Annotated in this window: 27 protein-coding genes; 22 read left to right on the forward strand and 5 right to left on the reverse strand. The window is 75.9% G+C overall.

The window, feature by feature from the left end:
• Positions 1–217 precede the first annotated feature (217 nt).
• Positions 218–1,201, reverse strand: a complete 984-nt coding sequence (locus AB0N76_RS19845) for a helix-turn-helix transcriptional regulator (RefSeq protein WP_363558786.1) — start codon at positions 1,199–1,201, stop codon at positions 218–220.
• 436 nt (positions 1,202–1,637) lie between these two features.
• Here AB0N76_RS19845 and AB0N76_RS19850 point away from each other — a divergent pair, with 436 nt between their 5' ends.
• The 22 genes from AB0N76_RS19850 (at position 1,638) to AB0N76_RS19955 (ending at position 52,510) form a co-directional block, all read left to right on the forward strand.
• Positions 1,638–1,880: a hypothetical protein gene (locus AB0N76_RS19850; RefSeq protein WP_363558787.1), complete on the forward strand. Its 243-nt coding sequence runs from the start codon at positions 1,638–1,640 to the stop codon at positions 1,878–1,880.
• A 289-nt stretch (positions 1,881–2,169) separates the two neighbouring features.
• Positions 2,170–2,430 carry a hypothetical protein gene (locus AB0N76_RS19855; RefSeq protein ID WP_363558788.1) on the forward strand — a complete coding sequence of 87 codons (261 nt, stop codon included), beginning with the start codon at positions 2,170–2,172 and terminating at the stop codon, positions 2,428–2,430.
• A 183-nt stretch (positions 2,431–2,613) separates the two neighbouring features.
• Entirely contained in the window at positions 2,614–3,630 is a 1,017-nt protein-coding gene (locus AB0N76_RS19860; RefSeq protein ID WP_363558789.1) for an AfsR/SARP family transcriptional regulator, read from the forward strand.
• Positions 3,631–3,907: 277 nt separating this feature from the next.
• Complete coding sequence (locus AB0N76_RS19865) at positions 3,908–6,766, forward strand: penicillin acylase family protein (RefSeq protein WP_363558790.1); 2,859 nt, start codon at positions 3,908–3,910, stop codon at positions 6,764–6,766.
• Between the two features lie 512 nt (positions 6,767–7,278).
• A complete protein-coding gene (locus AB0N76_RS19870; RefSeq protein ID WP_363558791.1) occupies positions 7,279–8,331 on the forward strand; it encodes a ketoacyl-ACP synthase III family protein in 1,053 nt (350 codons plus the stop codon).
• Positions 8,328–9,875: an AMP-binding protein gene (locus AB0N76_RS19875; RefSeq protein WP_363558792.1), complete on the forward strand. Its 1,548-nt coding sequence runs from the start codon at positions 8,328–8,330 to the stop codon at positions 9,873–9,875. Before AB0N76_RS19870 ends, AB0N76_RS19875 begins: the two co-directional genes overlap by 4 nt.
• Positions 9,865–11,190, forward strand: coding sequence for a type III PLP-dependent enzyme (locus AB0N76_RS19880; RefSeq protein WP_363558793.1), 1,326 nt, complete (start codon positions 9,865–9,867; stop codon positions 11,188–11,190). The genes AB0N76_RS19875 and AB0N76_RS19880 overlap by 11 nt, the downstream gene beginning before the upstream one ends.
• Positions 11,191–11,217: 27 nt before the next feature.
• Positions 11,218–11,487, forward strand: coding sequence for a phosphopantetheine-binding protein (locus AB0N76_RS19885; RefSeq protein WP_363558794.1), 270 nt, complete (start codon positions 11,218–11,220; stop codon positions 11,485–11,487).
• Positions 11,488–11,590: 103 nt separating this feature from the next.
• Positions 11,591–12,595 carry a clavaminate synthase family protein gene (locus AB0N76_RS19890; protein ID WP_363558795.1) on the forward strand — a complete coding sequence of 335 codons (1,005 nt, stop codon included), beginning with the start codon at positions 11,591–11,593 and terminating at the stop codon, positions 12,593–12,595.
• A 168-nt stretch (positions 12,596–12,763) separates the two neighbouring features.
• Positions 12,764–14,056, forward strand: a complete 1,293-nt coding sequence (locus AB0N76_RS19895; protein ID WP_363558796.1) for a hypothetical protein — start codon at positions 12,764–12,766, stop codon at positions 14,054–14,056.
• 265 nt (positions 14,057–14,321) lie between these two features.
• Positions 14,322–14,543: an MbtH family NRPS accessory protein gene (locus AB0N76_RS19900; protein ID WP_363558797.1), complete on the forward strand. Its 222-nt coding sequence runs from the start codon at positions 14,322–14,324 to the stop codon at positions 14,541–14,543.
• 69 nt (positions 14,544–14,612) lie between these two features.
• A complete protein-coding gene (locus AB0N76_RS19905) occupies positions 14,613–20,042 on the forward strand; it encodes an amino acid adenylation domain-containing protein (protein ID WP_363558798.1) in 5,430 nt (1,809 codons plus the stop codon).
• Positions 20,039–21,376 carry a cysteate synthase gene (locus AB0N76_RS19910; RefSeq protein WP_363558799.1) on the forward strand — a complete coding sequence of 446 codons (1,338 nt, stop codon included), beginning with the start codon at positions 20,039–20,041 and terminating at the stop codon, positions 21,374–21,376. Before AB0N76_RS19905 ends, AB0N76_RS19910 begins: the two co-directional genes overlap by 4 nt.
• Positions 21,373–24,714, forward strand: a complete 3,342-nt coding sequence (locus AB0N76_RS19915; protein ID WP_363558800.1) for an amino acid adenylation domain-containing protein — start codon at positions 21,373–21,375, stop codon at positions 24,712–24,714. Before AB0N76_RS19910 ends, AB0N76_RS19915 begins: the two co-directional genes overlap by 4 nt.
• Entirely contained in the window at positions 24,711–26,096 is a 1,386-nt protein-coding gene (gene glyA / locus AB0N76_RS19920) for a serine hydroxymethyltransferase (protein ID WP_363558801.1), read from the forward strand. Before AB0N76_RS19915 ends, glyA begins: the two co-directional genes overlap by 4 nt.
• Before the next feature lie 31 nt (positions 26,097–26,127).
• On the forward strand, positions 26,128–30,702 hold the full coding sequence (locus tag AB0N76_RS19925) for an amino acid adenylation domain-containing protein (protein WP_363558802.1): 4,575 nt from the start codon (positions 26,128–26,130) through the stop codon (positions 30,700–30,702).
• A complete protein-coding gene (locus AB0N76_RS19930) occupies positions 30,699–37,109 on the forward strand; it encodes an amino acid adenylation domain-containing protein (RefSeq protein WP_363558803.1) in 6,411 nt (2,136 codons plus the stop codon). The genes AB0N76_RS19925 and AB0N76_RS19930 overlap by 4 nt, the downstream gene beginning before the upstream one ends.
• A 46-nt stretch (positions 37,110–37,155) precedes the next feature.
• Positions 37,156–38,265, forward strand: coding sequence for a capreomycidine synthase (gene vioD / locus AB0N76_RS19935; protein WP_363558804.1), 1,110 nt, complete (start codon positions 37,156–37,158; stop codon positions 38,263–38,265).
• Positions 38,266–38,310: 45 nt separating this feature from the next.
• Positions 38,311–39,342 (forward strand): guanitoxin biosynthesis L-enduracididine beta-hydroxylase GntD, encoded by a 1,032-nt coding sequence (gene gntD, locus AB0N76_RS19940; RefSeq protein ID WP_363558805.1) that lies wholly within the window; start codon positions 38,311–38,313, stop codon positions 39,340–39,342.
• A gap of 103 nt (positions 39,343–39,445) precedes the next feature.
• Positions 39,446–50,047, forward strand: coding sequence for an amino acid adenylation domain-containing protein (locus tag AB0N76_RS19945; RefSeq protein ID WP_363558806.1), 10,602 nt, complete (start codon positions 39,446–39,448; stop codon positions 50,045–50,047).
• Between the two features lie 145 nt (positions 50,048–50,192).
• A complete protein-coding gene (locus tag AB0N76_RS19950; protein WP_363558807.1) occupies positions 50,193–51,545 on the forward strand; it encodes an MFS transporter in 1,353 nt (450 codons plus the stop codon).
• A complete protein-coding gene (locus AB0N76_RS19955; protein ID WP_363558808.1) occupies positions 51,542–52,510 on the forward strand; it encodes a GNAT family N-acetyltransferase in 969 nt (322 codons plus the stop codon). Before AB0N76_RS19950 ends, AB0N76_RS19955 begins: the two co-directional genes overlap by 4 nt.
• A 120-nt stretch (positions 52,511–52,630) precedes the next feature.
• Here the strand turns inward: AB0N76_RS19955 and AB0N76_RS19960 are convergent, their stop codons facing one another.
• The 4 genes from AB0N76_RS19960 to AB0N76_RS19975 form a co-directional block, all read right to left on the reverse strand.
• Positions 52,631–53,929 (reverse strand): MFS transporter, encoded by a 1,299-nt coding sequence (locus tag AB0N76_RS19960; RefSeq protein WP_363558809.1) that lies wholly within the window; start codon positions 53,927–53,929, stop codon positions 52,631–52,633.
• Between the two features lie 44 nt (positions 53,930–53,973).
• Entirely contained in the window at positions 53,974–55,044 is a 1,071-nt protein-coding gene (locus AB0N76_RS19965; RefSeq protein WP_363558810.1) for a polysaccharide deacetylase family protein, read from the reverse strand.
• Positions 55,044–56,414, reverse strand: coding sequence for a condensation domain-containing protein (locus AB0N76_RS19970; RefSeq protein WP_363558811.1), 1,371 nt, complete (start codon positions 56,412–56,414; stop codon positions 55,044–55,046). Before AB0N76_RS19970 ends, AB0N76_RS19965 begins: the two co-directional genes overlap by 1 nt.
• A gap of 75 nt (positions 56,415–56,489) precedes the next feature.
• Positions 56,490–57,629 carry an acyl-CoA dehydrogenase family protein gene (locus AB0N76_RS19975; RefSeq protein WP_363558812.1) on the reverse strand — a complete coding sequence of 380 codons (1,140 nt, stop codon included), beginning with the start codon at positions 57,627–57,629 and terminating at the stop codon, positions 56,490–56,492.
• Between the last annotated feature and the right edge of the window lie 42 nt (positions 57,630–57,671).

The following is a 57,671-nucleotide window of genomic DNA, read 5'->3' on the forward strand; positions in this document are numbered from 1 at the left end:
ACCAAATAGACCCCGGTCCGGGGCGGAGATGGTGTTTCCAAGAAGAGGATTGGCCGCCCCGGGACCGTCCGCGCAGATGCGTGTCCGGTGCTCCCTGTCAAGCGACTAGAGAACACTACCCCTCACAGCGGGGCAGGGCAAACCACTGCCCCGCCCTGGCCCGCAGAGGTGGGAGTAGAAGGAGGGGTAGAAGGAGACAGAGGTACAGGCAGTGGGGTCAGAGGAGGCCGTGTTCGGTGACGCGCTGGCCGAGCTGGAAGCGGCTCTGGGCGTCGAACTGGTCCATGAGGTCGGTGATCATGCGGCGCTCGGTGCGCAGGGAGACGCCGAGGCGGCGGGCGGCGGCCTCGTCGGTGAGGCCGGCGGAGAGGAGGCGGAGCAGTTCGCGCTGCTGCGGGCTGATCTCGCCGGTCTGGGTGACGGGGGCGGCGCCGAGGACCTCGGACTGGTCCCAGGTCTGGTCGAAGAGCGCGCAGAGGCCGGCGACCGCGCCGAGCTCGCGGATCACGGCGACGCCCTTGGAGAGGTCGTCGGGGTCGAGCGGGACCATCGCGACCTCGCGGTCCACGATCTGCATCCGCATCGGCAGGACGCCCGTGGTGCGGGTCTCGCCGCCCTGCGCGGCGAGCCAGTTGGCGTGCTCGACGCTGCCCGGGTCGTTGCGGATGCTGCTCAGGTAGATGGTCTTGACCTTGACCCCGCGATCCAGCAGGGCCTGCGTGATCGGGCGGCTGGCCTCGCGGTTCTCCGGGGTCTGCTTGCCGCCCGGCGCGAAGGCCATGGTCTCCCGGCGGGCCTGGGCGCCCAGTTCCTCCAGGCGGGCCCGGATGTCGTCGAGGGCGACCAGGTGCTCGACGCCGCCGGCGCTCTCCTCCGGGCGCAGCATCGAGTACTCGGCGACCAGGCCGGCGATCGCCGCCCGGCTGGACTCGACCTCCTGCTGCTTGCGCGCGACCTCGGCCTGCCGGCGGGCGAGCAGCGCGTCGAAGGCCACCTTGGGACTGACCGTGCGCATGGCACCGCCGCCCTCCCAGGAGGGGCGGATCAGTTCCAGGTCGGCGAGCTCGTCCATCGCGCGGCGCACGGCGGCCTCGTCCCAGCGGAGCTCCTCGGCGATGCGGAGCACCCCCCAGTTCGGCTGGCCCAGCATGAGGCGGTAGACGGACTCGGCCTGACGAGTGAGTCCCAGTGTGGTCAGCATGCGGTCGCCCCCCATGACGACTAACCGATCCGCGCCGCGACCTGCGATCGTTCGCTGACGCACGGTACGGACACAGAGCCCTACCTGCGAGATTGGACAGGTCCTGGTCAGAAACTACCACCGCCCCTCGGGCCTCAGACACCCGCCGATCAGCAGGGTCGCGTGTCGGCCACCCTGAGTCACGGCCGGAACGGGATCCGGGGCGGCGGGCCGGGTGGGGCCGGTGGGTGGGGTGAGGACCCTGCGGCGGCGGGTCGTGTCCGGATCGCGACGCGGGCGTGGCGGGAACATGACGGGGATGCATACCGGGATGTTCGCGGGAAAAGGGATGTACGGGCTGGCACAGGCAAGCCGTGGCAAGAACGTGCCCGCTCCAACCCGCCTGCGGGCGGCCGGATTCCACCATTGTGGCTGCGTGCATGTCGTCCCCTTCACCATGACCTCCCCCCACGACGCCCCGGTTCCGGCCGACGTCACCGTGGCCACCGCGCTGCATACCGCCACCCGCTTCTATGAGGGCCCCGAGCACGTCCGAGTGCACGGCTCGCGCGCCGGAGCGCGCGGCGTGATGTTCGTGATCGCCCCCAACCCCGATACCGCCCGCGACCTCTGCCTGGCCGTCTGCGCCCGCGCGATCGCCGGAACCCCCGAACTGACCGGCTGGTTCGCGCACGCCTGACCCCCGTCGTCACCCTGGCACGATCCGTCCGCCCCCCTGACACAGATATGCCAGCGACAACTTGTGTCACTCGAGAGTCGGGACAACCGGCTTGCGAGCGGGGCAGAATCGAATCGTCGAAGCGCGGCGAGCAGCAAGCAAGCAGCAAGCAGCACGCAGCAAGCCGCGAGCAGCAGCACACGGAACACCGGCCTCACCGAGGCCTCCGCCGGGTGCTCCGCCCCGTCCTTCACCAAGACCCTCACCACAGCACCGGGCATTCCCATGCCCGAACCAAGGAGCCGTCGCCATGTCCGCCAAGTTCCGCCCCGCCGCCGCCCTCGCCGCCACCGCCCTGGTCCTGGGCACCGCCACCGGAATCGCCGGCCTCGCCGGGACCGCCGCGCAGGCCATGACCGTGACGTCCGCCGTCCAGCCGCAGGTCCAGAACCTGACCGTCACCACGACCGGCGACAACGGCAACGGCAACGGCGGCAGCAACAGCACCACCGGCGGCAACGGCGCCGGCCGCGGCAACTCCAAGCCGAACGACATGGGTTGGCAGTGGTGAACCCGTACCGGCCCGCCCGGTACACCACCCGGTCCACCGTCCGGACCTCCCGGTACACCTCCCGGCCCGCCGTCCGGACCGCGAACCGCACCGCACCGGCCCCGGCCGGACCCGCCCCGCACCGTGTTCCCACAACTGCGCCCGAGCCGCCACACGACGGACCCCGGCTCGGCGGAGGTTGCCATGACTACTCCTCTCCTCTCGACCACCCACCCCGCCGACCTCAGCTTCGAGCTGCTCGGTGAGGTCCGGGGCTGGCGCGACGGCGTCGAACTCCCGCTCGGCGCACCCCGCCAGCGCGCCCTGCTCGCCGTCCTGCTGCTGCGCGCCGGATCGCCCGTCGGCCGCGACCATCTGATCGACGGAATCTGGGGCGACACCGCCGTCCTGGACGGTGCCAACCTGGTGCAGGCGTACGTCTCCAAGCTGCGCAAGCTCTTCGAACCCGACCGGGCACCGCGCACCGCCAGCGGCGTCCTCACCCGGATCGGCGCCTCCTACCGGCTCTCCATCGGCCCGCACCAGTGCGACCTCGGCCGGTTCGAGCAGACCGTGGCCGACGCCCGTGCCCTGCGGGCCGCCGGCCAACCCGAAGCCGCCGAACGGACCCTCGCCGCCGCCCTCGCCTCCTGGCCCGGTCCCGCGCTCACCGGCGTGACCGGCCCCCTGCTCGACGTCGAACGCGCCCGGCTCGCGGAACTGCGGCTCGCCGTCGTCGAGGAGCACGCCGAACTCGCGCTCGAACTCGGCGGCCACGCCCGGCTGGTGCCGCACCTGTTCGTCCTCACCGCCGAACACCCGTACCGCGAACGGCTCTGGGCGCTGCTCATGGTCGCCCTCTACCGCGGCAGCCGGCAGGCCGACGCGCTCGCCGCGTACCAGCGGGCGCGGCACACACTGATGGACAACCTCGGGCTGATGCCCGGGCCGGAGCTGCGCCGGATCGAGGAGGCCATCCTCGCCGGACGGCCCGATCCGCTCGCCCGCCCCGTGCCGGTCGAGTCGGTGGGTTCGGTTGCTCCTCTGGGGGGGCCGGAGTCGTCGGCCGACGGCGGGTACGGGGGCGAGCTGCCCTCCGCGCCGTTCGGGGGACGCCCCTACCTGACCCTGGTCGGCTCGACGTCGGCCGCCGTCCCGGTGCCGCGCGCCGCCGCCGTCCGCAGTCCCTGGGACGACGGGACGGCCCGGCTGGCCCGCTGAGGCGGCCGGGCGACCCGTCACCGAACCACCACTGACCACCGTTCGACCGCCGCTCCGTCGCCGCTCGACCACCGGGCGGCCGTGAGCGGGCCACCGGAGCCGCCGTCCGCCCTCCGGTGGCCGCCCCGCGGCGCCGCCGTGCCCGGCCCCCGCACCTCTCCCCTCTTTCCCTCCGCTGCCCGTCAGCCCTCCGCCGCCGTGCGCCCGCGCCTCCGCGCCCGCGCACGGCGGTACTTGCCATGGCCGGAACCCCGTCGAGACAAGGAAGCGCCACCCCATGACCGTCCATACCGACACGGCCTCGCCGGGCGACCCCCGGCCGGCCCCCGAAGCGCAGGGCCTCGAACCGCAGGGCCCCGAAGCTCAGGGTGCCGAAGCACAGGCTTCCGAAGCGCAGGGCCCCGAGGCGCAGCGCGACACCGCGCCCGTGGTCACCGCCGCCGCCGAATCCGGGACCGGAATCGAAGCCGACGCCGGAGCCACGGCCGGTAGCGCGGCCGAGGCCGAGGCGCCCGTCCCGCGCTCCAGGCGCCGGCGTGTGCTGCGGATCGTCAAGCGCACCGCGGTCGTCCTCACCACCCTGGTCCTGCTGGCCGCCGGGAGCCTGGCCGGCTACGCGTACTGGACGGTCGGGCGTTCGCTGCCGCAGCTGTCCGGCGAGCTCAGCGTCCCCGGGCTGCGCGGCGAGGCGCGGATCGTCCGGGACGCCTCCGGCATCCCGCAGATCTACGCCGACAACGCGCACGACCTGTTCCTGGCCGAGGGCTACGCCCAGGCCCAGGACCGGTTCTGGCAGATGGACGTCCAGCGGCACGTCACCGCCGGGCGGCTCGCCGAGATGTTCGGCCCCGGCGAGGTGCAGACCGACAAGGTGGCCCGCACCTTCGGCTGGTACCGGGTGGCCGAGCAGGAGGTGACCATGCTGTCGCCGCAGTCCCAGGAGTACCTGAAGGCCTTCTCCGCCGGTGTGAACGCCTACCTCGCCAAGCACGACGGCGCCGAACTGTCGGTGGAGTACCCGGTCCTCGGCTTCGTGTCGGGCGACTACCGGCCGGAGCCGTGGACGCCGGCCGACTCGGTCTCCTGGCTGAAGACCATGGCCTGGAACCTCAACACCGGGATGATCGACCAGTTCCAGCACTCGATGCTGGCGGCCGACCTGCCGGCCGGGACGGCGGAGGACCTGTTCCCCGGGTACGACTACCAGCGCTGGTCGCCGATCGTCCGCGACCGGGCACCGGCCGGGACGCCGGCCGGTCCGTCGGCACCCGCAGCGCCGGAAGCACCCGCAGCCCCGGCGGCGCCCGCGGCCGCGCAGGCGCCCGCCCCCGCGGCGGCACCCGCCGTTCCGGCCGCGGCCGCCGCCGCGCTGGCCGACAGCGCGGCCGTGAACCGCGTGATGGCCGCCGTCCTCGGCCCGCAGGGCACCGGGATCGGCTCCAACTCCTGGGTGGTCTCGGGCAGCCGCACCACCACCGGAAAGCCGCTGCTGGAGAACGACCCGCACCTGACCCCGTCGCTGCCGGGCATCTGGTACCAGGTCGGCCTGCACTGCACCCGGATCAGCCCGGACTGCGCCTACGACGTCACCGGCTTCACCTTCGCCGGCATGCCGGGCGTGGTCATCGGCCACAACGCCGACATCGCCTGGGGCTTCACCGACCTCGGCGCCGCCGACTCCGACCTGTTCGTGGAGAAGACCAGCGGCGACGCCTACGAGTACCAGGGCAAGCAGCTGCCGCTGACCGTCCGCCGGGAGCAGATCAAGGTGGCCGGCGGCCGGCCGGTCGACCTGACCGTCCGCTCGACCGTGCACGGGCCGCTGATCTCGGACGTGCTCAAGTCCGCCCGCGAGGTGGCCGACGAGGGCAAGGAGCCCGAGGTCCCGCCGCACGGCGAGCAGGACGGCTACGCGGTGGCCATGCAGTGGACCGCGCTCGACCCCGCCCCCACCATGGACGCCCTGTTCGCCCTGGACCGGGCGCGGAACTGGGACGAGTTCCGGGCCGCCGCCGCCGTCTTCGCCTCCCCCGTGCAGAACATGATCTACGCGGACACCGCCGGCAACATCGGCTACCAGACGCCGGGCCACATACCGGTCCGCAAGGCCGGCGACAGCCGCCGCCCGGTCCCCGGCTGGACCGGCGCCTACGACTGGACCGGCTACCTGCCCTTCGACCAGCTGCCCACCAGCTTCAACCCGCCGGAGGGCTACATCGTCACCGCCAACAACGCGGTGGTCGGCCCGGACTTCCCGCACCTGATCGGCAGCGACTGGGGCACCGGCTACCGCAGCCAGCGGATCTCCGAACTGATCGAGCGGGCCGGCAAGCTGGACGTCGCGGCGATGGAGCGGATCACCCAGGACAGCTGGAACGGCAACGCCGTCACCCTGGTGCCGCACCTGCTCCGGGTCCAGGTCGGCGGCCAGGCCGGGGCGGCCCAGGAGCTGCTGCGCGGCTGGGACTTCACCCAGGGCGCCGACTCGGCTCCGGCCGCGTACTTCAACGCGGTCTGGCGCGAGCTGTTGAAGACGGCGTTCACCGACCGGATGAAGCAGGCCGGACTCAAGGGCTACGCCTACCCCGACGGCGGCGGCCGCTGGTTCGACGTGGTGCGCGGGCTGCTCGACAAGCCGGACAGCCCCTGGTGGACCAGCGTCACCGACCCGTCCGTCCAGGGCCGCGACGCGATGCTGCGCCGGGCGATGGAGCGGGCCGCCACCGACCTGCGCGAGCGGCTCGGCGACGAACCCCGGAAGTGGCGCTGGGGCACCCTGCACACCCTGACCCTGGAGCACCCCACCCTGGGCGCGGCCGGCCCCGCCCCGCTGCAGTGGCTGCTGAACGCCGACCCGGTCGGCGTCGGCGGCGGCACCGACTCGGTGCTGGCCAACGGCTGGGACCCGCAGAAGGGGTTCGGGGTGATCTGGGTGCCGTCGATGCGGATGGTGGTGGACCTGGCGGACTTCGAACGCTCCCGCTGGATCAACCTGACCGGCGCCTCCGGCCACGCCACCGCCGACACCTACACCGACCAGGTCGAACTCTGGGCCAACGGCGGCAGCCTGGCCTGGCCGTACAAGCCGGCGGCCGTCGACGCCGCCGCCCGCGACCGCCTGCGCCTCACGCCCTAGTTCCTCGGTTCGTCGATTCCGGTGCCCGGCCCCGCCTCCACGGCGGGGCCGGGCACTCGCGCGTGTGGGGGCAGGGGTGGGGGGTGGGTGGCAGGGGTGCGCGGTGGGTGGCAGGGGTGGTGGGGGCGGGGCCGGGCACTCGCGCGTGCGGGGGCAGGGGTGGGGGTGAGTGACGGGGGTGGGGGGTGGGTGGCAGGGGTGCGCGGTGGGTGGCAGGGGTGGTGAGGGCGGGGCCGGGCACTCGCGCGTGTGGGGGCAGGGGTGGGGGCGGGGCCGGTGGGTTCAGACGGGCTTCAGTCGGACACCGGGGGGCCTTCAGTGTGCGGTCGGTGGCGGCACGGGGGGGCCGTCAGTGCCGGCCCCGTGCGGCGCAGGTCGGGCGCAGGTCGGACGGCAGGTGGGGGCCAGCGGGGCGTCAGTGGAGGGCAACCGCGCGGCAGGCGGGGGGCGGAAGCATCGTCAGCGACCGTCGTCCCCGGGTGCCCTGCCGCGGGGCCTGAGATCGGAGAGACATGCGCTGGGAGCAGGTGTACCTGGCCGGAACGGGTGTCTGGTTGGCCGACCGCGCGGATGCCGAGGCCGCCGTCGCGGCCGGTGCGTACGACGCCGAGGAGCACGCCGTCAACCGGATCCGGTCGGTCAGTTCGGCCGCCGCCGACGGACCGGACGATCTGCCCGCGCCGGAGATGGCGGTCCGCGCGGCCCGCACCGCGCTGCGCCGGGCCGGCCGGGCGGCGGAGCGGGTCGGCACCGTCTTCCACAGCTACCTGTGGTTCCAGGGCGCCGAGCTGTGGCCGGCCGCCGCGTACGTGGCGCAGCACTCGGTCGGTCCGGCGGTGCCCGCGTTCGACCTGCTGCAGCAGTGCAACGCCGGGCTGGCCGGGCTGGAGCTGGCGGCCCGGCAGCTGCGGGCGACCCCCGAGGGTGAGGCCGTGCTGCTGACCACGGCCGACCGTTTCGCGCCGCCCGCCTTCGACCGCTGGCGGGCCGAGCGGGGCATGGTCTACGGCGACGGCGGCACCGCGCTGGTGCTGAGCTCCTCCCCCGAGGACGCGTTCGGCCGACTGCTGGCCACCGCGACCCGGGTGGACAACTCGCTGGAGGGGCTGGCCCGGGGCGCCGGGTTCCGGGCGGGGCCGGAGCAGGAGTCCCGGCCGGTGGACCTGGGGGCGCGGGCCGAGGAGTACTTCCGCGCGCACCGCAACCTGCGGGCCGCGACGCTGCGGACGGCCGAGGTGGCGGCCGAGTCGATCCGGGTCGCGCTGGCCGAGGCCGACACGCCGATCGAGCGGATCGCCCGGGTGGTGCTCAACACGACCGGGCACCAGCGGATGGCCTGGCAGCTGGAGCACCAACTGGGCCTCGACGAGAAGCTCTCCACCTGGGAGTTCTGCCGCGAGGTGGGCCACCTGGGGGCGGGGGACCACTTCGCCGGGCTGAACGAGCTGCTGGAGACCGGCGAGCTGGCGGACGGCGACCGGGTGCTGCTGGTCGGCGGCGGCACCGGTTACAGCTGCACCAGCGCGGTCGTGGAGATCACCGACGCCGAGGGCGGGTGCGCATGAGCGCCGGGGAACGTGGAAAGACCGGGGCACTGACCGAGCCGGGTGGGCCGGCGGCGGAGGACGGCGGCCTCGTCGTCGACCTGCTCGACGCCACCGCCGCCGCCCGGCCCGCCGCGCCCGCCGTCCGGGACGCCGACGGCGTGTGGAGCTACGCCGAACTGGCCCGCGCCAGCCGGACGGTGGCCGACTGGCTGCGCGGTCCCGGGGGTGTCGGGCCGGGCGACCGGGTGGTGCTGCGGCTCGGCAACCGGCGGGAGTTCGTCGCGCTGTACTACGGCGTGCTGCGCGCCGGGGCCGTCGCGGTGCCGCTGAACCCGGAGATGAAGGCCTTCGTGCTGCGCGGGGTGCTGGCGGACGCCGCACCCGCCGTGGTGGTGCTCGACCCGTCGGAGCCGGAGCCGGTCCGCGCGGCCGTCGCCGCCTGCGGCGCCCGGCCGGCCGCGCCCGCCGAGGTGCTGGCGGATCGGCCGGCCATGGACGCCGGACCCGAGCGGATACCCGTCGACGCGATCGCCCAGCTGATCTACACCTCCGGCAGCACCTCCGCGCCCAAGGGCGTGGTCTGCACCCACCGCCAGGTGGTCTTCGCCGCCCGCGCGATCGCCCGCCGCCTCGGCTACCGGCCGGACGACGTGGTGCTCGCGGCGCTGCCGCTCTCCTTCGACTACGGCCTCTACCAGCTGCTGCTGGCCGCGCTCGCCGGTGCCGAGCTGGTGCTGGCGGACGCGGCCGCGCCGGTGCGGGTGCTGAGCGTGCTGCGCGAGGCCCGGGCCACCGTGGTCCCGGTGGTGCCGTCGCTGGCCGAGATGCTGTGCCGGCTCGCGGCCCGGGGCGCGCCGCCGGAGCACGTCCGGCTGTTCACCAACACCGGGGCGGCGCTGGCCGGTCCGACCATGGACGCGCTGCGTTCCGGGTTCCCGGGCTCGGCCGTGGTGGCGATGTACGGGATCACCGAGTGCAAGCGGGTCACGATCGCCGAGCCGGACGCCGACCGCGACCGTCCCGGCTCGGTGGGCCGGGCGCTGGACGGCACCACGGTCGAGGTGCTCGACGGGCGGGGCCGCGCGCTGCCGCCGGGCGAGGTCGGCGAGATCGTCGTCGGCGGGCCGCACGTGATGGCCGGCTACTGGAACGCGCCCGAGCTGACCGCCCGCCGCTACCGCCCGGACCCGCGCACCGGGCGGATCCGGCTGCACACCGGCGACCACGGCCGGCTGGACGCGGAGGGCCACCTCTACTTCGCCGGGCGGCTGGACGACCAGTTCAAGCGGCGCGGCGTGCGGATGGGCACGCCGGAGATCGAGGCCGCCGCCCTGGACGTGCCGGGCGTCCGGGCCGCCGCCGCGCTGCCACCCCGGAACGGGCTCGACCTGCGGCTGGTCGTCACCGGCGAGGAGGGGCTGACCGAGCGCCGGGTGATCGAGGGCCTGGAGCAGCGGCTGGAGCCGGCGAAGGTGCCCGCGAGCTGCCGGATCCTCGCCCGGCTGCCGCTCACCCCCAACGGAAAGATCGACCGGAAGGCGCTGGACACCGATGCGCGTTGACTCCCCCACCACCTCGGTGCCCACGGACCCGCCGGCCGAGGACCTGCTGGCGGCCGAGCTGGTCCGCCGCTACGGCAGCCCGCTGTACGTCTACGACCTGGCCCGGGTCGAGCGGGCCGCCGCCGACCTGCGCGCGGCCCTGCCCGCGGAGGCCCACCTCTACTACTCGCTCAAGGCGAACCCGCACCCCGAGCTGGTCCGCACCCTGCGGCTGGCCGGCTGCCGTCCGGAGATCTGCTCGACCGGCGAGCTGGCCGCCGCGCTGGCGGCCGGCTTCGACGGCGCCGACTGCCTGTACGGCGGCCCGGGCAAGACCGCCGGGGAGGTGCGCGAGGCGCTGCTCGCCGGGGTGCGCGCCTTCTCGGTCGAGTCGCCGGCCGACCTGCGCCGGGTCGGTGCCGAGGCCCGGGCGCTGGGCGTGACCGCGCGCTGCCTGCTGCGGATCAACGGCACGGGCGCGGGCGCGGGCGTCGGCCTGCGGATGACCGGCGGACCGTCCCAGTTCGGCCACGACATCACCGACGGCCTCCCGGACCTCGCCGAACTCACCGTGGACGGCACGGAGTTGTCCGGGCTGCACTTCTTCCCGCTGACCAACGCGGCCGACCCGCAGGGACTGCTCGCCGAGGCCGTCGCCTCGATCCGCACCGCCGCCGCGCTGGAGGCGCACTGGGGCCTGCCGCTGCGGATGCTGGACCTCGGCGGCGGCTTCGCCTGCCCGTACGCGGCACCGGGCGAGCGGCCGCGCTACGACGGGCTGCGCGAGCCGCTGACGGCCGCGCTGGACGAGCACCTGCCGGGCTGGCGGGGGCGGCTGGAGCTGGCCTTCGAGTCCGGCCGGCACCTGGTCGGCGACAGCGGGCGGCTGATCTGCACCGTCACCGAGGTCAAGGAGAGCCGCGGCACCACGTACGGCGTGCTGGACAGCGGGATCAACCACCTCGGCGGGCTCTCCGGCGTCGGCCGGCTGCCCACGCTGCGGGCCGAACCGCTGAGCCTCGCCAGGCCACAGCCGTTCGTCGGCACCGACCACGACGACGCCGCCCGCCGGGTGGCCCTGGTCGGTCCGCTCTGCACCCCCGCCGACGTGATCAGCCGGGCCGCCGAGGCCGTACCACCGCGGCCCGGCGCACTGCTGGCCGTGCCGAACGTCGGCGCGTACGGCGCCACCGCGAGCCTGCTCGGCTTCCTCAGCCGCCCGGCGCCCGTCGAGGTCACGGTCCGGGACGGCCGGGTGGTCGGCGCCGACCGACTGGCCCTGCGCCGCGAGCCGCTGCCGGACCTCGACCACGAGCACTTCCACGACCACGCCTGAACCACCCCGCACAAGGAGCTGAACACCGTGAGCACACACGACCGTTGGGACGAGCGCTACGAGTCCGTCCTCACCGAGATGCTGCCCCGGCTCGCCGAGGAGCAGCCGCTGCCCGCCGACCTCGGGCTGCGGACGGCCGGCCTCGACTCGATGGCCACCGTCGAACTGCTGGTGCGGCTGGAGGAGACCTACCAGGTCGCCCTGCCCGACGAGGAGTTGGGCCCGGAGTCCTTCGAGACCGTCGGCAGCCTGTGGACCGTCGTCGCCCGGCAGCTGGACGCCGCGGACCCGCGCTGACCGTCGGCCGTCGGCCGCTCGTGCCGGCCGTCAGCCCCCGTGCCGACCGCCGGCCCCGCGGCCGACCGCCCGCCCCCGACCGCTTCACGAAAGGCTGATACCTGTGCCGGTTTCACCGGACATCGAGATCTCGGCGCCGGACCTGGTGCTGACCGGGGCCGAGACGGCCGCCACCGAACGGGTCGCTGCGCTGCTCTGCGACCCGCCGCAGTCCCTGGTCGACGAGCCCGCCTGGGTGGCCGCGGCCCGCGCGCACTGGGAGGAGACCCCGGTCCGGCTGCGCCGCGCGCTGCGGGACTTCCGCCGCGACCCCGGCCCGGGCGGCGCGCTGCTGGTGCGCGGGCTGCCGGTCGGCGCGGCCGGGCTCGGCGCCACCCCGCTCATCGACGGTTCGGTGCAGCGCACCGCCACCGTGCCGGCCGCGGTGCTGATGCTCGCCGCCTGCGGGCTCGGCGACCCGGCGGCGTTCCGCCCCGAGAAGACGGGCGCGCTGGTGCAGGACGTCGTGCCGGTGCCCGGGCGGGAGGAGTTCCAGGGCAACGCCGGCTCGGTGCTGCTCACCTTCCACAACGAGAACGCCTTCCACCCGCACCGTCCGGACTTCGTCATGCTGCTCTGCCTGCGCGCCGACCCGGACGGGCTGGCCGGGCTGCGCACCTCCTGCGTGCGCGAGGTGCTGCCGCTGCTGGACGAGCGGACCCGGGCGGTGCTGGGCCGGCCGGAGTTCCGGACCGCGCCGCCGCCGTCCTTCGGCGCCACCGACGGTCCCGCCGACCCGCACCCGGTGCTCGGCGGCGCGCCCGAGGACCCGGACCTGCGGGTCGACCTGGCCGCCACCGAGCCGCTGACCGAGGCGGCCGCCGCCGCCCTGGCCGAGCTCCAGCGGCTGTTCGAGCGCACCGCCCGGACCGCCCGGCTGGAGCCCGGCGACCTGGCGATCGTCGACAACCGGATCACCGTGCACGGGCGGACCGCGTTCAGCCCGCGCTTCGACGGCACCGACCGCTGGCTGCAGCGCACCTTCGTCCTCGCCGACCTGCGCCGCTCGCGCGCGCACCGGGCCGGGGACGGCTACGTGCTGGCCGACCCGGCCGAGGGCGAGGCCTGAGGCACCGCCGCACCCCTGCCCCACCCCACCCCACCCCCACAGCCTGGCCGGTGCGGACCTCCGGGTCCGCGCCCGGCCGGGCTGTGCCGTCCTGCCCGCGGGCCGTCGCCCGCCGGGCCATCCCACCGGGCCGCTCCCGGCCCGGCCGTCCATCGATCGGAGCGACCCGTGACCACCGCCCTCTCCCCGACCGGCCCCGCCGGCACCACCGTCTCCCCCGCGTCCATACCGTCCATACCCGAGGTCGACCCGGCCCGCGCGCCCGGCGTGGGCGGCCTCAGCCTGGCCGCCGCCGGTCCGGACCCGGCCGACCTCGACCCGCGCCGCGCGCTGCGCGAACTGGCGCACTGGCAGGCCGACGGGCGCCCCGCCGACCGGTTCCCCTATCCGGCGGTTCTCGGCCACTACCGGGCCGTCGGCAAGAACGCGGTCGGCGCGGAGCTGCTGACGGCCCTGCGCGCGCTCCAGCCCGCCCCCATCGAGGACGCCGAGCTCATCGAGAGCGAGGAGGCAGCGGACGCCGAGCCCGCCGACCCGGCCGCGCGGCTGCTCGCCGACTGGCTGCCGCAGGTGGTGGACGGGCGGCGGGGCGACTACGACAGCTACCTCGGCAGCCCGGTCTACGCCTCGCTGGCCGCGGGCGGGGCGAGCCCGGACGAGGTGATCACCGCCCTGCTCGCCGATCTGGTGGCGATCGAGGCCGCCGCCCTGGCCGGGAACCCGGACGGCCGCGCCCGCACCCGGGCCGCCCTGCGCGCCCTCGCCGCGGCGGCCGGCCTCCCGGCCGAGCACGGCGCGGCGGCCACGACGGGCACGACGGCCACCACCGCCACCGCCACCACCGAGGACACCGACCCGGCCGACCTGGTCCGCGCCTGCGCCGAGGCGGTCGCCGCGGCCCGGGCGACGCTCCCGGCGGACGTGCTGCGGGCGGTGGAGGTCACCCTGACGCCGACCACCCGGTGCCATGACGAGCAGATGTTCATCCGGGTCGTGCAGATCTTCGAGGCGGTCTTCGCCGCCGTCGGCCGGGCCGTGCTGGCGGCGACCGAGACGGTGACCGCCGGCCGGGCCGACCTGGCGCGGGAGCTGCTGGACGGGGCGACCCGGCAGGTGGCGGGGACGTCCGCGGTGTTCCGGGTGCTGACCACCATGCCCAAGGACGCCTTCGCGGTGATCCGGGCCAACACGGACGGCCGGAGCGCGGTCCAGTCGCGGGCCTACCGCGCCGTCGAGCGGTCCTGCCCGACGCTGCACCTCACGCTGGAGCGCAGCGGCCTGCCGAAGGAGGAACTCCGTTCGGCGATGGCCGAGTTGGACGCCGCCTGGGGCGCGATGAAGCGCACCCACTGGGGCATCACGATGAAGATCATCGGCAGTGTGCGCGGCACCGGGGGCACCGCCGGCGCCGCCTACCTCCGCGAGGCCGCCGAGGCCCGGCTCTTCCCCGCCCTCGACTGAGCCCCGGGCCGGCGACGACCGGCCCCGGCCGGCGTTCAGTGGGCCTTCAGTGGGCTTTCAGTGAGCCGCCCGAACGCCGTCCGGGGGTCGCCAGCCCGGGGCCGGTCCGTCGCCGGAACCACGCCCGCTCCCGCCAAGGCCGTCCCCAGGACGGACCAAGGACGCGGTCAGGGCGGAACGACAGCATCGATGACAGGTCGACACAGACCGACCCCGTCACCGGAACCCATCCACCGGAACCCATCCACCGAATCGGAGCGCAGTGATGAGCAACGAGGACACCACCGTCTACCAGGTCGTCGTCAACCACGAGGAGCAGTACTCGATCTGGCCGGCCGACCGGGAGCTGCCGGCCGGCTGGCGGGCCGAGGGCACCCGGGGCGAGAAGGCCCACTGCCTGGCCCACATCGACGAGGTGTGGACGGACATGCGGCCGCTGAGCCTGCGCCGGGCGATGGAGCGGCAGACCGCAGAGACCACCGGCTGAGCCCGGGCGATCGAGCACCGGCAGCAGCACGAACAGGGCATCGGACACCGAACGGTGAGGAACGAACGCGTGGACCCGCGACTTGAGCACCAGGACTGGATCTCGGCCATCGCCGCCACCGCGGCGGCGGATCCGGACCGGACGGCCTTCGAGTTCTCCGGGAAGGAGGACGCGCCGGCCGAGCGGCTGAGCTACGGACAGCTCGACCGGCAGGCCCGCGCCGTCGCGGCCCGGCTGCAGCGGCTCGGCCTCACCGACCGTCCGGTGCTGCTGCTCCAGCCGCCGGGCCTGGACTACGTGGTCTCCTTCGTCGGCTGCCTGTACGCGCGGGCCGTCGCCGTCCCGGTGTACCCGCCCAACCGTCGGCCGCGCTCGCTGGAGCGCCTGGTCGACATCGTCGCGGACTGCGGGGCGACGGTGGCGCTGACCACCGCCGCCGTCCGCGACCGGCTGCTGCCCGACGACCCGGACGGCGCGGTGATGGACGTGCTGCGGCTGCTGGCGACCGACCGGGTGCCCGAGGAGGAGGCGGACGACTGGACGCGGCCGCCGGTCGGCGCCGACACGGTGGCGTTCCTGCAGTACACCTCCGGCTCCACCTCGGCCCCGCGCGGCGTGGTGCTGACCCACGGCAACCTGCTGCACAACTCGGCGCTGATCCAGCGGGCGTTCCGCACCACCGGCGCCACCCGCGGCATGTCCTGGCTGCCGCTCTTCCACGACATGGGCCTGATCGGCGGCATGCTCCAGCCGCTGTACTACGCCGGCTCCTGCTCGCTGATGGCGCCCACCGCCTTCGCCCAGGACCCGCTGCGCTGGCTGCGCGAGATCAGCCGCACCAAGGCCACAGTGAGCGGCGGCCCCAACTTCGCCTACGACCTGTGCGCCGACCTGGCCACCCCCGAGGTGCTGGCCGGGCTCGACCTGAGCAGCTGGGAGGTGGCGTTCAACGGCGCCGAGCCGGTGCGCGCCGAGACCTTCCGGCGGTTCGCGGAGGCCTACGCCCCGGCGGGCTTCCGGGCCGAGGCCTTCACCCCGTGCTACGGGCTGGCCGAGGCCACGCTGATCGTCTCCTGCAAGCCGCACGGCACCGCACCGGCCCGCTACTCCGCCCCGAACGAGCTGCTCGCGGGTGGGACCGAGGCCACCCCCGGGACCACCGAGCTGGTCAGCAGCGGACGCCCGGACGAGTCCCAGCGGCTGGAGATCGTCGACCCGGTCACCCGGCAGCCGCTGCCGGCCGGCGCGATCGGCGAGATCTGGCTGGCCGGCCCGAGCGTGGCCCAGGGCTACTGGAACCGGCCCGAGCACAGCGCGGCCACCTTCGGCGCCCGCCTCCACCAGGACGACGGGGCCGAGGGGCCCGACTTCCTCCGCACCGGCGACCTGGGCCTGCTGCGCGACGGCGAGCTGTACGTCACCGGGCGGCTCAAGGACCTCGTCATCGTCCGCGGCCGCAACCACTACCCGCAGGACATCGAGCAGACCGTCTCCGCCGTCCACCCCGCGCTGCGCGCCAACTGCGGTGCCGCCGTCCAGGTCGAACTCGACGGCACCGCCGAGCTGGTGATCGTCCAGGAGGTGGCCCGCGACCACCAGGACGGCGACCTGACGGCGCTGGCCCGCGCGGTCCGCGAGGCGGTCGCCGAGGCGCACGGGGTGCGGCCGGCCGCGGTGGTGCTGATCCGCGCCGCGACGCTGCCGCGCACCTCCAGCGGCAAGGTGCAGCGCCATGTCTGCGCCGCCTCCTACCTGGCCGGCGAGCTCACCGCGCTCGCCCACAGCGGCCGTCCGCAGGGCGCGGCGGAGCAGCGGTCGGTGGCGCTGGACGCCGCCGCGCTGCGGGCCGCCGACCCGGCGGAGCGTCCGGCGCTGCTGCTGGCCACGCTGCGCGCGCTGCTCGCCGCCCGGCTCGGGCTGGCCGCCGAGGAGCTGACGCCCGGGCAGCGGCTCGCCGAGCTGGGCCTGGACTCGCTCGGCGCGGTCCGGCTGCGGCACGAACTGCGGGCGGGCCTGGGCGTCGACCTGGCGCTGACCGAGGCGCTCGCCCTGGACCTGGCCGGACTGGCCGAGCTGCTCGCCGAGCGGTTCGCGGCGGAGGCTCCGGGAGCACCGGAGGAGGCTGCAGCGGAGGCCACCGAGCCCGGCGACCACCCGCTCTCCCCCAACCAGGCCGCCCTCTGGTTCCTGCACCAGGTCGCCCCGGAGAGCCCCGCCTACCTGGTCTCCGCCGCCTTCCGGGTGCACGGCGAGCTCGACCCGGCCGCCCTGCGCACCGCCCTGGCGGGCCTGGCCGAGCGGCACGCCGTGCTGCGCAGCACCTTCCCCCGGACCGGGTCCGGCCCGGTGCAGCGGGTGCACGCCGCGCTCGCGCCCGCCTTCGAGCAGGTCGACGTCTCCGGGTGGAGCGCGGAGGAGCTGGCCGGGCGGCTGACCGCGGCGGCCGAGGAGCCCTTCGACCTGGAGGCCGGACCGCTGCTGCGGGCACGGCTGTTCAGCGGCGCCGAGGACGGCCACCGGCTGGTGCTGACCGCCCACCACCTGGTGGCGGACCTGTGGTCGCTGTCGCTGCTGCTCGACGAGCTGGCGGCCGGCTACCCGGCGGCGCTGCGCGGCGAGCCCGTCGATGTCACCGGCCTCACCGGCACCACCGCCGCCCCGTTCGCGGCCTTCGCCCGCCGCCAGAGCGAGCTGACGGCCACCCCGGCCGGGCGGCGCCGGCTCGACCGGTGGCGCGAGGTCCTGACGGGCGTCCGGGCCGGTACCTCGCTGCCCGCCGACCTGCCGCGGCCCGAGCGCCAGCGGCTGCGCGGCGCGGCGGTGCCGCTGGAGGTCGACGCCGCCACCACCGAGGCGCTGACCGCGCTGGCCCGGCGCGAGGGCGGCACGCTGTACGCGGTGCTGCTGGCCGCCTACCAGCTGCTGCTGGCCCGCTGCACCGGCGAGTCGGACGTGGTGGTCGGCAGCCCGACGCACGGGCGGGCGGACGCCGCGTTCGCCGGGACGGTCGGCTGCCTGGTCAACACCGTGCCGCTGCGGGCCCGGATCGAGGCCGACGAGCCGTTCACCGGGCTGCTGGCCCGGGTGCGCGACACGGCGCGGGTGGCGCTGGACGGCGCCGAGGTGCCGTTCCCGGCGCTGGTGGAGCTGGTCCGTCCGGACCGCGACCAGGCCGGCCGGCCGCTGGTGCGCAGCCTGTTCAGCCTCCAGCAGGCGCCGGGCGGGCACGCCGAGGCGCTGGTGGCGATGGCCACCGGCCGGGACCGCGTCCCGTTCACCCTCGGGGCCGCGTCCGCCGATGCCCCGGCCGGCGCGCTGGAGTGCTCGACGCTGGCGCTGCCGGTCGGCGGCAGCCAGTTCGACCTCCAGCTCACCCTGGGCGCGGCCGGCGACGGACTGGTGGGCTCGGTCCGCTACGACACCGACCGCTACCTGCCGGTGACCGCCGAGCGGTTCGCCGCCCGCTTCGTCACCCTGCTCACGGAGATCGCCGCCGACGCCGCCCGCCCGGTCGGCGAACTGCCGCTGCTGACCGCCGCCGAGCGCCGGGCCGCCCTCGCCGAGGGCGACGACAGCGCGCTCGCCTACGACCCGGCCGGGGGCGTGGTCCGCCGCTTCGAGGCGCAGGCCGCCCGCACCCCGCAGGCCGTCGCGGTCCGCGCCGCCGGAACCGTGGCCGGCGAGCAGCTCGACTACCGCACCCTGGACCGGCTGGCCGACGGCGTCGCCGCCCGGCTGCGCGCCCTCGGTGTCGGGCCCGGCCGGACGGTCGCCGTCCTGCTGCCGCGCACCCCGCGCCTGCTGGCCGCGCTGCTCGGCGTACTCAAGTCCGGCGCCGCCTACCTGCCGCTGGACCCCGGCCACCCGGCCGAGCGGCTCGCCCTGGTGCTGGCCGACGGCGCCGCCGCCGCGGTGCTGACCGACCTGCCCGCCGACCGGGTGCCGGCCGGCGACTGGACGGTGCTGCCGATGGACGCCGTCGGCGAGGCCGAGCGCACCGCCGACACGGTGATCGCCCCCGAGGCGGCCGCCTACGTCCTGCACACCTCCGGTTCGACCGGCCGCCCCAAGGGCGTGGTGGTCCCGCACCGGGCGCTGGCGAACCTGCTGGCCTCCTTCGAGCGCGACCTCGCGCCCGCCCCCGGCACCGGCTGGCTGTCGGTCACCACCCCGGCCTTCGACATCGCCGCGCTGGAGTACTTCCTGCCGCTGACCCGCGGCGCGACCGTCCACCTGGCCGACGGCCCGACGGCCGGCGACGGCTCCCGGCTGCGCGCCTGCCTGGAGGCCGGCGGGATCGACCACCTCCAGGCCACCCCGGTCACCTGGCAGCTGCTGCTGGACGCCGGCTGGACCGGCACCCCGGGCCTGACCGCGCTGTGCGGCGGCGAGCGGCTGCCCGCCGAACTGGCCGCCGAACTGCTCGCCCGCGGCGTCCGGCTCTGGCAGGTGTACGGCCCGACCGAGACCACCGTCTGGTCGACGCGCGGCGAACTGACCGCCGCCGACGGGCCGTTGCCGCTCGGTGCGCCGGTCGCCAACACCCGGCTGCACCTGGTCGACCCGGCCCTGCGGCCGGTACCGGCCGGGGTCACCGGCGAGCTGCTGATCGGCGGCGACGGCCTCGCCCACGGCTACCTGGGGCAGCCCGGCCTGACCGCCGAGCGCTTCGTGCCCGACGCCTTCGGCACCGTGCCGGGCGCGCGGCTCTACCGCACCGGCGACCTGGTGCGGCGCGGCGCGGACGGCGCGCTGCTGTTCGTCGGCCGGGCCGACACCCAGGTCAAGCTGCACGGGCACCGGATCGAGCTGGGCGAGATCGAGACCGCGCTGGAGCGGCTGCCCTCGGTCCGCCGGGCGGCGGTCGTGGTGGACGGCGAGGGCGCGACCGCCCGGCTGGTCGCCTACCTGGAGCAGCACGACCCCGAACAGCGGGCGACGCCCGCCGAGCTGCGCGAGTCGCTGCGGCGCACGCTGCCCGGCTACGCCGTCCCCTCGCTGCTGGTGACGCTGGACGCGCTGCCGCTGACCGCCAACGGCAAGGTCGACCGCCGGGCGCTGCCCGCGCCGGAGGACACAGCGACGGACGGCACATCGACGGACGCCGTCGAGGAGCCGGTCGGCGCGACCGAGCGGCGGATCGCCGCCCTGCTCGCCGAGTTGCTCGGCACCGAGCGGATCGGCCGGCACGAGAACCTCTTCGACCGGGGCGCGCACTCGCTGCTGCTGGCCCGCTTCGCCGAGCGCGCCCGGGGCGAGTTCGGGGCCGCGCTGCCGCTGCACCGGCTGTTCGAGCGGCCGACGGTGGCCGCCGTCGCCGCCCTGGTGGACGCGGCGGCCGCCGGGCCCGCCCCGGAGGCGTCGGCCGCCCGGCCGGTCCTGGGCCGGGTGGACCGCTCCCGCTACCGGGTCAGCCGGGGGTCCGACGGCGCGCTGCGCCCGGCACCCGCCGCCACCGTCGCCGCCACCGCCGGCGCCGTGGACGGGGAGGGCCGATGACCGCCGCCCCGCTCGTCCCGTCCACCCAGGATGCTCCGGCCCCCGCCGCGACCCGGCCCTACCTGCTCCGATGTCCGGTCTGCCGGGCGACCTACCAGGACGACGGCCTGCGGCTGGACTGCGCCACGGCGCACCGGCCAGGCCTGCTGACCACCGAGTACGCCACCGCCTTCACCCCCGGCCCCGGCAGCGGCCCGTTCCGCTACGAGAGCTGGCTGCCGACCGCCGGCCGGGCCCGGCCCGAGGGCGTCATCGGTGCCACCTACCGGGCCGAGCTGCTGGGCCGCGCACTGGGCCTGACCGACCTGTGGGTCGCGTTCAGCGGCCACTGGCCCGAGCGCGGCGCCGCCCTCTCCACCGGCAGCTTCAAGGAGCTGGAGGCGCAGGCGGTGCTGGCCCGGCTGCCCGAGCGGCCGCCGGTGCTGGTGGTCGCCTCCGCCGGGAACACCGCCGCGGCGTTCCTGCGGGCCTGCTCACGGCAGGGGACGGCGTGCGTGCTGGTGGTGCCGGAGACGGCGCTGCCCGCGCTGGCCGGCGCCGGTGAACGCGCCGACTGCGTCCGGCTGGTGACGGTGGCGGGCGACTACACCGACGCGATCCTGCTGGCCGACGCGATCGCCGCCCGGCCCGGTTTCCAGGCCGAGGGCGGCACCCGCAACGTGGCCCGCCGGGACGGTCTGGGCACGGCGCTGCTGGCCGCCGCCGAGACGATCGGCCGGCTGCCCGACCACTACGTGCAGGCGGTGGGCAGCGGGGCCGGCGCGATCGCCGCGCACCAGGCGGCCCGGCGGCTGCGCGCGGCCGGCTTCCCGGGAGCGATCTGCTCCTCGGAAGGGGCGGCCGGCCTGCCCCGGCTGACGCTCTGCCAGAACACTCCGTTCGCGCCGATGGTCCGCGCCTGGCAGGACGGCCTGGCGGAGCCGGTGATCGGTTCCGGTCCGGAGGTGCGGGCGGCGGTGGCCGCCTCGTACGCCCAGGAGCTGACCACCCGCAAGCCGCCGTACGCGGTGGCCGGCGGGGTCCGGGAGGTCCTCGCCGAGAGCGGCGGGGAGCTGCGGGCGGCGGACAAGGCCGAGGCGCTCGCCGCCGGGCGGCTGTTCGCCGAGGCCGAGGGCATCGACGTCGAGCCGGCCGCGGCGGTGGCCCTGGCCGGCCTGCGGCAGGCGGTGGCCGCCGGGCGGATCCGCTCCGGGGAGACCGTCCTGCTGCACGTCACCGGCGGCGGCCGGGCCCGCCGGGCCGCCACCCACCGGCCCGTCCTGGTCGAGCCCGAGCTGCGGATCCCGGCCGGCCTGAGCGCGGAGGCCGCCGCCTACCTGGTGACCGGCGCATGACGCCCGCCGACCCCGTCCCCTTCACCCCCCAACCGTCCAAGCCCGAACCGACCGACCCCGAGCCGTCCGAACGGCAGACAGCGGAGCAGACCATGCAGCAGTTCGCCTTTCCCGCCACCTCGGCGCAGCGCCGGATCTGGCTGGTGGAGCGGCTGGTCCCCGGCACCAGCGCCTACCACCTGCCGTTCGCCCTGCACCTGGACGGCCCGCTCGACCCCGCCGCGCTGGCGGCCGCGCTGACCGAGCTGGTCGGCCGGCACGAGTCGCTGCGCACCTGTTTCGACCAGGTGGACGGCGAGCTGGTGCAGCTGGTCGGCGAGCCGGCGCCGTTCGCGCTGGAGACCCGGGAGACCGCCGCCGAGGAGCTGGCGGCCGTGCTGGCCGCCGACGCCGCGCGCCCGTTCGACCTGGCCGCCGGCCCGCTGCTGCGCGCGGCGCTGCACCGGCAGTCGGCGGAGCGGCACGTGCTGGCGATCACCGTGCACCACCTGGTGGCCGACATGTGGTCGATCGGCGTCCTGCTGGACGAGCTGGCCCGCTGCTATGCCGGCCGGGCCGCCGAGCTGCCCGAACTGCCCATCCAGTACGGCGACTTCGCCGTCTGGGAGGGCGAGACCCAGGCGGCCGGCACCGAGGACGGGAACCGCGGCTACTGGCGCGAGGCCCTGGCCGGCGCGCCCGAGCTGCTGGAGCTGCCCTGCGACCGGCCGCGTCCGGCGGTGCAGTCGCTGCGCGGGGCGACGCTGCCGGTGGAGCTCCCGGCTGAGCTCTCCGCCGCCGTGCGGGCGCTCGGCCGGCGGGCCGGGGTGACCCCGTTCATGACGCTGCTGGCCGCCTTCCAGACGGTGCTGGCCCGGCACAGCGGTGTCGAGGACATCGTGGTCGGCACCGGCGCGGCGGTCCGCCCGGCCGAGGCGGAGGGCCTGATCGGCTGCTTCATCAACATCCTGCCGGTGCGCACCTCGCTGGCCGGCGACCCGACCTTCACCGAGCTGCTGGGCCGGGTCCGGTCGGCCGCGCTGGCCGCCTTCGAGCACCAGGACCTGCCGTTCGAGCGGATGCTGCCGGAGCGGGCGGCCGGGCCGGCGCTCAGCCACAACCCGCTGGTGCAGTCGCTGCTGCTGGTGCAGAACGCGCCGCTGACCATGCCCGCCCTGCCCGGTCTGGAGGTGACCGTCCGGGAGGTGCCGCGCGGCGGCGCGCAGGTCGACCTGAACCTCCAGCTGCGCGAGGTGGACGGCGTGTTCACCGGCACCGCGGAGTACGCGAGCGACCTGTTCGACGCCGCCACCGTGGAGCGGCTGCTCGGCCACTGGCGCACCCTGCTGACCGCCGCCGTCGCCGCCCCCGGCACCCGGCTGTCCGCGCTGCCGATGCTGACCGGCCCGGAGCGGCACCGCGCACTGGTGGAGTGGAACGACACCGCGCACACCTACCCGCAGTCCGGGGCCTGCCTGCACGAGCTGTTCGAGGAGCGGCTGGCGCTGCACCCGGAGGCCCCGGCCGTGGTCGGCCACGGCGGCGAGCTGAGCTACGCGGAGCTGGACGCGCTGGCCGAGCGGATCGCCGGCCGGCTGGCCGAGGCGGGCGTGGGGCCGGACAGCACCGTCGGCCTCTGCCTGACCAAGGGCCCGGCGCTGGTGGCGGCGGTGCTCGGGGTGCTCAAGGCGGGCGGCGCCTACCTGCCGCTGGACCCGGCGTACCCGGCGCAGCGGCTGGCCTTCATGCTGGCGGACGCGGCGCCGCCGGTGGTGCTCACCGAGCGCGCCCTGGCGGACCTGCTGCCGGCCGGCGGGGCCGAGCTGCTGGAGGTGGACGACGCCGAGCGGTGGCCCGTCCCCGTCCGGCGCGCCGCCGGGGTGAGCCCGGACCACCTGGCGTACGTCATCTACACCTCGGGCTCCACCGGCACGCCGAAGGGCATCGCCGTCCCGCACCGCGGTGTGGTCAACAACCTGCTGGACCTCAACGCCACCTACGGCGTCGGCCCGGGCGACCGGGTGCTCGGCCTGTCCTCCCCCAGCTTCGACATGTTCGTCTACGAGACGCTCGGCATCCTGGCGGCCGGCGGCGCGCTGGTCGTGCCGCACCCGGACCGGGCCCGCGACCCGCACCACTGGGTGGACCTGGTGCGCCGCCACAAGGTGACGGTGTGGAACTCGGCGCCCGCGCTGGCCGACGCCTTCGTGCGGGCCGGGGAGGAGCGCAACGTCCGGCTGCCGAAGCTCAAGGTCGCCTTCTTCGGCGGGGACTGGATCCCGGTGGGCCTGCCCGCGCGGTTCCGTCGGCTGGCCCCGGGGCTGGCGTTCATCGCGCTCGGCGGCGCCACCGAGGCGTCCATCCACTCGATCACCTTCCCGGTCGGCGAGGTCGACCCGGCGTGGACGAGCATCCCGTACGGCCGTCCGATGGTGAACCAGCAGGCCGTGATGCTGACCCCGGCGCTGGAGCCGGCCCCGGTCGGGGTGCCGGGCGAACTCTGCCTGGCCGGTACCGGGTTGACCCGCGGCTACCTGGGCCGACCGGGCCTGACCGCGGACCGCTACCGGCCGCACCCGGGCGCCGGCACCGGGCCGGTCCCGGCCGGCGCGCGGCTGTACCGCACCGGCGACCTGGCCCGGACCCGCGCCGACGGGGTGATCGAGCTGATCGGGCGGCTGGACCACCAGGTCAAGGTGCGCGGCCTGCGGATCGAGCTGGGCGAGATCGAGGCGGTGCTGCGCCGCCACCCGGGCGTCGAGCGGGCGGTGGTGACGGCCCGCGGCGACGGGGACGAGCGGCGGCTGGTCGGCTACCTGGTGCCGCCCGAGGCGGCCGCGGCGGCCCCGGAGCCGGCCGAGCTGCGCGCCCTGCTGAAGGCCGAGCTGCCCGAGTACATGGTCCCGGCGGTCTTCGTGACGCTGGACGCGCTGCCGCTGTCGCCCAACGGCAAGGTGGACCGGGCCGCGCTGCCGGAGCCCGACGGGCAGGCCGGCCGGGCCGGTGCCGTCTACCTGGCGCCCCGCGACGACGTCGAGCTGGTGCTGGCCGCGCTCTGGGCCGAGCTGCTGGAGGTCGACCGGGTCGGCGCCGAGGACGACTTCTTCGCGCTGGGCGGGCACTCGCTGCTCGCCACCCGGCTCGCCTCGGCGGTGCTGGAGACCTTCGGCGTCGAGCTGCCGCTGCGCGAGCTGTTCGAGGCGCCCACCCTCGCCGAGCAGGCGGTGCGGCTGGCCGCCCGGGGCCGCGCGGCGGGCACCGACGTCGCCGCGGTGGCCGCGATCGCCGCCGGACTGCTGGAGATGACCGACGAGGAGGCCCTCGGGCTGCTCGCCGACCACGAGGAGAGCAACGCATGACCACCACGACCACCACCACGAGCACGAGCACCGGTACGGCCGCGGGCACCGACGTGCTGGCCCGGTACGCCGGCCTCGGCGCGCACCGGCTGGCCGACGCCGACCCGCTGCTGTCCGACCTGCTGGTGCGCGAGCACGCCCGGCAGAACGAGACGCTGGCCATGGTGGCCGCCTCCAGCAGCGCCGACCCCTCGGTGCTGGCCTGCGCGGGCGCGACCATCTCCAACGTCACCACCGAGGGCTACCCGGGCGCCCGCTACCACGCGGGCTGCGAACTCGTCGACGAGGTCGAGCGGTTGGCCACCGCCCGGGCCCGCGCCCTGTTCGGCGCCCGGTACGCCAACGTCCAGCCGCACTCCGGCAGCACCGCCAACCAGATCGTGCTCTGCACCCTGATGAAGCCGGGCGACACCCTGCTCGGCATGGAGCTGAGCGCGGGCGGCCACCTGACCCACGGCTCGCCGGCCTCGATATCGGGGCGGTTCTTCGACGCGGTCGGCTACGGCACCGACGCGGACGGCCTGCTGGACTACGAGCAGGTCGCCGAACTGGCCCGCGAGCACCGGCCCAAGGTGATCGTCTGCGGCGCCAGCGCCTACCCGCGCACGGTGGACTTCGCCCGGTTCCGGCGGATCGCCGACGAGGTCGGCGCCTTCCTGCTGGCCGACATCTCGCACATCGCCGGCCTGGTCGCGGCCGGGCTGCACCCCAGCCCGGTGGACCACGCGCACGCCACCACCACCAGCACCTACAAGCAGCTGTACGGGCCGCGCGGCGGCCTGATCCTGCTCGGCCGGGATGCCGACCTGCCGCTGCCCGGCACCAAGCGCACGCTGGCCCAGGCGATCGCGCACGGCACCTTCCCGTTCCTCCAGGGCACCCCGGACCTGGGCTCGGTGGCCGCCAAGGCGCGGGCCTTCGACCTGGCCGCCCAGCCGGAGTTCCGCGCGCTGGCGCAGCGGGTGGTGGACGGCGCCCGGGAGCTGGCGGACGCCTTCGCCGGGCTCGGCCACACCCTGGTCACCGGCGGCACCGACAACCACATGGTGCTGCTGGACGTCGGCCGGCGCGGCCTGACCGGCGCGATCGCCGAGTCCGCGCTGGCGAGCTGCGGGATCGTGGTCAACCGCAACCGGATCCCCGGCGACCCGCGCGGCCCTCGGGTCACCAGCGGCGTCCGCTTCGGCACCAACACGCTGGCGCTGCGCGGCATGGGCCCGACCGAGCTGCGCCGCTGCGCCGCCCTGGTCGACCGGGTGCTCACCGCGCTGGTGCCGCGCGGGGAGCAGGAGTTCACCCTCGACCCGGCCGTCCGCGCCGAGGTGCGGGACGAAGTCGCCCGGCTCTGCCGGGAGTTCCCGCTGCCGCACCACTCCGTCTGATCCCCTCCCTCCGACCGCCCGGGACCAACCGATGAGCCAGTCACCCCAGCGCGCCGCGCTCTCCGCCGACAAGCGCCGTCTGCTCGCCACGCTGCTCCGGCAGCAGGGCCTCGCCCCCGCCGGCGCCCCCGCCGGCCTGATCGCCCGCCGCCCCGAGGGGGTCCGGCTGCCGCTGTCCTTCGCCCAGCAACGGCTCTGGTTCGTCGAGCAGTTCGCCGGTCCGAGCCCGCTCTACAGCATCGCCTGCACGGTCCGGCTGACCGGCCGGCTGGACGCCGTCGCCCTGGAGCGGGCGCTGAACAAGGTGGTGGCCCGGCACGAGGCGCTGCGCACCACCTTCCACGCCGAGGACGGCCGGCCCGAGCAGGTCGTGCACGCCGAGGCCGAGGTGGCGCTGCCGCTCACCGACCTGTCCGCGCTGGACGGCGACGCCCGGGCGGCGGCGCTGGCCGAGCTGACCGACCAGGAGAGCCGGCGTCCGTTCGACCTGGGCTCCGGTCCGCTGCTGCGCGGCCGGCTGGTCCGGCTGACCACGGATGAGCACCTGCTGGTGCTGGCCATCCACCACATCGTGGCGGACGGCTGGTCGCTGGACGTCCTGGTCCGCGAACTCGCCCACCACTACCGGGACGGAGCCGCCGAGCTGCCCGAACTCCCGGTCCAGTACGCGGACTTCGCGCTCTGGCAGCACGAGCGGGTGTCCGGCGCCGCGCTGGAGGAGCAACTGGCGCACTGGCGCGGGCGGCTGGCGGGCGCGCCGAGCACCGTCGACCTGCCCACCGACCGGCCGCGCGCCGCCCGGCAGGGCTTCGCCGGCGCCTGCTTCCCGTGGCGACTGGACGGCGACCTGGCCGCCCGGCTGACCGAGCTGGCCCGCGAGCACGACGCCACCCTGTACATGGCGCTGCTGGCCGGCTTCACCGCGGTGGCGCAGCGCTGGAGCGGCCAGACCGACCTGGTGGTCGGCTCGCCGGTGGCCAACCGCAACCACCCGCAGACCGAGGGCCTGATCGGCTTCTTCGTCAACATGCTGCCGCTGCGGGCCGACCTGTCCGGCAACCCGACCTTCCGCGAACTGCTGGGCCGGGTCCGGGAGTCCGCGCTGGCAGCGTACGCCCACCAGGACGTGCCGTTCGAGCGGATCGTCGAGGAGGCCCGCCCGGACCGGGACGCCGGCGGCCGCACCCCGTTCGCCAATCTGCTGCTGGTCCTGCAGAACACCCCGGAGACCCGGATCGAGCTGCCCGGGCTGCGGATGGACGTGGCCGCGGTGGACACCGGCACCGCCAAGTTCGACCTGCACCTCCAGGTCACCGAGACGCCGCAGGGCCTGACCGGCCTGGCCGACTACAGCACCGAGCTGTACGAGGAGCGCACGGTGCGCCGGTTCGTCGACCAGTGGCTGCGGCTGCTGGCCGCCGCGGTCGCCGCGCCGGACACCCGGCTGGACGCGCTGCCGCTGCTGGACCCGGCCGGGCGGGACGCCGAGCTGGCGGCCGGCGCGGCCCGCCGGGCCACCGCCCCGGCGGCCCGCAGCCTGCCGGCGGCCTTCGCCGAGCAGGTCCGGCTGCGTCCGGACGCGGTCGCGGTCGGCTGCGGCGCGGAGCGGCTGAGCTACGCCGAACTGGACCGCCGCTCGGACGCGCTGGCCCGCGAGCTGCGCGCGCTGGGGGTGGGCCCGGAGAGCCGGGTGGCGATCTGCGTCGAGCCCTCGGTGCGGCTGGTGACCGGGATCCTGGGCATCCTGAAGAGCGGCGGCGGGTACGTCCCGCTCGACCCGCGGCACCCGGCCGAGCGGCTGGCGTTCACGCTGGCCGACTCCGGCGCGGTGGCGCTGGTCGCCGACCCCGAGCACGCCGGGCTCGTCGACGGCGTCCCGGTGCTGGCGGTGGACCAGCCGCTGTCCGAGGAGCCGCTGTCGGCGGAGCCGCTGGAGCCGGCCGCGCTGGGCCCGGACCACCTCGCGTACGTCATCTACACCTCGGGCACCACCGGCCGCCCCAAGGGCGCGCTGCTCACCCACGCCAATGTGCTGCGGCTGTTCGAGGCGGCCGCCGCGGACGTGCCGTTCGGCCCGGACGACGTCTGGTCGCTGTACCACTCGGCCGCGTTCGACTTCTCGGTCTGGGAGATCTGGGGCGCGCTGCTGCACGGCGGCCGGATCGCGGTGGTGCCGCAGGAGGCCCGGCAGAGCCCGGCGGCCTTCCGCGAGCTGGTCGGCGCCGAGGGCGTCACGGTGCTCAGCCAGACGCCCACCGCCTTCCGCCAGTTCGCGGACGCGGACGCCGTCGCGGGGGCCGGCGCCCTCGCCCTGCGGCACGTGGTGTTCGGCGGCGAGGCCCTGGAGCCGGGCGCGCTGCGCGCCTGGGCCGACCGGCACCCGGCCGGCCCGCGCCTGGTCAACATGTACGGCATCACCGAGACCACCGTGCACGTCACCGCGCACCCGCTCGGCGCGGCCGACCTGGCCGCCCCCACCAGTGTGATCGGCCGTCCGCTGGCCGACCTGGCCGTGCACCTGCTGGACCGGCGCGGCGAGCCGGTGCCGCCCGGCGTCCCCGGCGAGCTGTGCGTCGGCGGCCCGGGCCTGGCCCGCGGCTACCTGGGCCGCCCCGGCCTGACCGCCGAGCGCTTCGTCCCCGCCCCGCTGGGTGACGGCGAACGGCTCTACCGCAGCGGCGACCTGGCCCGCCGGCTGCCCGACGGCACGCTGGAGTACCTGGGCCGGATCGACCAGCAGGTCAAGGTGCGCGGGCACCGGGTGGAGCTCGGCGAGATCGAGGCGGAGCTGGGCGCCCACCCGGGCGTGCGGCACGCGGCGGTGCTGCCCCGGGAGACCCCGGGCGGCGGCACCGGGCTGGTCGCCTACCTGGTCCCGGCCGAGGAGGCCGGCCGGGCGGACGAAGGCGCGGCCGGCGCCGACGCCGAGCAGGTCGCCCAGTGGCGGACCGTCTTCGACACCGCCTACGACCAGTACGAGCAGGTCGGCGGCGCCGACCCGACGTTCAACATCCGCGGCTGGACGAGCAGTTACACCGGCGAGCCGATCCCGGCCGAGGAGATGCGGCGCTGGGTCGAGGACACCGTCGCGCTGGTCCGCGGCACCGGCCCGCGCCGGGTCCTGGAGATCGGCACCGGCACCGGGCTGCTGCTCTTCCGACTGGCCGGCGACTGCGAGCGGTACACCGGCCTCGACCTGTCGGACAGCGCGGTCGCGCACGTCCGCCGGCACCTCCCGGCGCACTGGGACCACGTCCGGCTGCTGCGCCGGGCCGGCCACGAGCTGGACGACCTGCCGGCCGGCGACTTCGACACCGTGATCGTCAACTCGGTGGCCCAGTACCTGCCGAGCGCCGGCTACCTGGTGGAGGTGCTGACCAAGGCCGCCGCCCTGCTGGCCCCCGGCGGGCGGCTGGTGGTCGGCGACGTCCGGCACCTGGCCCTGCTGGACGCCTTCCAGGTGTCGGTGCTGCGGCCGGGCCTGCCCGCCGGGACGGACGGAACGGCCGGGGCGGACGCGGAGGAGCTGGCCCGCCAGGTCCGCCAGGCCGTCCGGCAGGAGGACGAGCTGCTGCTCGACCCGCGCTTCTTCGCCGCCCTGCGCCGGGAGATCCCGCGGCTCGGCCGGGTCGAGGTGCGGCCCAAGCCCGGGCACGACCGCAACGAGATGACCCGCTACCGCTACGACGTGGTGCTGCACCTGGACGCCGAGCCCGCCCCCGCGCCGGTGCGCACCGTGGCGTGGACCGGCGGCGAGCTGCGCGCCCTGCTGGACGGCGCGCCGCTGGTGGTCACCGGGATCCCCAACGCCCGGGTGGACGCCGACGCCCGGACCGCCGCCCGCCTCGGCGGCGCCGCCCCGGAGGAGGACCACACCGCCGCGCTCGACCCGCAGGAGCTGCGCGAGCTGGCCGACTCCCTCGGCCACGCCGTCGAGCTCAGCTGGGCTTCCGGCGACCCGCTCGGCCGCTTCGACGCCGCCTTCCGCCCGGCCGGCACCGAGCCGGTCACGGCCCTGCCGCCCGCCGGCGACGACGCCGGACTGCCCTGGTCGCACTGGGCCAACGACCCGCACCGCGGCCGCGCCGCCCGCCGGCTGGTCCCCGCGCTGCGCTCCCGGCTGCGCGAGCGGCTGCCGGAGTACATGGTCCCGGAGGCCTTCGTCACGCTGGACGCGCTGCCGCTGACCGCCAACGGCAAGCTCGACCGGGCCGCGCTCCCGGCCCCGGACTGGTCCACCGGCTCGACGGCGCTGCTCGCCCCGCGCGACGAGACCGAGCGGGCCCTCGCCGAGATCTGGAGCACCGTGCTGGGCGTCGCCCGGATCGGCCTGGCCGACGACTTCTTCGACCTCGGCGGCCACTCGCTGCTGGCCGTCCAGGTGACCGCCGCCGTGCGCGAGTCGCTGGGCCGCGAGCTGCCGGTGCGGGCGCTGTTCGAGGCGCCGGTGCTGGGCGATTTCGCCGAGGCGGTGCGCCGCGCCCCGGCCGCCGAGGCGCCGGCCGTCGCCGCCGCCCCGGAGCGCGAGGCCGTGCCGGCCGACGGCGGCGGTTTCGACGACCTGTCCGCCGAGGACCTCGCCGCGCTGATGGGCGGCGACCAGTGACCACCACCCCCGACACCACCCGCGACACCACCCGCGTCCAAGAGAAGGAGCACCCCGTGGCCACCGCCACCCGCACCGCCGAGGTGCTGCCGACCTCCGCCGCCCAGCGCCGGTTCTGGCTGGTCGACCGGCTGGAGGGCCCCAGCGGCGTCTACAACACCGCCGCCGCGCTGCGGCTGAGCGGCCCGGTGGACGCCGACCGGCTCGGCCGGGCGTTCCAGCTGCTGGTCGACCGGCACGAGGCGCTGCGCACCGTCTTCCCGGCCCGGGACGGCGTCCCGGTCCAGCTGGTGCTGCCGCGCCGGGTGTTCGAGCTGGGCCGGACCGAGGCCGTCGGCGCCGGCGAGGACGAGGTCCGCGCGCTGGCCGGCCGGCTCGCCGAGCAGCCGTTCGACCTGGCCAAGGGCCCGCTGCTGCGCGCCGAGCTGATCGCGGTCGGCCCGCGGGAGCACCTGCTGGTCGTGGTGCTGCACCACATCGTGGTGGACCGCTGGTCCTTCGGCCTGCTGATGTCCGACCTCTCCGAGTGCTACGCCGCGCAGGTCGAGGACCGCCCGGTCCGACTGCCCGAGCTGGCGGTGCGCTACGCCGACCACGTCGCGGGCCGGCAGGCCCAGCTGGACGGCGGCCTCGCCGACCGGCTGCTCGACCACTGGCGCGAGCGGCTGGCCGGCGCCCCGCAGGCGCTGGAGCTGCCCGGCGACCGGCCGCGCCCGGCGGTGCGCAGCTTCCGCGGCGCGAGCGTGCCGGTGCGGCTGGACGCGGCCACCTCGCGGGCGGTGCGCGAGCTCGCCAAGGCCGGCGGGGCGACCCCGTTCATGATCCTGCTGGCCGCGTTCCAGGCGGTGCTGGCCCGGCACGCGGGCGCCGCGGAGGTGGTGGTGGCGACCGGGCCGGCCACCCGGCCGCCGGGCACCGAGCTGCTGGTCGGCTCGCTGGTCAACACGGTGCTGCTGCGCACCTCGCTGGCCGGTGACCCGGGCTTCGCCGAGCTGGTCGAGCGGGTGCGGGGCACCGCGCTGGACGCCTTCGAGCACCAGGAGCTGCCGTTCGACCGGCTGGTCGAGGAGCTGGCGCCCAGCCGCGACCTGTCCCGCAACCCGCTGGCCCAGGTCGGCTTCGTGCTGCAGAACGCGCCGGCCGCCACGCCCGCGCTGACCGGCCTCTCGGTCGAGCCGGTGCCGGTCGCCCGGGACAGTGCGCACCTGGACCTGGACCTCCAGCTGACCGAGGAGGACGGCTGCTTCACCGGGTTCGCCGAGTTCGCCCGGGACCTCTTCGACGCCCCCACGGTGGCCCGGCTGCTCGGCCACTGGGCCACCCTGCTGGGCGCCGCCGTCCGCGCCCCCGGCACCCGCTTGTCGGCTCTGCCGATGCTCACCGCGGCCGAGCTGGCGCAGGAGCTGCACGGCTGGAACGACACCGACGGCGAGTTCCCCGCCGGGCAGCGGGTGGACCAGCTGTTCGCCCGCCAGGCGGCCCGCACCCCCGACGCGGTCGCGGTGATCGACGCCGCCGGCTCGGTCGACTACCGGACGCTGGACGCCTGGGCGGGCCGGATCGCCCACCGGCTGCGGCAGGCCGGCGTCGGCCCGGACGTGCCGGTGGCGCTCTGCCTGGAGCGCGGGGCCGGCCTGAGCGCCGCCATGCTGGGCACGCTGCGGGCCGGCGGCGCGTTTCTCGGCCTGGACCCGTCCTACCCGGCCGACCGGCTGGCCTACATGCTCGCCGACGCCCGCCCGGCCGCCGTGCTGGCCCACCGGTCGACGGCGGACGCGCTGCCGGCCGGCACCGAGGTGCTGCTGCTGGAGGACATCGCCGCCGACGGGCCGGAGTTCGGCGGCGACTCCGGCGCCGGCGAGGCCAACCTCGCCTACCTGGTCTACACCTCCGGCTCCACCGGGCGGCCCAAGGGCGTCGCGGTCAGCCACCGCGCGATCGTCAACACCTTCACCGGGCTGGCCCGTTCGCACGGCTTCGGCCCCGGTGACCGGATGATCGCGCTGCACTCGCCGAGCTTCGACCCGGCCGTGCACGACTGCCTGGCCCCGCTGCTGGTCGGCGCCGCCGCCGTCTTCCCCGCCCAGGAGGCGGCCCGGGACCCGCGGCACTGGGCCGAGCTGGTCGCCCGCCACCGGGTGACCGTCTGGTCGATGGGGCCGGCCGGCACCGAGGCGATGGTGGCCGCCGCCGAGGAGCACGGCCTGGCCCTGGACAGCCTGCGCTCGGCGATGGTCGGCGGCGACGTGCTGCCGCCCGCGCTGCCGCCCCGGCTGCGCGCCGCCGCGCCCGGCTGCCGGGTGGTCAACTCGGCCGGCGTCGCCGAGGCCGCGTTCTGCAACAACGAGTACCCCGTCCCCGAGGACGCCGGGACCGGCCCGATCCCGTACGGCCACCCGCTGCCCAACCAGCGGCTGCTGGTGCTGGACGGGCTGCTGCGACCGGTGCCGGCCGGAGTGCCGGGCGAGCTGTGCGTGGCGGGCGAGGGCCTGGCCCGCGGCTACCTGGGCCGCCCCGGCCTGACCGCCGAGCGGTTCGTCCCGCACCCGTACGGCCGGGTGCCGGGCGAGCGGCTGTACCGCACCGGCGACCTGGCCCGCCGCCGCCCCGACGGCGAGCTGGAGCTGCTCGGCCGGGCCGACCACCAGGTCAAGATCCGCGGCTTCCGGGTCGAGCCGGGCGAGGTCACCGGCGTGCTGCTGGGCCACCCGGCGGTGGCCGACGCGATCGTGGTGGCCCGCGAGGTCGCCCCGGGCGACCGCCGGCTCGCCGCCTACTGGGTGCCCGCCGCCGGTACGTCCGTGCTCGGGGCGGAGCTGGCCGGCTGGCTGCGCGAGCGGCTGCCCGGGCACCTGGTCCCGGCGCTGTGGACGGAGCTGACGGCCCTGCCGCTCTCCCCCAACGGCAAGGTGGACCGCGCGGCGCTGCCCGCCCCGGCCGCCGCGGCCGGCCCCGCCGACCTGGTCGCCCCGCGCACCGCCACCGAGGCGGCGGTCGCCGCGCTCTGGCAGCGGCTGCTGGAGCTGCCCGAGGTCGGCGTGCTGGACGACTTCTTCGCCCTCGGCGGCCACTCGCTGCTGGCCAACCGCCTGGTCAGCGCGGTGCGCGCGGAGTTCGGCGTGGAGCTGCGGCTGCGCGAGGTGTTCGCCGCCACCACCGTCGCCGCCCAGGCCGAGCTGGTCGAGCGGCTGCGCGGCACCGAGCCCGCCGCCGACGCCCTGCCCGCCGTCACCCCGGTCGACCGCGCCCGCACCCTGCCGCTCTCCTTCGCCCAGCAGCGGATGTGGCTGTTCGACCGCTTCGCCCCCGGCAACCCGGCCTACCACGTGCCCACCGCCGTCCGGATCGGCGGCGCGCTGGACCCGGTCGCGCTGGCCGGGGCGCTGCGCGCGCTGACCGCCCGGCACGAGGTGCTGCGCACCGTGGTCCCGGAGGTGGACGGCGCCCCGGCGCAGCGGGTGCTGCCGGTCGGCGAGCCGCCGCTGACCGTCCGCGAGCTCGCCCCCGGCGAGCGGGCGCAGGACGTGGTCGACGAGTTCGTCACCCGTCCGTTCGACCTGGCGGCCGAGGTGCCGCTGCGCGCCCTGCTGCTGCGCACCGCCCCGGCGGAGCACGTCCTGGTGCTGGTGATCCACCACATCGCGCTGGACGGCTGGTCGATGGGCGTGCTGGTGGAGGACCTGGGCGCGCTCTACGACGGCCGGGAACTCCCTGCGCTGCCGGTGCAGTACGCCGACTACGCCTGCTGGCAGGCCGACCGGGCCGCCGAGGGCCGCTGGACCGGGCAGCTGGCGCACTGGCGCGAGCGCCTGGCCGGGCCGCTGCCGGTGCTGGAGCTGCCGACCGACCGGCCCCGCCCGGCCACCCCGAGCCTGGCCGGCGCGGTGCACGAGTTCACCCTGCCCGCCGAGCTGACCGGGCGGCTGCGCGCGCTCGGCGCCCGGCACGGCGCCACCCTGTTCATGGTGCTGCTGGCCGGCTACCAGACGCTGCTGGGCCGGCTGTCCGGCGCCGAGGACGTCGTGGTCGGCACCCCGGTCGCCGGCCGGGACCGGCCCGAACTGGACGGCCTGGTGGGCTGCTTCGTCAACAGCCTGGCGCTGCGCGGCGACCTCTCCGGCGATCCGGCCTTCGCCGCGCTGCTGGAGCGCACCCGGGAGCGCGTGCTGGCCGACTTCGACGGCCAGGAGGTGCCGTTCGAGCAGGTGCTGGACGCGGTCGGGGCCGAGCGCGACCCGGCCCGGCACCCGGTGTTCCAGACCATGCTGACGCTGCAGAGCGCCCGCCCGCCGCGGGCCGGTTTCGCCGGGCTGCGGGTCGAGCCGCTGGACGCGGAGACCGGCTCCTGCCTGATGGACCTGCTGTTCACCGCCGTCGAGCGGGACGGCGGGCTCGCCTTCACGGTCGAGTACGCGACGGACCTGTTCGACGCGGCGAGCGTGGACCGGCTGGCGCACCGCTTCGGGGTGCTGCTGGCGGCCGCCGCCGAGGCGCCGGAGACCGTGCTGTCCCGGCTGCCGCTGCTGGACGCGGCCGAGCGGCGCACCGTGGTCACCGAGTGGAACGCGACCGCCCGTCCGGTCCCGGCCGGCGGTGTGCACGAGCTGGTCGCGGCGGCCGCCGCCCGCACCCCGGACGCCCCGGCGCTGGAGCACGCGGGCGTGACCACCAGCTACGCCGAGCTGACGGCCGGCGCCGAGCGCTGCGCCGCCCGGCTGCGCGCGCTGGGCGTCGGCCCGGAGACCGTGGTGGCCGTTCACGCGGGCCCGACGCCGGCGCTGGTCACCGCCCTGCTCGGGGTGCTGAAGGCGGGCGCGGCGTTCACCACGCTGGACCCGGCGCTGCCGGAGCGGCGGCTGCGCACCCTGCTGGAGCTGTCCGGCGCGCGGCTGGTGCTCACCGACGGCGACCCGGCCTGGCTGCCGGACGGGCTGACGGTGCTGCCGATCGAGGGCCCGGAGGATTCCGACGCCCCGGCCGTTGCCACCCTCCCGGCCGAGCCCGAGTCGCTGGCCTGCGTGTTCTTCACCTCCGGCACCACCGGCACCCCCAAGGGCTCGATGTTCACCCACCGGGGCCTGGTGAACTTCACCCTGGCGATGGCCGAGGAGTTCCGGCTGGCCCCCGGCGACCGCTTCCTGCAGCTCGCCTCCACCGGCTTCGACGTGCTGCTGGAGGAGCTGTTCCCGGCCCTCGCCACCGGCGCCACCGTCGTCCTGCCCGGCGCCCGGCTGCTGGCCGACGGCGTCGACCTGACCGGGTACCTGGCCGAGCACCGGATCACCGGCCTGGAGCTGACCACCGCCTACTGGCACGACTGGACCGCCGAGCTGGCCCGCACCGGCACCACCCCGCCGCCGGAGCTGCGGTTCGTCGCGATGGGCGGCGAGCGGGTGCGCCGGGACCGGCTGGCCGCCTGGCAGCGGTTCGGGGTGCCGCTGGTGCACGTGTACGGGCTGACCGAGGTGAGCTGCACCTCCACCACCAAGCGGGTCACCGCCGAGCCGGTGGGCGGCGACGCCCTGCCGATCGGCCGTCCGCTGCCCAACACCACCGTCCACCTGCTCGACCCGGCCGGACAGCCGGTGCCGATCGGCTCCCCGGGCGAACTGCACCTAGGCGGCGCCGGCCTGGCCCGCGGCTACCTGGGCCGGCCGGGCCTGACCGCCGAGCGCTTCGTCCCGGACCCGTTCGGCGCGCCCGGCGCCCGGCTCTACCGCACCGGCGACCTGGCCCGCCACCGCGCCGACGGCGAGGTGGAGTTCATCGGCCGGGCGGACCAGCAGGTGAAGATCCGCGGCCACCGGATCGAGCCCGGCGAGGTGGAGGCCCAGCTCGCCGAGCGGCCCGAGGTCGGCGCCGCCGCGGTGATCGTCCGCGAGGACGAGCCGGGCGAGCGGCGGCTGGTCGGCTACGTGGTGGCCGCCCCCGGCACCGAGCCGGACGTCTTCGAGCTGCGGGCCGCGCTGCGCGAGCGGCTGCCCGAGTACCTGGTGCCGTCCGCGCTCGTGCTGCTGCCCGCGCTGCCGCTGAACGGCAACGGCAAGCTCGACCGCGGCGCGCTGCCCCGGCCCGGCCGGGCCGAGCTGGCCGGCGGCGCGGCGGTGGCGCCGCGCACCCCCGCCGAGCGGGAGATCGCCGACCTGGCCGGCGAACTGCTCGGCCTGCCGGCGGTCGGCGTCCACGACAACCTGTTCGACCTGGGCCTGCACTCGCTGCTGGCCGCCCGGTTCGCCGCCCGGGTGCGCGAGGCCTGCCAGGTCGAGGTGCCGCTGCGGGTCTTCTACGAGGCCCCCACGGTGGCCGAGCTGGCGCTGCGGGTGGTGCAGCTGCAGGCCGCCGACACCGACCCGGACGACCTGGCGCTGCTGCTCGCCGAACTGGAGGCCGAGGACGGCCTCGCCTGACCCCGCACTCCCCCCTAGCCCATTCGACTCTCTCTGGAGGAACCCCATGCCCATCGCCCCGGCCCCGCTGGAGGACTGGCTCCGCGAGCGGTACTTCACCACCACCTACGACATCAGCAGCAGCGGCGTCGAGAACTACACCGTCGACCAGGTCCTCGCCCTGGCCGGCACCGACGCCTCCTCGCTCGGCGACATCGTGTTCCGCGACAGCCACTCGCTGGGCGGCGAGCCGCTGCGCGCCGCGCTCGCCGAGCGGCACGGCACCGACCCCGGCTCGATCATCGCCACCCAGGGCTCCAGCGAGGCGATCTACCTGGTCATGCACGCCCTGCTGAAGCCCGGCGACGAGGTCGTGGTGCAGACGCCCGCCTACCACGCGCTGGTCGAGGTGGCCGTCTCGATCGGCTGCCGGATCGTCCCGTGGGCGATGCGCACCGAGAACGGCGTGGTCACCAACGAGGACGAGCTGCTGGCGCTGATCGGCCCGCACACCTCCATGGTGGTGGTCAACTTCCCGCACAACCCGACCGGCGCCACCGTCACCGAGGAGCAGCAGGCCGCCATCGTCGCCGCCTGCGCCCGCTTCGACACCTGGCTCGCCTGGGACAACGCCTTCCAGCACCTGGTGTACGACCGCGCGCCGCTGCCCGACCCGGCCCCCGGCTACCCGCGGGCGATCTCCTTCGGCACCCTGTCCAAGGCGTACGGCCTGCCCGGCCTGCGGGTCGGCTGGGCGCTGGCCGCGCCCGAGGTGCTGGCCGGCTGCGTGCGCCGCCGCGACTACACCAGCCTGGCGCTCTCCCCGCTGGTCGAGGCGGTCGCCACGCACGCCGTCCGGCACGCCGACGAGCTGCTGCGCCCCCGGCTCGCCCAGGCCACCGCCAACCGGAAGGTGCTGGCCGACTGGCTGGCCGAGCACCGCGGCCGGGTGACCGCCGACCTGCCGGCCGGCGGCGTCACCGCCTTCCCCGAACTGACCACGGTGGCGGACGTGACCGAGTTCGCCGACCGGCTGGACCGCGAGCACGGCGTGCTGGTCGTGCCCGGCTCCTGCTTCGGCGCCCCCCGGCACATCCGGCTCGGCTTCGGCGGCGCCGCCGAGGAGCTGACCGCCGGCCTCGACCGGCTCGCCGCGCTGCTGCCCGCGGCCCGCTGAGCCGCCGTCCCACCGCCCCACCGACCCACCGAGGTGACCCGACCCATGCACACCCTGACGCTCGACCCCGCCGACGCCGACGCGATCGCCGTCCTGCTCGACGAGCTGGCCGCCCGGCACAGCGACGTCGAGGACCAGGCCCTCCAGGACGAGCTGACCATCCAGTCCCACCGGCTGCCGCTCGCGCTGCGCCGCTTCCTGACCGACTTCCGGCTGCACGAGCCGGCCGGCGCCTGCGTGGTCTCCGGCTACCGGGTCGACCAGGACCGGATCGGCGCCACCCCCGCGCACTGGCAGCACCGCACCGGGGTGTCCCCGGCGCTGCGCGAGGAGATCTTCCTGCTGCTCTGCGGGGCGCTGCTCGGCGAGCCGGTCGCCTGGGCCACCCAGCAGGACGGCTACCTGGTGCACGACGTCCTGCCGGTCCGCGGCCACGAGGACGAGCAGATCGGCACCGGCAGCAACCAGACCATCTTCTGGCACGTCGAGGACGCCTTCCACCCCTACCGGGGCGACTACGTGGGCCTGCTCTGCCTGCGCAACCCGGACCGGGTGCCGACCACCTTCGTCGGCGTGCAGGACCTGGAGATCTCCGCCGAGGACCGGCGGGTGCTCGCCGAGCCGCGGTTCTACATGCTGCCCGACAACTCCCACCTCCAGATGCTCGACAGCGGCCCCGGCCGGGACCTGCCCGGCGGGGACGAGCTGCTGACGGCGGCGTACGAGCGGCTGAAGCGGATGCGCGACGACGCCGTGCCGGTGCCGGTGCTGCTCGGTCCGCCGGCCGACCCGTACCTGTGCCTGGACCCGTACTTCATGGACCTGGACCGGCTGGACCCGGAGGCCCGGGGCGCGCTGGAGCGGCTCTCGGCGGAGATCGACCGCCGGCTGGGCGGCGCCGCGCTGGCCCCCGGCGAGATCGTCTTCGTCGACAACTACCGCGCGGTGCACGGCCGCAGCTCGTTCGCGGCGCGCTTCGACGGCACCGACCGCTGGCTCAAGCGGGTCAACGTCGCCCGCGACCTGCGCAAGTCCCGGGACACCCGGGCCGGCGCCGGATCCCGCGTCCTGTTCTGACCGCCGCCCGGTCCGACCGCCCGCCGTTCGACCGCGGCCCGCCCGCCGGCTCCGCCTTCCATCCACCGCCTTCGGGCCGCCTGACCTCTCCGGGGAGAGCACCGTGAGCACCACCCACCGCGCCGCCGACACCGCCGGCACCGCCGACAGCACCGCCGTCGCCACCGCCGTCGCCACGACCGCGACCGCGACCGCGACCGCGACCGACGCCGACACCGCCCGCCGGATCGCCGAGCTGTCGCCCGAGCAGCGGGCCCGGCTGGAGGCCCGGCTGCGCGAGCGGCTGGCCGGCCGCCGGGCCGCCGCCCCGGCCGGGGTGCCGCGCCGCGACCCGGGGGCGCCGGTGCCGCTCTCCTTCGCCCAGGAGCAGATCTGGCTGGCCCAGCAGCTCGAACCGGCCTCGGCGGCGTACAACGTGCCGATGGCGGTGGCCTGTTCGGGGCCGCTGGACGTCGAGCGGCTGGCCGGGGCGTTCCGCACGGTGATCGCCCGGCACGAGGTGCTGCGCACCACCTTCGCCACCGGGGCGGACGGCGCGCCGGTCCAGCTGGTGCAGCCGGCCGGCGGGTTCGAGCTCCCGGTGACCGACCTGCGGGCGACGGGCGAAGCGGACGGCGTCGAGGCACGGGTGCGCGAACTGCTGGCCGCGGAGGCGCACACCCCGTTCGACCTGGCGGCCGGGCCGCTGCTGCGGGCCGCGCTGCTGCGCACCGGCGAGCAGGAGCACGTCCTGCTGCTGACGATCCACCACATCGCCGCCGACGCCTGGTCGGTGAACGTGCTGCTGGCCGAGCTCGCGGCGGCCTACCGGGCGGACGGTGGTGGCTTCCTGCCGGAACTCCCGGTGCAGTACGGCGACTTCGCCGCCTGGCAGCGCGGCCGGATGGCCGGCCCCGGCTACCAGGAGAGCCTCGACCACTGGCGGCAGCGGCTCTCCGGTCTGGCGGACACCCCGCCGCCGGCCACCGCCGCCGGCCGTCCGGCGGGCGGCGCGGGCGCCGGCTCGCACAGCCTGGAGCTGTCAGCCGAGGTCACGGCCGGTCTGCGGGCGCTGGCCGCCGCGCACCGGACCACGCTCTTCACGGTGGCGCTGGCGGCGCTCCAGGTGCTGCTGCACCGCTACGGCGGCGGGACGGAGCCGGTGGTGGCCACCCCGGTCGGCGGCCGTGAGCGCACCGAACTGGAGGGCCTGATCGGCTGCTTCGTCAACACCCTGCTGCTGCGCGGCGACCTGTCGCCCGGCACCACCGGGGCTGAACCGACCTTCGCCGAGCTGCTGGACCGCGTCACCGAGGCGACCCGGCAGGACTTCCGGCACCAGGAGGTCCCGTTCGAGCAGCTGGCCGCGTCACTGCGGGCCCAGTCGCCGGACGGGCTGGCCCGCACCATGCTGGTGCTCGACCAGGCCGCCCCGGGCACCGCCGCCGAGGCACCCGCCGGCGAGCTGGTGCTGCGCCCGCTGGACGGGGCCGGCCCGGCCGACGCCAAGCGCGACCTCACTTTCACCGTCTCTGAGTCCGTCTCGGCTGCCGCCTCGGAGACCGGCTCGGAGGCCGGCTCGGAGGCCGGCGGGACCCTGGCGCTGACCCTGGTGTACCGCACCGACCGCTACGAGGAGCGCTCCGCCGAGCGGCTGCTCGCCCACTTCGCCGCGCTGCTGCGCGAGGCCGCCACCGACGCCGCCCGCCCGGTCGGCCGGCTGCCGCTGCTGACCGCCGCCGAGCGCGGGCTGGTGCTGGACGACTGGAACGCCACCGCCCTGGAGGTGGCACCCGGCACCTTCCACGGCCGGTTCGCCGAGCAGGCCGCCCGCACTCCCGGGGCCGTCGCGGTGGTCGGCGCCGACGGCAGCCACAGCTACGCCGAACTGGACCGGCTGGCCAACCGGCTGGCCCACCACCTGCGCGGGCTGGGCGTCGGCGCCGAGACCCCGGTCGGCATCCGCCTGGAGCGGAGCGCCGGGACGGTGGTCGCGCTGCTGGCCGTGCTCAAGGCCGGCGGCTGCTACGTGCCGATCGACCCGGCCCAGCCGCAGGAGCGGATGGCGATGATCCTCGCCGACACCGCCGCCCCCGTGGTGATCACCGATGCCGCCGGGGCCGGCCGGCTGCCGGCCGGGGTGCGGGCGGTGGTGGTCGCGGACGCGGCGCTCGACGCGCTGCCCGACACCGCCCCCGAGGTGGCCGTCGACCCGGGCCAGGCGGCGTACGTGCTGTTCACCTCCGGCTCGACCGGACGGCCCAAGGGCGTGGTGGTCGAGCACCGCCAGGTCCTCAACTACCGCACGGCGGTGGTGTCCGCGCTCGGCCTGGCGGGCGGGGCCGGGTACGCGATGGTGCAGCCGTTCACCTTCGACTCCTGCGTGACCGTGCTGTCCGCCGCACTGCTGGGCGGCGGCACCCTGCACATGGTGGACGCCGACACCGCCGCGGACGGGCGGCTGCTGGCGGCCTACTTCGCCGAGCACGCGATCGACTACCTGAAGATCAGCCCTTCCCACCTGGCCGCCCTGGAGGGGCCGGGCGCCGAGCACCGGGTGCTGCCCCGGCGCGGCCTGATCATGGGCGGCGAGGGTTCGACCAGCACCTATGTGCGCGAGCTGCTGGGCCGGGCGGAGTGCGCCGTCCTCAACCACTACGGGCCGACCGAGACCACGGTCGGCGTCACCACCCACCACCCGTCCCTCGCGGAGCTGGCCGGCACCGCGACCGTGCCGATCGGCCGCCCGCTGGGCAACGTCCGGGCGTACGTGCTGGACGGGCACGGCGAGCCGGTGCCGACCGGGGTGCCGGGCGAGCTGTTCATCGGCGGCGCGCAGGTGACCCGCGGCTACCTGGGCCGACCGGGGCTGACCGCCGAGCGCTTCGTCCCGGACCCGTTCGGCGCGCCCGGCGCCCGGCTCTACCGCACCGGCGACCTGGCCCGCCACCGCGCCGACGGGGCGATCGAGTTCCTCGGCCGGCTGGACGACCAGGTGAAGATCCGCGGCTTCCGGATCGAACTGGGCGAGGTGGAGGCCGCGTTGGCCGCGCTGGAGCCGGTGGCGGCGGCTGCCGTGATGGTGCGCGAGGACCGGCCGGGAGACAAGCAGCTGGTCGGCTACCTCGTCCCGGTGCCCGGCGCCGAGGTCGAACCGGCTCTCCTGCGCCGGGAGTTGGCGAAGGCGCTGCCCGGCTACATGGTGCCGTCGGCGCTGGTGGTGCTGGACGCGCTGCCGCTGACCGCGCACAACAAGCTGGACCGCCGGGCGCTGCCCGCCCCGCCCCGCCAGGACGCCCCCGCCGGGCGCGCCGCGCGCGACGAGCGGGAGGCCGCGCTCTGCCGGATCTTCGCCGAGGTGCTGGGCGCCGAGCGCGAGCCGGGCATCGACGACAGCTTCTTCGACCTGGGCGGCCACTCGCTGCTGGCGATGCGCCTGGTCGGGGCGGTCCGCGCCGAGCTGGGCGTCGAGCTGGGTGTGCGCGAGCTGTTCGAGGCGCCGACCGTCGCCGAGCTGGCCGCCCGGCTGGCCCTCGCCGCGCCCGCCGCCGCGCTGCCGCCGCTGACCCGGATGGAGCGGCCGGAGGTGCTGCCGCTGTCCTTCGCCCAGCGCCGGCTCTGGTTCGTCAACCGGATGGAGGGTGCCGACGCGACCAGCGCGTATGCGATGCCGGTGGTGCTGCGGCTGACCGAGACGGTCGACGTGCAGGCCCTGCAGGCCGCGCTGGACGACGTCGTCGAGCGCCACGAGACCCTGCGCACCAGCTTCCCCGAGACCGACGGCGAACCCCGCCAGCACATCCACCCCGCCACGCCCTCACTCATCCCGCTCGTTGTGGTCGAAACCGACGAGGCCACCGCCCGCCAGCGGATCGCCGACCTCGCCACCCAGCCCTTCGACCTCACCACCCAACTCCCCCTGCGCGCCGCCCTCTTCACCCTCACACCCGACCAGCACCTCCTCACCCTCGTCCTCCACCACATCGCCGGCGACGGCTGGTCCATGCGCCCCCTCACCCACGACCTCACCACCGCCTACCACGCCCACACCACCCACACCACCCCCGACTGGCCCCACCTCCCCATCCAGTACGCCGACCACACCCTCTGGCAACACCACCACCTCGACCACACCCTCCAGCAGCAACTCACCCACTGGACCACCCACCTCACCAACCTCCCCGAAGAAATCCCCCTCCCCACCGACCACCCCCGACCCACCACCCCCACCCACCACGCCAAAACCCACACCACCCACACCACCCCCCTCGTCCACCAGCACCTCACCACCCACGCCCACACCCACCACGCCACCCTCTTCCACACCCTCCACGCCGCCCTCGCCACCCTCCTCACCCGCAACGGCGCCGGCACCGACCTCCCCATCGGCACCCCCACCGCCGGCCGCACCCACCCCCACCTCGACCACCTCATCGGCTTCTTCATCAACACCCTCACCCTCCGCACCAACACCACCGGCAACCCCACCCACACCCAACTCCTCCACCACACCCGCGACCTCAACCTCACCGCCCTCACCCACCAAGACCTCCCCTTCGAACGCCTCGTCGAAGCCCTCAACCCCACCCGCACCCCCCACCGCCACCCCCTCTTCCAAACCATCCTCACCCTCAACAACACCACCGGCGCGGACTCCGGACTCGTCGCCCAGGAGGTGGAGTTCGCGAGCGCCGCCAAGTTCGACCTGTCGTTCTCGGTGGCCGAGCAGCACACCGCCGACGGCGCCCCGAACGGCCTCACCGTCACCATCGAGTACGCCGCCGACCTCTTCGAGCCCGCCACCATCGAGCGGCTCGCCGAGGAGTTCCAGCGCATCCTGCGCAGCGCCGCCGAACACCCCGACACCCCGATCCACGAGATCGACCTGCTGGGCGACGCCGGCCGGGCCGAGCTGGCCGCGCTCGCCACCGGCGCCGTCCACCCGCTGCCCGCCGCCGCCCTGCCGGAGCTGTTCGCCGCCCAGGTCGCCCGCACCCCCGACGCCCCCGCCGTCACCTGCGGCACCCACACCCTCAGCTACACCCAGCTCGACACCGCCACCGAGCGGCTGGCCCGCCACCTGACCGCGCTGGGCGCCGGCGGGGAACGCCCGGTCGCGCTGCTCCAGCAGCGTTCGACGGCACTGGTGGTCAGCACGCTCGCCGTGGTCCGGGCGGGCGGCGCGTACGTGCCGCTGGCCGAGAACTGGCCGGCCGAGCGGATGGCCCTGGTGCTCGCCGACACCGGCGCCGAGCTGCTGCTGGTCGACGCGGCCACCCGCGACCTGCCGTTCGTCCGGGCCCAGGCCGCGGCCGGCGTCCGGGTGGTGGACGTCTCGGCCCCGCTGCCGGAGCCCGCCCTCGCCGACGCCCTCCCCGTCGTCCAGCCGGACCGGCTCGCCTACGTGATGTACACCTCCGGCTCCACCGGCACCCCCAAGGGCGTCGCCGTCACCCACGCGGACGTGGCCGCGCTCGCCGCCGACCGCTGGTGGCAGCAGGACGGCCACCACGAGCGCGTGCTGTTCCACTCCCCGCACGCCTTCGACGCCGCCACCTACGAGCTGTGGGTGCCGCTGCTCAGCGGCGGCCAGGTCGTGGTCGCGCCGGCCGGCGAGCTGGACGCCGAGCGGATCGCCCGCCTGATCGCCGAGCACGAGGTCACCGCGCTCTGGCTGACCGCCGGCCTGTTCCGGCTGCTCGCCGAGGACGCGCCGCAGTGCCTGGCCGGGGTGCGCGAGGTGATGACCGGCGGCGACGTCGTCCCGGCGGCCGCGGTGCGCCGCGTGCTCGCCGCCCACCCGGGCCTGCGGGTGGTGGACGGCTACGGGCCGACCGAGACCACCGTCTTCGCCACCCGGCACCCGGTCACCGCCGGGGACGAGCTCGGCAGCACCGTGCCGATCGGCCGGCCGCTGGACAACATGCGGGTCCAGCTGCTCGACGCGGGCCTGCGCCAGGTGCCGCCGGGCGTGCCGGGCGAGCTGTTCATCGCCGGCGCCGGCCTGGCCCGCGGCTACCTCGGCCGCCCGGGGGCCACCGCCGAGCGCTTCCTGCCGGACCCGTTGGGCGAGCCCGGCTCCCGGATGTACCGCACCGGCGACCTCGGCCGCTGGCGCGGCGGCGTGATCGAGTTCCTCGGCCGCACCGACGACCAGATCAAGCTCCGCGGCTTCCGGATCGAACCCGCCGAGATCGAGACCCACTTCACCGCCCGCCCCGACATCGCCCAGGCCGCCGTCCTGCTCCGCGAGGACCACCCCGGGGACCCGCGCCTGGTCGCCTACCTCGTCGCCGCTCCCGGCAGTACGCCCGACCCCGGCGAGCTGCGCGCCACCGCCGCCGGCCGGCTCCCCGCCTACCTCGTCCCGTCGGCCCTGGTGCTGCTGGACACCCTGCCGCTCACCCCGAACGGCAAGCTCGACCGCCGCGCCCTCCCCGCACCCGACAGCACCGCGCGCCCCGCCGGCCGCGCGCCCCGCACGCCGCGCGAGGAGGTCCTCCGCGAGCTCTTCGCCACCGTCCTCGACACCGAGGTCACCGGCATCGACGACAACTTCTTCGACCTGGGCGGCCACTCGCTGCTGGCGATGCGCCTGGTCGCCGCCGTCCGCGGCAGGCTCGGCGTCGAGCTGGGCGTGCGCGAGCTGTTCGAGGCGCCGACCGTCGCCGCCCTCGCCGAGCGGCTGGACCTCGCCGCGCCCGCCACCGCGCTGCCGCCGCTGACCCGGATGGAGCGGCCGGAGCGGATCCCGCTCTCCTACGCGCAGTCCCGGCTCTGGTTCCTCAACCGGATGGACGAGACCGAGCGCGCCTCCTACAACATCCCGGTCGTCCTGCGGCTGACCGAGGCGGTCGACGTCCAGGCCCTGCAGGCCGCGTTGGACGACGTCGTCGAGCGGCACGAGACCCTGCGCACCGCCTTCCCCGAAACCGACGGCGAACCCCGCCAGCACATCCACCCCGCCACGCCCTCACTCGTCCCGCTCGTTGTGGTCGAAACCGACGAGACCACCGCCCGCGAGCGCATCGCCGACCTCGCCGCCCAGCCCTTCGACCTCACCACCCAACTCCCCCTGCGCGCCGCCCTCTTCACCCTCACACCCGACCAGCACCTCCTCACCCTCGTCCTCCACCACATCGCCGGCGACGGCTGGTCCATGCGCCCCCTCACCCACGACCTCACCACCGCCTACCACGCCCACACCACCCACACCACCCCCGACTGGCCCCACCTCCCCATCCAGTACGCCGACCACACCCTCTGGCAACACCACCACCTCGACCACACCCTCCAGCAGCAACTCACCCACTGGACCACCCACCTCACCAACCTCCCCGAAGAAATCCCCCTCCCCACCGACCACCCCCGACCCACCACCCCCACCCACCACGCCAAAACCCACACCACCCACACCACCCCCCTCGTCCACCAGCACCTCACCACCCACGCCCACACCCACCACGCCACCCTCTTCCACACCCTCCACGCCGCCCTCGCCACCCTCCTCACCCGCAACGGCGCCGGCACCGACCTCCCCATCGGCACCCCCACCGCCGGCCGCACCCACCCCCACCACGACCACCTCATCGGCTTCTTCATCAACACCCTCACCCTCCGCACCAACACCACCGGCAACCCCACCCACACCCAACTCCTCCACCACACCCGCGACCTCAACCTCACCGCCCTCACCCACCAAGACCTCCCCTTCGAACGCCTCGTCGAAGCCCTCAACCCCACCCGCACCCCCCACCGCCACCCCCTCTTCCAAACCATCCTCACCCTCAACAACACCACCACCGGGCCCGACAGTTGGGGCGCGGAGGCGGCCGCCGACCCGAGCGAGGACACCGGCCGGGCGGCGAAGTTCGACCTCTCCTTCACCGTCAGCGAGCAGCACACCGCCGACGGCGCCCCGAACGGCCTCACCGTCACCATCGAGTACGCCGCCGACCTCTTCGAGCCCGCCACCATCGAGCGCCTCTCCACCCAGTTCCAGCGCATCCTGCGCAGCGCCGCCGAACACCCCGACACCCCGATCCACGACATCGACCTGCTCGACGAGGACGAGCGCCGGGCCCTGTTCACCGACTGGAACGGCGAGCGGCGCGAGCTGCCCGGACGGACCCTGCCGGAGCTGTTCGCCGCCCAGGTCGCCCGCACCCCCGACGCCCCCGCCGTCACCTGCGGCACCTCCGGCGCCACCGACACCCTCAGCTACGCCCAGCTCGACACCGCCGCCAACCGGCTGGCCCGCCACCTGGTGGCACAGGGCGCCGGCCCCGAGCGGCTGGTCGCCCTGGCCGTGCCGCGTTCGGTGGAGACCCTGGTCGCCGTGCTCGCGGTGCTCAAGTCCGGTGCGGCGTACCTGCCGGTCGACCTCACCCACCCGGGCGAGCGGATCGCCTACACGCTGGCCGACGCCGAGCCGCTGTGCGTGCTCACCACGAGCGAGGCGGCCGGTCTGCTGCCCGCCACCGAGCACCCGCGCCTGCTGCTCGACGCCCCGGACACCGTCGCCGCGCTGGCGGCCCTGCCCGCGCACGACCTCACCGACGCCGACCGCGCGGCCCCTCTGTCGCTGCGCAACCCGGCCTACGTGATCTACACCTCCGGCTCCACCGGCCGCCCCAAGGGCGTGGTGGTCGAGCACCACTCGCTGGACGCCTACCTGGCCTGGGCCCGCGAGGCCTACGGCAGCGTGGCCGGCCGGGCGCTGGTCCACTCGCCGGTCTCCTTCGACCTCACCGTCACCGGCCTGTTCGCCCCGCTCACCAGCGGCGGCACCGTCCAGCTGATCGAGCTGGACGACGAGGCGCCCAGCGCGCGGGAGTTCGACCGGCCGAGCTTCGTCAAGGCCACCCCGAGCCACCTGGCCCTGCTCACCGCGCTGCCCGAACGCTTCTCCCCCACCGAGCAGTTGGTGCTCGGCGGCGAGTCGCTGATGGGCGAGGTGCTGGACGAGTGGCGCCGCCGCCACCCGGGCGCCACCGTGATCAACGAGTACGGCCCGACCGAGACCACCGTCGGCTGCACCGAGTTCCGGATCGAGCCCGGCGACAGCGCGCCCTCCGGCGTGATCACCATCGGCCGCCCGATCTGGAACACCCGGATGTACGCGCTGGACGAGGCGCTGCGGGCGCTGCCGGTCGGCGTCGGCGGCGAGCTGTACATCGCCGGCGACCTGGTCACCCGCGGCTACCTGGGCCGCCCCGCGCTCACCGCCGAGCGCTTCCTGCCCGACCCGTTCGGCGAGCCCGGTTCCCGGATGTACCGCACCGGCGACCTCGGCCGCTGGCAGCACGACGGCGCCGGCTCGGGCCGGCTCGAATTCCTCGGCCGCACCGACGACCAGATCAAGCTCCGCGGCTTCCGGATCGAACCCGCCGAGATCGAGACCCACTTCACCAGCCGCCCGGACATCGCCCAGGCCGCCGTCCTGCTCCGCGAGGACCACCCCGGGGACCCGCGCCTGGTCGCCTACCTCGTCCCCGCCCCCGGCGCCGCGCCCGACCCGGCCGAGCTGCGCGCCACCGCCGCCACCCGGCTCCCCGCCTACCAGCTGCCCTCCGCGGTCGTCCTGCTCGACACCCTGCCGCTCACCCCGAACGGCAAGCTCGACCGCCGCGCCCTGCCCGTCCCCGACACCGCCGGTCCGGTCGCCGGCCGCACCCCCCGTACGCCGCGGGAGCACGTGCTCCGCGACCTGTTCGCGGCCGTCCTCAACACCGAGCAGGTCGGCATCGACGACAACTTCTTCGACCTGGGCGGCCACTCGCTGCTCGCCGCCCGGCTGACCGCCCGGATCCGCGAGGAGCTGGGCGCGGAGATCGGCCTGCGCGCGCTGTTCGAGACGCCGACCGTCGCCCTGCTCGCCGAGCGGATCGGCGCCGGGGCCGCTGGGAGCGGCAGCGGCGAGTCCACCGCCGGGCTGGGCCGGCTGCTGCCATTGCGGACCGGCGGCTCCCGCCCGCCGCTGTTCGCCGTGCACCCCGGCGGCGGCCTCGGCTGGTGCTACTCCGGCCTGGTCCGGCACCTGGACCGCGACCGGCCGCTGTACGCGGTGCAGGCCCGCGGTCTCGACGGCACCGGCGAACTGCCGGGCACCGTCGCCGAGATGGCCGCCGACTACCTGCGGCTGATCCGCGAGGTGCAGCCGAGCGGCCCGTACCACCTGCTCGGCTGGTCCTTCGGCGGCACGGTGGCGCACGAGGTGGCCCGCCAGCTCCAGGCGGACGGCGAGGAGGTGGCGCTGCTGGCGATGCTGGACTCGCACCCCACCGGCTCGTTCCGGCACGCCGGGCGGCCCGGCGACGCGGAGATCCTCTCGCTCGCCCTGGACGGCCTCGACCTCGACGAGCTCGACGCGCCGGACGGCGAACTCCCCTCCGCCGAGGCCGTGCTGGGGCTGCTGGAGGAGCGCGGCAGCGTGCTCGCCGGCCTGGACCCGGCCGCGCTGGCGCGGCTGGTCAAGGTGACCGCCAACAACATCACCCTCGCCCAGGGCGTCCAGGGCGAGCAGCCCGGCCGCTACCGGGGCCCGGTGCTCTTCTTCGAGGCCCTGCCGGGCCGGGGCGCCGACGGCACCCCGCTGACCGACCACTGGGCCGAGCACGTGGACGGCCCGATCGAGAACCACCCGCTGGCCATCCCGCACAGCCGGTTCACCACGCCGGAGGCGCTGGCCCTGATCGGCCCCGTCCTGGCCGCCCACCTGCGCTGACCGGGCCCCGCCGGGTGGAGGGGGCGGCCCCCGTCCCCTCCACCCTTCCCTCCCTCCTCCTCCCTCCTCCCGAACGGAGCCGCCACCCGATGCCCCCGCCCCTGCCCCTGTCGCCGCCTCCGGTGCCGACCCCTCCGGAGGCGCCGTGACCGTCTTCCTGATCGTCTGGGCCGGCCGGCTGCTCACCGCCCTCGGCTCCAGCATCTCCGGCTTCGCCCTCGGCCTGTGGATCTACCAACAGACCGGCTCCGTCACCCAGTTCGCCACCGGCCTGCTGCTCGGCTTCGCCCCCGGCATGCTGGCCGCCCCGGCCGCCGGCGTCCTGGTCGACCGCCACCGGCGCCGCACCGTCCTGCTCTGCGCGGACACCGTCGCCATGCTCGCCGCCGCGGCACTCGCCGCCGCCCAGACCACCGGGCACCTCACCATCTGGCAGGTGTACGCGACCACCGTCGTGGAGTCCTGCTGCGCCGCCTTCCAGTGGCCCGCGCTGGCCGCCGCCGTCACCGGCATGGTCCGGCCCGACCAGCGCGGCCGGGCCGGCGCCATGACCCAGACCGCCCTGGCCGGCGCCCAGTTGCTCGGCCCGATGCTGGCCGCCGTCCTGCTCGGCGCGGGCGGCCTGCGCGCCGTGCTGCTGGTCGACGTCGTCTCGTTCGCCCTGGGCGTGCTCACCCTGCTGATCGCCCGCTTCCCCGAACCGGCCGACCACCGCAGGCGACCCGATCAGCCGACCCATCGACCAGGCTGGCGCGCCGAGTTGACCGAGGGCCGCAAGCTGCTCACCGGCCAACCGGGCCTGCGCCACCTGCTCCGGCTGGTCACCGTGTTCAACGCGGCGGAGGCCGCCGCGACCGCCCTGCTGCTCCCCCTGGTCCTGTCCGCCACCCCGGCCGACGACCAGAACGCGGCGGTCGCCCTGGTCAGCACCGCCGGCGGGTTCGGCCTGGCGGTCGGCAGCGTCGCCATGTCGGTCTGGGCCGGCCCCCGCCGTCCGCTGCCCTGGATCACCGCGGCCACCGTCCTCAGCGGCGCCGCGGTCCTGCTGGCCGGCCTCCACCCGCGCCCGGGCCTGCTGGCGGCGGCCGCCTTCACCTTCTTCCTCGGCCTGCCGGTGGTCAGCAGCTGCTCCCAGGTGCTCTGGCAGTCCGCCGTCGCCGCCGAGGCCCAGGGGCGGGTGTTCGCCCTGCGCCGGATGTTCACCCAGGGCGGCACCCTGCTCGGCTACCTGCTGGCCGGCCCGCTGGTCTCCCTGGTCTGCAACCCCCTGGTAGCCCCCGGCGGCCCGCTCGCCCCCACCCTCGGCCGCCTGCTCTCCACCACCGACGACCCCGGCAGCGCCCTGCTCCTGTGCTGCACCGGCCTGCTGCTGGCCGTCACCGCGCTGACCGGCCGCCGCCACACCGTCACGCCGCTCCCACCACCATCTCCGACGTATCCTGAACAACCGGACATCCGGGCCGGCGCCGCCAACTCCAGCACCCCAGAGGCATTGTGATCATCCGTCCGACCACCCCCTCCGACCTCGACCGCGTCCTCCCGCTGCTCGCCACCGGCCCCGCCGGCGGCCTGACGGCCGACACCTACCGGACCCGGATCGCCAGCGGCGAGTACCGCCCCGCCTGGACCTGGATCGCCGAACCCGACTCCGCCACCCCCGAGGACACCCCGCTCGCCCTCGCCGTCTGGTGGGGCGACCCGGACGACGCCCACCCCAGCGCCCTCGACGGCCTCTACGTCCACGACTCGGTGCCGACCGACCCCGAGCGCACCACCCTGGCCGCCGACCTGCTCAGCGCCGCCCACGCCGACTACGCCCGGGCCGGCCTGGAAGCCCCGGCCGACTACCACCTCGTCCTCCCCGGCGACTGGCGCGAGCAGCCCGACACCCACGCCGCCGTCGCCTGGCGGCAGGAGGCCGCCCGCCGCGCCGGCCTCCCGGCCGACCTGGAGCGCCTCCGCTACGAGTGGACCCCCGAGGCCGGCCTCCCGGCCCCCTCCGACCGCCTCCACTTCACCCCGGAACCCGACGACGAGGTCTTCGTCGACCTGTTCCGCCGGGTCCTCGACGGCAGCCTCGACGCCGCCTCCCGCACCGAGGCCGACCGCGTCGGCGAGGAGGCCCAGGCCCGCGAGGACGTCGCCTTCTACCGCGACACCATGCTCGGCGACCGCACCTGGTGGCGCGTCGCCCGCACCCCCGACGGCGAACCCGTCGGCTTCGGCCTCCCCTCCCGCAACCACGCCTCCCCCGTCGTCGGCTACCTCGGCGTCCTCCCCGCCCACCGCGGCCACGGCTACGCGACCGACATCCTCGCCGAGATCACCCGCATCCTCGCCACCGAGACCACCCCCACCCAGATCCGCGCCGACACCGACCTCACCAACACCCCCATGTCCACCACCCTCGCCCGCCTCAACTACCGCAACACCACCCGCCGCCTGGTCCTCTCCGCCGAGTGAGACGTCAACGGCCCGAGCCGACGAACCGGAACCCGCGGGTGCTCCGATGATCCCCGGCGGAACGCCGCTGGGCCGCTCCCGTGTGGTGGCGGGAACGGCCCAGGGGTGCGGGGGGGGCGCTCAGGCGCGGTCGGGGAGGCGGCGGAGGGTGCGGATCGGGCGGGTGAGGAGGAGGGCGGTGGCGGTGAGGAGGGCGACGACGACGCCGACGAGGAGGACGCTGTCGGTACCGAAGGCGCCGACCGCCGGGCCGGCCAGGGCGCTGCCGATCGGGAACATGCCGACGGAGCCGGCCACCTCGTAGGCGTGGACGCGGTTCAGGGCCTCGCCGGGGACCTGGGTCTGGACGCTGGTCGCCCACATGACGCCCCAGATGGTGATGCCGACGCCGACCGCGACCTGGGCGGCGGCGAGCAGCCAGACCGGCCAGCCGAGCACGATGCCCAGCGGGTAGAGCGGGTAGGCCAGCATCGCCACCGCGCCCGCCGCGAGCGGGTGTTCGGGCTTGAAACGGATGGCGAGCAGGCCGCCGGCCACGGTGCCCGCGCCGAACGCGCAGTTGAGCAGGCCGAAGGCGGTGGCGCCGTGTTCGGGGACGATCACGCCGGCGGCCAGCGACAGCTGCGGCCCCCAGGAGAAGACGGCGAAGAACATCCAGATCACGATCACGCCCCAGAGCCAGCTGCGGGAGCGGAACTCGTACCAGCCGCCGACCAGGTTGCGCCACAGGCTCTCGCCGGCCGGCGGGGCGGGCACCTTCCCGAGCCGGAGCGCGAACAGGCAGACGGCGCTGGTGGCGTAGGCGACGGCGGCGATCACCATCACCCAGCCGGTGGAGCCGAAGCCGACCAGCAGGCCGGCCAGCGCCGGGCCGCCGAGCGCGGTGAGCGCCTCGGAGGTGCGCAGCACGCCGTTGGCGCCCTGGACGTCGCGGGAGACCAGCGGGACGGTGGAGGAGGCGCCGGGCTGGAACATCGCGTTGGCGACGCCGGCGATCACCAGCATCGCGTAGAGCTGCCACAGGTGGTCGATGCCGTGGAAGAACAGCAGGGCGAGCAGCACGTGGGCGGTGAGGTTGGCCAGGTCCGCGAAGATCATCATCCGGCGGGCGGTGAACCGGTCGGCGAGGACGCCGCCGAACAGCACCAGGCCGGCGAACGGGCCGACCAGGAAGGCCATCGCGTAGCCCGCGATGCTGACGCCGTACCCGGCGCTGAGCAGGCCGGCCGAGACGGCGACCGGCAGCATGGCGAAGCTGAGCAGGCCGGCGCTGCGGGCGGTGAAGTAGAACCGGAAGTTGCGGGTCCAGATCGCCGGCCCGTCGGTGCCCGGTCCGGTGGACACCGAGGGGTCGGACGGGTCGGACGGGTCCGCCGCCGGGTGGTCTGCCTCGGGGTGGTCTGCCAGGACTTCCTTCATGACGACGCGATGCTCCAGCCGTTGCTCGTGGTGTTTCGTGGTGTTCAGGATCGGGTGACGGGGACGCCTGCGGGGGCGGCCGGGACGGCGGCCAGTTCGCCGACGGTGACCGGTTCCAGGCCGCGTTCGAGCAGGCCCTCGATGATCGACGGCAGGGCCCGGACGGTCTGGCCGCGGTCGCCCGCGCCCTCGTGCATCAGCACCACCGAGCCCGGCCGGACGCCGCCGAGCACGGTCTCGGCGATCCGCTCCGGCCCGGGCCGGGACCAGTCGCGGGAGTCGACGTCCCAGAGCGTGACGGTGCCCGGGTGCTCGGCGAGGGTGGCCAGCACCTCCGGGGTGAGCCCGCCGTAGGGCGGCCGGAACCGGGTCGGCGCCTCGCCGGTGACCCGGGCGACCGCCTCCGTGGTCCGGTCCAGCTGTTCGCGCAGCTGCTCGGGCGTGAGGTCGGGCAGGAAGGGGTGCGACCAGGAGTGGTTGCCCAGCTCGTGCCCGGCGTCGGCGATCCGGCGGACCTCGTCCGGCAGCGCGGCGACGTGGTGGCCGACGCAGAAGAACGTCGCCCGGGCGCCGTAGCGGTCCAGGATCTCCAGCACCTGCCGGGTGTGCACCGGGTCGGGGCCGTCGTCGAAGGTCAGCGCGACCCGCGGGGTGTCCCGCCGGCCGTGCTCGAAGCAGCGCCCGGCGGCCGTCATCGCGGCCTGCGCGGGCGCGCTGCGCCGGACGCCCTCGTGGTACTCCTCGGCGCGGCCGGTCAGGCTGCCGCCCTCGGCGGTCACCCGGGCCGGGCCGTCGAGGGCGCTGCGGGCGAGCCGTTCGGCGGGGACGGAGCCGAACCGGGGCCGGGGCGGCAGCAGCCAGGGGTCGGCCCGGTAGACGTCCAGGCCGGCGGCGGTCAGCGGACCGTCGAGCAGGCCGTTGGTGCTGTCCAGGACCACGGCGAGACCGGATCCTTCGCTCAACCCCCGCAGCCAGGGCACGAGTTCGGCGACCCGGTCGGCACCCCAGCTGCTCGCCTCGACGACCCGGCGGCCCGCCCCGTCCAGGACCTCGACCTGGTAGCCCTCACCCGTCCACGCGATGCCCGCCGCGACGCCCGCGTACCGCCCGCCCATCAGTCCCCCAGGGCGAGCGCCCGGGCGACGACCAGCCCCTCCACTCCGCGCAGGAACCGCTCCATGTCCGCGCGGGAGAACACGGCGGGGTCGGCGGTCATGGCGAGTTCGAGGACGCCGGGGGCGGTCAGCACGTCCACCGCCAGCGAGACGTTGGCCCGGGGCAGGAAGTCGGTCGGCCAGCTCAGCTCGGTCCGGCCGGCCAGTTCGGCCAGCGGCTCGGACGGCCGCTCGACCGTCTCGAACGGGCCGCTGCCCGGGTCGCGGGTGTCGTTCCACCAGTGCGAGTGGTCGCCCGCCTCGCCCTTCTCGATCAGCTCCGCCCGCTCCCGGTCCAGCGCCCACTTGTCGTACCCGGCGTGCCGGAAGGCGGTGAACGCGACGGACCGGGTGCGCCGGACCGCGTCCGCGAAGTCGGTGGCCGCGTCCGGGAGGAGGAAGACGGCCTCCTGCGCCATCGTGCTGACCGACTCGGCGGCGGCCGGCTGGAAGCGGTTGCCGACCACCACCTGGAAGAGCACGTCGTCGCTCCCGGACATCAGGGCCAGCTGGTGGGAGGCGGCGCCGAGCAGCAGCGCGGCGTCGCTCACCCCCAGCTCGGCCGCCACCGGCTCGACCGCCACGGCGAGCGCGGGCGAGCGCAGCAGGGCGTTGGGGAACAGCCGGTGCGGGTCGGCGGCGAGCTCCGGCGCGGCGGGGTCGTGGTGGATCCGCCGGGGGCCGGCGGCCAGCCGCTCGCACCAGTAGCGGCGGGCGGCCTCGTCCCGGCGGCGGCCGAGCGGCGAGGCCTGGACCGCCGCCGCCTCCAGCGGCTGGAGCGCGGGGCGGTCCCGGAGCAGCGCCTCGGCGGACTCGCCGGCCTCGATCAGCGCGAGGTCGCGGAGCATCCGGCCCTCGCCCCACAGGTCCATCGCGGTGTGCGAGGCGGCCAGCACCAGCCGGTGGACCAGGCCCCCGCTCTCCACCAGGCCGACCCGGAACGGCCATTCGGCCGCGTGGTCGAAGGAGCGTCCGGCCAGCTCCTCCATCAGGGCCTCGCCGACGGCGGGGGCCTCGGCGGCGGTGCACGCGCGGACGGTGACGGCGAGGTCGCCGCTGCCGTCGACGACCTGCTCCAGGCCGTCGGCGCCGTCCGGGAGCAGCCGGGTGTGCAGGCTGTCGTGCATCCGGAGCAGCTCGGTGAGGTCCGCCAGGACGGCGGCGGCGGGGCGGGGCGGGGTGACCGGGAGGTCGAGCCGCAGGTTGTAGCGGGGGGCGTCGTCACCGAGCCGAGTGACGACACCCCAGATCGCCCGCTGGCCCCAGGTGGCCGGGCCGGTGCCGGCCCGCGCGGAGTCCAGCCTGATGGTCCGTTCCTCGACGGTGGTCATGATGGTGCACGTTCCCTTCGCTCTGCCTCGTACGACGACGCCTGCTGAAAATCGGACCGGAGCCGGATGGATCCGCTAGTCCAGGCCCTGCGAGATGACCATGCGCTGGATCTGGTTGGTGCCCTCGACGATCTGCAGCAGCTTGGCCTCCCGCATCCACCGCTCCACCGGGTGGTCGGCGACGTAGCCGGCGCCGCCGAGCACCTGCACCGCGTCGGTGGTGACCTTCATCGCCACGTCGGTGGCGAACAGCTTCGCCTTGGCCGCCTCCAGCGAGTACGACAGGCCGGCGTCCTTCAGCCGGGCGGCGGCCAGGGTGAGCGCCCGGGCGGCGGCGATCTGGGTGGCCATGTCGGCGAGCAGGAAGCCGACGCCCTGGAAGTCGACGATCCGCTGCCCGAACTGGCGGCGCTCCCGGGCGTACTTCACCGCGTAGTCGGCGGCGGCCTGGGCGATACCGACGGCGCAGGCGGCGATGCCCAGCCGGCCGCAGTCCAGGGCGCCCATGGCGATCAGGAAGCCCTTGCCCTCGCGGCCGATCAGCCGCCCGGCCGGGACCCGGACGCCCTCGAAGCCGACCTGCGCGGTGGGGTTGGACCAGACGCCCAGCTTCCGCTCCGGCTCGTGCACCACCATGCCGGGCGTGTCGCCGGGGACGACCAGGCAGGACAGGCCGCGGGCGCCGGGGCCGCCGGTGCGGCTGAACACGTTGTAGAAGTCCGCGTGCCCGGCGTGGGTGACCCAGGCCTTGGTGCCGGTGATCAGGTAGCCGTCGTCCGCGCGCTCCGCCCGGGTGGTGAGCGAGGCGGCGTCCGAACCGGCCTCCGCCTCGGACAGGCAGTAGGCGCCGAGGAGTTCGCCGCCCAGCATGTCGGGCAGCAGCTCCGCGCGCTGGGCCGGGGTGCCGTAGGTGGCGGTGCCGAAGCAGGCGAGGTTGTGCACGTTGACCGCCTCGGCGACGCCGAACCAGTGGTAGGCGATCTCCTCCAGCGCCTGGAGGTAGACCTCGTACGGCTGACCGCCGCCGCCGTACTCCTCGGGGTACGGCAGGCTCAGCAGCCCGGCCTTGCCGAGGGTGCGCACGATCTCCCGGGGGAACTCGTGGTTGGCCTCGAACTCGGCGACGCGGGGCGCGAGTTCACCGGCCGCGATCTCCCGGACCAGGCCGAGCAGATCGGCCGCCTCCTCCGTGGGCAGGATGCGCTGGACCTTCATCGGACCACCTCTGTGCGTGTCGGGCGTGGTGAGCGGAGCGGG

Origin of the sequence: Kitasatospora sp. NPDC093806 (genome assembly GCF_040683335.1) — a bacterium.
Lineage (GTDB): Bacteria > Actinomycetota > Actinomycetes > Streptomycetales > Streptomycetaceae > Kitasatospora.

What these genes read in the sequence shown, in the direction of transcription:
- AB0N76_RS19845 (WP_363558786.1), bottom strand. Translation starts at nt 1,201, where the DNA reads ATGCTGACCACACTGGGACTCACTCGTCAGGCCGAGTCCGTCTACCGC.
- AB0N76_RS19850 (WP_363558787.1), top strand. Translation starts at nt 1,638, where the DNA reads ATGACCTCCCCCCACGACGCCCCGGTTCCGGCCGACGTCACCGTGGCC.
- AB0N76_RS19855 (WP_363558788.1), top strand. Translation starts at nt 2,170, where the DNA reads ATGTCCGCCAAGTTCCGCCCCGCCGCCGCCCTCGCCGCCACCGCCCTG.
- AB0N76_RS19860 (WP_363558789.1), top strand. Translation starts at nt 2,614, where the DNA reads ATGACTACTCCTCTCCTCTCGACCACCCACCCCGCCGACCTCAGCTTC.
- AB0N76_RS19865 (WP_363558790.1), top strand. Translation starts at nt 3,908, where the DNA reads ATGACCGTCCATACCGACACGGCCTCGCCGGGCGACCCCCGGCCGGCC.
- AB0N76_RS19870 (WP_363558791.1), top strand. Translation starts at nt 7,279, where the DNA reads ATGCGCTGGGAGCAGGTGTACCTGGCCGGAACGGGTGTCTGGTTGGCC.
- AB0N76_RS19875 (WP_363558792.1), top strand. Translation starts at nt 8,328, where the DNA reads ATGAGCGCCGGGGAACGTGGAAAGACCGGGGCACTGACCGAGCCGGGT.
- AB0N76_RS19880 (WP_363558793.1), top strand. Translation starts at nt 9,865, where the DNA reads ATGCGCGTTGACTCCCCCACCACCTCGGTGCCCACGGACCCGCCGGCC.
- AB0N76_RS19900 (WP_363558797.1), top strand. Translation starts at nt 14,322, where the DNA reads ATGAGCAACGAGGACACCACCGTCTACCAGGTCGTCGTCAACCACGAG.
- AB0N76_RS19910 (WP_363558799.1), top strand. Translation starts at nt 20,039, where the DNA reads ATGACCGCCGCCCCGCTCGTCCCGTCCACCCAGGATGCTCCGGCCCCC.
- AB0N76_RS19915 (WP_363558800.1), top strand. Translation starts at nt 21,373, where the DNA reads ATGACGCCCGCCGACCCCGTCCCCTTCACCCCCCAACCGTCCAAGCCC.
- glyA (WP_363558801.1), top strand. Translation starts at nt 24,711, where the DNA reads ATGACCACCACGACCACCACCACGAGCACGAGCACCGGTACGGCCGCG.
- AB0N76_RS19925 (WP_363558802.1), top strand. Translation starts at nt 26,128, where the DNA reads ATGAGCCAGTCACCCCAGCGCGCCGCGCTCTCCGCCGACAAGCGCCGT.
- vioD (WP_363558804.1), top strand. Translation starts at nt 37,156, where the DNA reads ATGCCCATCGCCCCGGCCCCGCTGGAGGACTGGCTCCGCGAGCGGTAC.
- gntD (WP_363558805.1), top strand. Translation starts at nt 38,311, where the DNA reads ATGCACACCCTGACGCTCGACCCCGCCGACGCCGACGCGATCGCCGTC.
- AB0N76_RS19960 (WP_363558809.1), bottom strand. Translation starts at nt 53,929, where the DNA reads ATGAAGGAAGTCCTGGCAGACCACCCCGAGGCAGACCACCCGGCGGCG.
- AB0N76_RS19965 (WP_363558810.1), bottom strand. Translation starts at nt 55,044, where the DNA reads ATGGGCGGGCGGTACGCGGGCGTCGCGGCGGGCATCGCGTGGACGGGT.
- AB0N76_RS19970 (WP_363558811.1), bottom strand. Translation starts at nt 56,414, where the DNA reads ATGACCACCGTCGAGGAACGGACCATCAGGCTGGACTCCGCGCGGGCC.
- AB0N76_RS19975 (WP_363558812.1), bottom strand. Translation starts at nt 57,629, where the DNA reads ATGAAGGTCCAGCGCATCCTGCCCACGGAGGAGGCGGCCGATCTGCTC.